The 57,671-nt window shown below is 60.2% G+C and carries 48 protein-coding genes and 1 other annotated feature (2 of these 49 running past the window's edge); of the genes, 28 read left to right on the top strand and 20 right to left on the bottom strand.

Annotated features, from left to right (window positions below; genetic code table 11):
- From ygeW to arcC, 5 genes are all read left to right on the top strand, one after another.
- Positions 1-740 carry the 3' portion of a knotted carbamoyltransferase YgeW gene (gene ygeW, locus ACTG1K_RS13955; RefSeq protein ID WP_005336811.1) on the top strand. It extends 448 nt beyond the left edge of the window, so only the last 740 of its 1,188 coding nucleotides appear in the window; its start codon lies off the left edge, out of view; it ends in the stop codon at positions 738-740.
- A 137-nt stretch (positions 741-877) separates the two neighbouring features.
- Entirely contained in the window at positions 878-2,077 is a 1,200-nt protein-coding gene (dpaL, locus tag ACTG1K_RS13950; RefSeq protein WP_440005778.1) for a diaminopropionate ammonia-lyase, read from the top strand.
- Between the two features lie 139 nt (positions 2,078-2,216).
- Positions 2,217-3,434, top strand: a complete 1,218-nt coding sequence (locus tag ACTG1K_RS13945) for a YgeY family selenium metabolism-linked hydrolase (protein WP_236271385.1) — start codon at positions 2,217-2,219, stop codon at positions 3,432-3,434.
- 114 nt (positions 3,435-3,548) lie between these two features.
- Positions 3,549-4,973 (top strand): dihydropyrimidinase, encoded by a 1,425-nt coding sequence (hydA, locus tag ACTG1K_RS13940; RefSeq protein ID WP_440005776.1) that lies wholly within the window; start codon positions 3,549-3,551, stop codon positions 4,971-4,973.
- Positions 4,974-5,068: 95 nt separating this feature from the next.
- Positions 5,069-6,001: a carbamate kinase gene (gene arcC / locus ACTG1K_RS13935; RefSeq protein WP_320545006.1), complete on the top strand. Its 933-nt coding sequence runs from the start codon at positions 5,069-5,071 to the stop codon at positions 5,999-6,001.
- Between the two features lie 153 nt (positions 6,002-6,154).
- Here the strand turns inward: arcC and ACTG1K_RS13930 are convergent, their stop codons facing one another.
- The 4 genes from ACTG1K_RS13930 to ACTG1K_RS13915 all read right to left on the bottom strand — a co-directional run bounded on the left by ACTG1K_RS13930 (position 6,155) and on the right by ACTG1K_RS13915 (position 10,470).
- Positions 6,155-7,378: an MFS transporter gene (locus ACTG1K_RS13930; RefSeq protein ID WP_440005774.1), complete on the bottom strand. Its 1,224-nt coding sequence runs from the start codon at positions 7,376-7,378 to the stop codon at positions 6,155-6,157.
- Positions 7,379-7,433: 55 nt separating this feature from the next.
- Positions 7,434-8,204 carry an ABC transporter ATP-binding protein gene (locus ACTG1K_RS13925; protein ID WP_107683041.1) on the bottom strand — a complete coding sequence of 257 codons (771 nt, stop codon included), beginning with the start codon at positions 8,202-8,204 and terminating at the stop codon, positions 7,434-7,436.
- The gene (locus tag ACTG1K_RS13920) at positions 8,197-9,249 is read right to left on the bottom strand and encodes a FecCD family ABC transporter permease (RefSeq protein ID WP_107683040.1); all 1,053 of its coding nucleotides are present in this window, start codon (positions 9,247-9,249) and stop codon (positions 8,197-8,199) included. Before ACTG1K_RS13920 ends, ACTG1K_RS13925 begins: the two co-directional genes overlap by 8 nt.
- 99 nt (positions 9,250-9,348) lie before the next feature.
- A complete protein-coding gene (locus ACTG1K_RS13915) occupies positions 9,349-10,470 on the bottom strand; it encodes an ABC transporter substrate-binding protein (protein ID WP_236294555.1) in 1,122 nt (373 codons plus the stop codon).
- Positions 10,471-10,732: 262 nt separating this feature from the next.
- On the opposite strand from ACTG1K_RS13915, the gene ACTG1K_RS13910 reads away from it, so the two are divergent.
- A complete protein-coding gene (locus tag ACTG1K_RS13910; RefSeq protein ID WP_213387101.1) occupies positions 10,733-11,656 on the top strand; it encodes a DMT family transporter in 924 nt (307 codons plus the stop codon).
- Between the two features lie 161 nt (positions 11,657-11,817).
- Entirely contained in the window at positions 11,818-12,903 is a 1,086-nt protein-coding gene (locus ACTG1K_RS13905) for a calcium/sodium antiporter (protein ID WP_005360785.1), read from the top strand.
- A 119-nt stretch (positions 12,904-13,022) separates the two neighbouring features.
- On the opposite strand, the gene yqeB is transcribed toward ACTG1K_RS13905, so the two are convergent.
- Together yqeB and yqeC are read right to left on the bottom strand one after the other, a co-directional pair.
- Positions 13,023-14,615 (bottom strand): selenium-dependent molybdenum cofactor biosynthesis protein YqeB, encoded by a 1,593-nt coding sequence (gene yqeB / locus ACTG1K_RS13900; RefSeq protein WP_440005771.1) that lies wholly within the window; start codon positions 14,613-14,615, stop codon positions 13,023-13,025.
- 27 nt (positions 14,616-14,642) lie between these two features.
- Positions 14,643-15,491, bottom strand: coding sequence for a selenium cofactor biosynthesis protein YqeC (gene yqeC, locus ACTG1K_RS13895; protein WP_440005769.1), 849 nt, complete (start codon positions 15,489-15,491; stop codon positions 14,643-14,645).
- 1 nt (position 15,492) lies between these two features.
- On the opposite strand from yqeC, the gene mocA reads away from it, so the two are divergent.
- The 11 genes from mocA to xdhC all read left to right on the top strand — a co-directional run bounded on the left by mocA (position 15,493) and on the right by xdhC (position 33,424).
- Positions 15,493-16,140, top strand: coding sequence for a molybdenum cofactor cytidylyltransferase (mocA, locus tag ACTG1K_RS13890; protein ID WP_440005767.1), 648 nt, complete (start codon positions 15,493-15,495; stop codon positions 16,138-16,140).
- A 331-nt stretch (positions 16,141-16,471) separates the two neighbouring features.
- Complete coding sequence (gene ygfK / locus ACTG1K_RS13885; RefSeq protein WP_440005765.1) at positions 16,472-19,582, top strand: putative selenate reductase subunit YgfK; 3,111 nt, start codon at positions 16,472-16,474, stop codon at positions 19,580-19,582.
- Between the two features lie 30 nt (positions 19,583-19,612).
- Positions 19,613-20,941 carry a putative aminohydrolase SsnA gene (ssnA, locus tag ACTG1K_RS13880; RefSeq protein WP_440005763.1) on the top strand — a complete coding sequence of 443 codons (1,329 nt, stop codon included), beginning with the start codon at positions 19,613-19,615 and terminating at the stop codon, positions 20,939-20,941.
- Between the two features lie 80 nt (positions 20,942-21,021).
- Complete coding sequence (gene ygfM / locus ACTG1K_RS13875; protein ID WP_440005761.1) at positions 21,022-21,798, top strand: molybdopterin-dependent oxidoreductase FAD-binding subunit; 777 nt, start codon at positions 21,022-21,024, stop codon at positions 21,796-21,798.
- Positions 21,795-24,692: a molybdopterin-dependent oxidoreductase Mo/Fe-S-binding subunit gene (locus ACTG1K_RS13870; protein ID WP_440005759.1), complete on the top strand. Its 2,898-nt coding sequence runs from the start codon at positions 21,795-21,797 to the stop codon at positions 24,690-24,692. Before ygfM ends, ACTG1K_RS13870 begins: the two co-directional genes overlap by 4 nt.
- A 95-nt stretch (positions 24,693-24,787) precedes the next feature.
- Positions 24,788-26,311, top strand: coding sequence for a nucleobase:cation symporter-2 family protein (locus tag ACTG1K_RS13865; protein WP_040069821.1), 1,524 nt, complete (start codon positions 24,788-24,790; stop codon positions 26,309-26,311).
- A gap of 52 nt (positions 26,312-26,363) precedes the next feature.
- On the top strand, positions 26,364-27,680 hold the full coding sequence (gene guaD, locus ACTG1K_RS13860; RefSeq protein ID WP_193859222.1) for a guanine deaminase: 1,317 nt from the start codon (positions 26,364-26,366) through the stop codon (positions 27,678-27,680).
- A gap of 396 nt (positions 27,681-28,076) precedes the next feature.
- The gene (locus tag ACTG1K_RS13855; protein ID WP_180343373.1) at positions 28,077-29,378 is read left to right on the top strand and encodes an NCS2 family permease; all 1,302 of its coding nucleotides are present in this window, start codon (positions 28,077-28,079) and stop codon (positions 29,376-29,378) included.
- A 374-nt stretch (positions 29,379-29,752) separates the two neighbouring features.
- Positions 29,753-32,071: a xanthine dehydrogenase molybdenum-binding subunit XdhA gene (gene xdhA / locus ACTG1K_RS13850; protein WP_440005757.1), complete on the top strand. Its 2,319-nt coding sequence runs from the start codon at positions 29,753-29,755 to the stop codon at positions 32,069-32,071.
- Complete coding sequence (gene xdhB, locus ACTG1K_RS13845) at positions 32,064-32,942, top strand: xanthine dehydrogenase FAD-binding subunit XdhB (protein ID WP_042062618.1); 879 nt, start codon at positions 32,064-32,066, stop codon at positions 32,940-32,942. Before xdhA ends, xdhB begins: the two co-directional genes overlap by 8 nt.
- On the top strand, positions 32,939-33,424 hold the full coding sequence (gene xdhC, locus ACTG1K_RS13840) for a xanthine dehydrogenase iron sulfur-binding subunit XdhC (RefSeq protein WP_440005755.1): 486 nt from the start codon (positions 32,939-32,941) through the stop codon (positions 33,422-33,424). The genes xdhB and xdhC overlap by 4 nt, the downstream gene beginning before the upstream one ends.
- A 117-nt stretch (positions 33,425-33,541) precedes the next feature.
- Here xdhC and ACTG1K_RS13835 read toward each other — a convergent pair whose 3' ends face one another.
- The gene (locus ACTG1K_RS13835; protein WP_026035120.1) at positions 33,542-34,081 is read right to left on the bottom strand and encodes a glycine zipper 2TM domain-containing protein; all 540 of its coding nucleotides are present in this window, start codon (positions 34,079-34,081) and stop codon (positions 33,542-33,544) included.
- Positions 34,082-34,582: 501 nt separating this feature from the next.
- Between ACTG1K_RS13835 and ACTG1K_RS13830 the strand changes: the two genes are divergently transcribed.
- Positions 34,583-34,771 (top strand): hypothetical protein, encoded by a 189-nt coding sequence (locus tag ACTG1K_RS13830; protein WP_005345660.1) that lies wholly within the window; start codon positions 34,583-34,585, stop codon positions 34,769-34,771.
- Positions 34,772-35,005: 234 nt separating this feature from the next.
- A complete protein-coding gene (locus ACTG1K_RS13825; RefSeq protein ID WP_440005753.1) occupies positions 35,006-36,628 on the top strand; it encodes an acyl-CoA synthetase in 1,623 nt (540 codons plus the stop codon).
- Positions 36,629-36,714: 86 nt separating this feature from the next.
- Here the strand turns inward: ACTG1K_RS13825 and ACTG1K_RS13820 are convergent, their stop codons facing one another.
- Positions 36,715-38,004: a diguanylate cyclase gene (locus ACTG1K_RS13820; RefSeq protein ID WP_368167167.1), complete on the bottom strand. Its 1,290-nt coding sequence runs from the start codon at positions 38,002-38,004 to the stop codon at positions 36,715-36,717.
- A 360-nt stretch (positions 38,005-38,364) separates the two neighbouring features.
- Between ACTG1K_RS13820 and ACTG1K_RS13815 the strand changes: the two genes are divergently transcribed.
- A complete protein-coding gene (locus ACTG1K_RS13815; RefSeq protein WP_180993745.1) occupies positions 38,365-39,858 on the top strand; it encodes a KAP family P-loop NTPase fold protein in 1,494 nt (497 codons plus the stop codon).
- Between the two features lie 39 nt (positions 39,859-39,897).
- Here ACTG1K_RS13815 and hisIE read toward each other — a convergent pair whose 3' ends face one another.
- Genes hisIE through hisG form a run of 8 tightly spaced genes read right to left on the bottom strand, consistent with a single transcriptional unit; the run spans position 39,898 to position 47,157 of the window.
- Positions 39,898-40,548, bottom strand: coding sequence for a bifunctional phosphoribosyl-AMP cyclohydrolase/phosphoribosyl-ATP diphosphatase HisIE (gene hisIE, locus ACTG1K_RS13810; protein WP_103251577.1), 651 nt, complete (start codon positions 40,546-40,548; stop codon positions 39,898-39,900).
- Positions 40,541-41,314, bottom strand: a complete 774-nt coding sequence (gene hisF / locus ACTG1K_RS13805; RefSeq protein ID WP_103251578.1) for an imidazole glycerol phosphate synthase subunit HisF — start codon at positions 41,312-41,314, stop codon at positions 40,541-40,543. The genes hisIE and hisF overlap by 8 nt, the downstream gene beginning before the upstream one ends.
- Positions 41,314-42,075: a 1-(5-phosphoribosyl)-5-[(5-phosphoribosylamino)methylideneamino]imidazole-4-carboxamide isomerase gene (hisA, locus tag ACTG1K_RS13800; protein WP_440005750.1), complete on the bottom strand. Its 762-nt coding sequence runs from the start codon at positions 42,073-42,075 to the stop codon at positions 41,314-41,316. Before hisA ends, hisF begins: the two co-directional genes overlap by 1 nt.
- Positions 42,076-42,080: 5 nt before the next feature.
- Positions 42,081-42,710 carry an imidazole glycerol phosphate synthase subunit HisH gene (gene hisH / locus ACTG1K_RS13795; protein ID WP_047440082.1) on the bottom strand — a complete coding sequence of 210 codons (630 nt, stop codon included), beginning with the start codon at positions 42,708-42,710 and terminating at the stop codon, positions 42,081-42,083.
- Positions 42,710-43,840, bottom strand: coding sequence for a bifunctional histidinol-phosphatase/imidazoleglycerol-phosphate dehydratase HisB (gene hisB, locus ACTG1K_RS13790; RefSeq protein WP_047440084.1), 1,131 nt, complete (start codon positions 43,838-43,840; stop codon positions 42,710-42,712). Before hisB ends, hisH begins: the two co-directional genes overlap by 1 nt.
- Positions 43,841-43,855: 15 nt before the next feature.
- A complete protein-coding gene (gene hisC / locus ACTG1K_RS13785) occupies positions 43,856-44,926 on the bottom strand; it encodes a histidinol-phosphate transaminase (RefSeq protein WP_440005747.1) in 1,071 nt (356 codons plus the stop codon).
- The gene (gene hisD, locus ACTG1K_RS13780) at positions 44,923-46,248 is read right to left on the bottom strand and encodes a histidinol dehydrogenase (protein ID WP_440005745.1); all 1,326 of its coding nucleotides are present in this window, start codon (positions 46,246-46,248) and stop codon (positions 44,923-44,925) included. Before hisD ends, hisC begins: the two co-directional genes overlap by 4 nt.
- A 12-nt stretch (positions 46,249-46,260) precedes the next feature.
- The gene (gene hisG / locus ACTG1K_RS13775) at positions 46,261-47,157 is read right to left on the bottom strand and encodes an ATP phosphoribosyltransferase (protein ID WP_076491599.1); all 897 of its coding nucleotides are present in this window, start codon (positions 47,155-47,157) and stop codon (positions 46,261-46,263) included.
- Positions 47,158-47,181: 24 nt separating this feature from the next.
- Positions 47,182-47,310: a sequence feature (His leader region), on the bottom strand.
- 187 nt (positions 47,311-47,497) lie between these two features.
- Here hisG and ACTG1K_RS13770 point away from each other — a divergent pair.
- From ACTG1K_RS13770 to rnd, 7 genes are all read left to right on the top strand, one after another.
- On the top strand, positions 47,498-47,743 hold the full coding sequence (locus ACTG1K_RS13770; RefSeq protein ID WP_323888941.1) for a hypothetical protein: 246 nt from the start codon (positions 47,498-47,500) through the stop codon (positions 47,741-47,743).
- 67 nt (positions 47,744-47,810) lie between these two features.
- Entirely contained in the window at positions 47,811-49,730 is a 1,920-nt protein-coding gene (locus tag ACTG1K_RS13765) for an ATP-dependent DNA helicase (RefSeq protein ID WP_440005742.1), read from the top strand.
- A gap of 90 nt (positions 49,731-49,820) precedes the next feature.
- Positions 49,821-50,522, top strand: a complete 702-nt coding sequence (gene tsaB, locus ACTG1K_RS13760; protein ID WP_440005740.1) for a tRNA (adenosine(37)-N6)-threonylcarbamoyltransferase complex dimerization subunit type 1 TsaB — start codon at positions 49,821-49,823, stop codon at positions 50,520-50,522.
- A 121-nt stretch (positions 50,523-50,643) separates the two neighbouring features.
- Entirely contained in the window at positions 50,644-51,159 is a 516-nt protein-coding gene (locus ACTG1K_RS13755; protein WP_440006828.1) for a Slp family lipoprotein, read from the top strand.
- 8 nt (positions 51,160-51,167) lie between these two features.
- Positions 51,168-52,046 carry an alpha/beta fold hydrolase gene (locus tag ACTG1K_RS13750; RefSeq protein WP_440005738.1) on the top strand — a complete coding sequence of 293 codons (879 nt, stop codon included), beginning with the start codon at positions 51,168-51,170 and terminating at the stop codon, positions 52,044-52,046.
- A 198-nt stretch (positions 52,047-52,244) separates the two neighbouring features.
- Entirely contained in the window at positions 52,245-53,921 is a 1,677-nt protein-coding gene (gene fadD / locus ACTG1K_RS13745) for a long-chain-fatty-acid--CoA ligase FadD (RefSeq protein WP_100647250.1), read from the top strand.
- A 108-nt stretch (positions 53,922-54,029) separates the two neighbouring features.
- Positions 54,030-55,142: a ribonuclease D gene (gene rnd, locus ACTG1K_RS13740; protein ID WP_058059758.1), complete on the top strand. Its 1,113-nt coding sequence runs from the start codon at positions 54,030-54,032 to the stop codon at positions 55,140-55,142.
- Positions 55,143-55,331: 189 nt separating this feature from the next.
- On the opposite strand, the gene ACTG1K_RS13735 is transcribed toward rnd, so the two are convergent.
- The 4 genes in view from ACTG1K_RS13735 to selD are tightly spaced (at most 52 nt apart) and all read right to left on the bottom strand, a layout consistent with a single transcriptional unit that may run on beyond the window.
- Complete coding sequence (locus ACTG1K_RS13735) at positions 55,332-55,976, bottom strand: MBL fold metallo-hydrolase (protein ID WP_101530594.1); 645 nt, start codon at positions 55,974-55,976, stop codon at positions 55,332-55,334.
- A 19-nt stretch (positions 55,977-55,995) separates the two neighbouring features.
- On the bottom strand, positions 55,996-56,322 hold the full coding sequence (locus tag ACTG1K_RS13730; RefSeq protein WP_440005735.1) for a hypothetical protein: 327 nt from the start codon (positions 56,320-56,322) through the stop codon (positions 55,996-55,998).
- A 52-nt stretch (positions 56,323-56,374) separates the two neighbouring features.
- Positions 56,375-57,481, bottom strand: a complete 1,107-nt coding sequence (gene mnmH / locus ACTG1K_RS13725; protein ID WP_440005733.1) for a tRNA 2-selenouridine(34) synthase MnmH — start codon at positions 57,479-57,481, stop codon at positions 56,375-56,377.
- On the bottom strand, positions 57,478-57,671 hold the end of the coding sequence (selD, locus tag ACTG1K_RS13720; RefSeq protein WP_101530592.1) for a selenide, water dikinase SelD. Its footprint extends 844 nt past the window's final position; 194 of the gene's 1,038 nt are visible here — the last part of the coding sequence; its start codon lies off the right edge, out of view — the gene reads right to left on this strand; its stop codon occupies positions 57,478-57,480. The genes mnmH and selD overlap by 4 nt, the downstream gene beginning before the upstream one ends.

The following is a 57,671-nucleotide window of genomic DNA, read 5'->3' as shown; positions in this document are numbered from 1 at the left end:
CCCAGCGTCCGGCGCTGGTCAACCTGCAGTGCGACATTGATCACCCGACCCAGTCCATGGCTGATCTCGCCTGGTTGCAGGAGCACTTCGGCAGCCTGGAGAGCCTCAAGGGCAAGAAGATTGCCATGACCTGGGCTTACTCCCCCAGCTACGGCAAGCCGCTCTCCGTGCCGCAGGGCATCATCGGCCTGATGACACGCTTTGGGATGGACGTGACCCTGGCCCATCCGGAAGGGTATGACCTGATCCCGGACGTGATCGAAGTGGCCAAGGAGAATGCCAAGGCCTCCGGCGGCAGCTTCCGTCAGGTCACCTCCATGGAAGAGGCGTTCAAGGATGCTGATATCGTCTATCCCAAGTCCTGGGCCCCCTACAAGGTGATGGAGCAGCGCACCGAGTTGCTGCGCGCCAATGACCACGCCGGCCTCAAAGAGCTGGAGAAACATTGCCTTGAGCAGAACGCCAAGCACAAGGATTGGCACTGCACCGAGGAGATGATGAAGCTCACCAAGGGGGGCGAGGCGCTCTATATGCACTGCCTCCCGGCCGATATTTCCGGTGTCTCCTGTAAAGAGGGCGAAGTAACCGAAGGGGTATTCGAGAAATATCGTATCGCCACTTATAAAGAGGCGAGCTGGAAGCCCTATATTATCGCCGCCATGATCATGGCCCGTAAATTCTCCGCCCCGGCAGAAACCCTGGAAAATCTGATTAAAGAGGCGCAAAAGCGGGTGAAATAAATAACGGCAGGGCAGGGTGAATATTCATCCTGCCCACGCTGTCGAACCCATTATTTCGAGTTTTCTCCCCGTGGTATCTGAATAACGGATCTCCCGGCGAGGCAGCTCTTTGTCAGGTAACGCCTAGTGAGGTAAGCATGTCCCAATTTTCGCTGAAGATGGATATTGCCGATAACCGCTTTTTTACCGCCGAGCCATCACCGCTGTTTTCCCGTGTTGAAGCACAAAAGGCTCGCGCTTTTCATAAAAAATTGGCCGGTTATGAGCCGACCCCATTGTGCGACCTGAAAGATCTGGCCGCCTATATCGGGGTGAAAAATATATTGGTCAAGGACGAGTCAAAGCGCTTTGGCCTTAATGCCTTCAAGATGCTGGGTGGCGTTTATGCCATCGCCAACCTGCTCTGTGAAAAATACGGGGTGGCCATCGAGGATTTCTCCTTCGATCTCATCAAACGCACCATCAAGGAGCCGATGACCTTCGCCACCACCACGGATGGCAACCACGGTCGCGGCGTTGCCTGGGCCGCCAAGCAGGTGGGCCAGCATGCGGTGGTCTACATGCCCAAGGGCTCGGCGCAGGAGCGGGTGGATCACATCCTCAACCTCGGTGCCGAGTGCATCGTCACCGACATGAACTACGACGATACCGTGCGCCTGACTATGAAGATGGCCGAAGAGCGCGGTTGGCACATAGTGCAGGACACCGCCTGGGAGGGCTACACCAAGATCCCGACCTGGATCATGCAGGGTTACTCCACTCTGGCCGACGAAGCGGTCGAGCAGATGCAGGCCATGGGCATCAAGCAGCCCACCCACGTGCTGCTGCAGGCTGGCGTAGGTGCGCTGGCGGGCGGCGTGCTCGGTTATCTGGTGGACTGTTTCGGGGCGAAAAACCTGCACAGCATAGTCGTCGAGCCGGATCAGGCCGACTGCATCTACCGCTCCGGCGTGGCGGGGGAGATGGTCAACGTGGGGGGCGACATGCGCACCATCATGGCCGGTCTCGCCTGTGGCGAACCCAATCCGCTTGGTTGGCCGCTGCTCAAGAGCTGCACCACCCAGTTTATCTCCTGCCACGACAAGGTGTCGGCATTGGGCATGCGGGTGCTGGGCAACCCTCTTGGCAATGACCCCCGCATCATCTCCGGTGAGTCCGGCTCGGTTGGTACCGGCGTGCTGGCGGCAGTGCGCCACCACCCGGATCGCGCGGCGCTGATGGAACGTCTGGGGCTGGATAGCAACTCGGTGGTACTCATCATCAACACCGAAGGGGACACCGATGTGAAGCACTACCGGGAAGTGGTGTGGGAAGGCAAACATCCTGCCTGCGATTAACCCCGGCTGTGAGTAATCCCTGCGAGAGCAGAGACTCGAATTGAAGCATTGATCGCGCCTCGCCAACGGGGCGCGGTAACGGGCACAGGGCGCTGCCGACGAACAGGCCACGCACTCTCAGTTGTTATGGAGAATCACAATGAGCAAGCAAATTCCGTTTGAAATGGTGTTGGAGAAGGCCTACCAGTACAAGGCCGAGATGAGTCAGTTCCTGCGCGACATGATCGCCATCCCGAGCGAGAGCTGCGATGAAGAGCGCGTCGTGCTGCGCATCAAGCAGGAGATGGAGAAGGTTGGCTTTGACAAGGTCGAGATCGACCCCATGGGCAACGTGCTGGGCTATATCGGCCACGGCCCGCACCTGATCGCCATGGATGCCCACATCGATACCGTGGGCGTCGGCAACATGGCCAACTGGAAGTTCGACCCCTATGAGGGGATGGAAGATCACGAGATCATCGGTGGTCGCGGCGCCTCCGATCAGGAAGGTGGCATGGCCTCCATGGTCTATGCGGGCAAGATCATCAAGGATCTGGGGCTGGAAGATCAGTACACCCTGTTGGTGACCGGTACCGTGCAGGAGGAGGATTGCGACGGCCTCTGCTGGCAGTACATCATCGAGCAGAGCAAGATCCGCCCCGAGTTCGTGGTCAGTACCGAACCCACCGACTGCCAGATCTACCGTGGCCAGCGTGGCCGCATGGAGATCCGCATCGAGGTGCAGGGGGTCAGCTGCCACGGCTCTGCGCCGGAGCGCGGTGACAACGCCATCTTCAAGATGGGCCCGATCCTCGGCGAATTGCAGGAGCTCAGCCACAACCTCGGTCATGACGACTTCCTCGGCAAGGGCACCCTGACCGTCTCCGAGATCTTCTTCACTTCGCCAAGCCGCTGCGCCGTGGCAGACAGCTGCGCCGTCTCCATCGACCGTCGTCTGACTTGGGGCGAGACCTGGCAAGGGGCGCTCGACGAGATCCGCGCCCTGCCAGCGGTGCAAGCCGCCGGTGCCGAGGTCTCCATGTATCAGTACGATCGTCCGGCCTATACCGGTCTGGTCTACCCGACCGAGTGCTACTTCCCGACCTGGAAGGTGGAAGAGGATCACATCACCGTCAAAACCCTCTCAAAGGCTTATCGCGAGCTGTTCAACAAGGAGCCGGTGGTGGACAAGTGGACCTTCTCGACCAACGGGGTCTCCATCATGGGCCGTCACGGTATTCCGGTCATCGGTTTTGGCCCGGGTAAAGAGCCGGAGGCCCACGCACCGAACGAGAAGACCTGGAAAGAGCATCTGGTCAAGTGCGCCGCCATGTACGCCGTGATCCCCATGCTCTATCTGGCCGAGCTGGACAAGTAAGGGGTCTGCCGGGTGGTGGCTGCCATCGCCGCCCGGCTGTCGCAAGTGTGGCAAGTGCCCCGTCTGTGTTGAGGCGGGGCTTTGCTGTTTGAAGTGATGTTCGAGGTGGTGGGAATGAAACGGCTGATCAAAAACGGTGTGCTGGTCGATGCACAGGGTGAATATCGTCAGGATCTGCTGATCGAGCACGGGGTGATCCGCGCCCGCGCCGCCGCTATCCAGCCCGATGGCGAGACCGACGTGATCGATGCCAGCGGTTGTTACGTGATGCCGGGTGGCATCGACGTCCACACCCACTTCAACATCAATGTGGGGATTGCCCGCAGTTGCGATGACTTCTTCAGCGGTACCCGTGCCGCCGCCTGTGGTGGCACCACCACTATCGTCGACCACATGGGATTTGGCCCGGCGGGGTGCAATCTGCATCACCAGCTGGCCCGTTATCACGATTACGCCGCCGATCAGGCGGTGATCGACTACAGCTTTCACGGCGTGATCCAGCATGTGGATGACGCCATCCTCCACGAGATGGCCGCCATGGTGCAGGAGGAGGGGATCAGCAGCTTCAAGCTCTACCTCACCTACCAGTACAAGCTGGGGGACCATGACGTGCTGCGCGCCCTGGCCCGCCTCAAGGAGGTGGGGGCGCTTGCTACCGTCCATCCCGAAAATGACGCCGCCATCGCGGCGCGCCGTGCGGCACTGCTCGCCGCTGGCCATCATGAGCCCTGGTATCACCCGCAAAGCCGCCCGCTGGAGTGCGAGGCGGAGGCGATCGCCCGGATGATCAATCTGGCGGGGCTCGCTGGCAATGCGCCGCTCTATATCGTCCACCTCTCCAATGGCTTGGGACTGGAGTATCTGAAACTGGCGCGTCGTCAGGGTCAGCCGGTCTGGGTGGAGACCTGCCCGCAATATCTGCTGCTCGATGAGCAGTGTTATTACAGGGAGAACGGGGTCGACTATCTGCTGAGCCCGCCGCTGCGCTCGCGCCGCGAGCAGGACAAGCTGTGGGTCGGTATCGCTGCTGGTGACATCGATACGGTGGCGACCGATCACTGCAACTTCTCCCACGCCCAGCGCATGACCCTCTCGGGGGGCGATTTCAGCCGCTGCCCCAACGGCTTGCCCGGGGTCGAAAACCGGATGCTGCTGCTGTTTGCCCACGGGGTATTGGGGGGGCGCATCTTGCCATCACGCTTTGTAGCTCTCACCAGCGCCAACCCGGCGCGCCTGTTTGGCCTCTGGCCGCGCAAGGGCAACCTGCAACCGGGGTCTGACGCCGATCTGGTGATCATGGATCCCCGTGGTGACACCCTGATTTCCCATCAACAGTTGCACGACAACGGCGACTACAGCCCCTACGAGGGGATGCACTGCCTGGGCCGGATCAGGATGACCCTGAGCCGTGGCGAGATAGTCGCTCGCGATGGCGAGTTTCTGGGGCTGCGTGGTCACGGCCGTTTTCTGGCCAGAGCGCCCTTTGATCCGGCGTTGGCGCCGGAGCTGCACTCGCCTTGCCCCACAGTTGCAGGCTGACAATCCGTTCGAAACACGCAAATCAGCAAGCTTATGTGAACAACGAAAGGTGGGCCGGTATTGCGCCGGCTTGTCCCATCACTGGAGATAACAAGATGAAACAGAGAATCGTACTGGCCCTTGGCGGCAATGCGCTGGGCAACAACCTGCCCGAGCAGATGAAGGCGGTGCAGAGCACGGCGCACACTATCGCCGACCTGATCGCCCAGGGGCACGAGGTGGTGGTGACCCACGGCAACGGGCCGCAGGTGGGGATGATTCAGCAGGCGTTCGAGGTGGCGGCTCGCCACGAGCCCAAATCCCCCCATCTGCCCATGTCGGTCTGCGTGGCCCTGAGTCAGGGTTATATCGGTTATGACCTGCAAAATGCCCTGCGTGAAGCCCTGCTGGAACGCGGCATCCACAAGCCGGTTGCCACTCTGGTGACCCAGGTTGAGGTGGATAAAAACGATCCCGCCTTCCTTGACCCGAGCAAGCCCATCGGCGGCTTCTTCAGCAAGGAGGAGGCCGAGGCGCTGATGGCCAAGGGCGAGCGGCTCAAAGAGGATGCCGGCCGTGGCTATCGCAGAGTGGTCGCATCTCCCAAACCCGTAGATATCATCGAGAAAGAGACCGTCTCTGCCATGCTGGCCGCCGGTCAGGTGGTGATCACCGTCGGTGGCGGCGGCATTCCGGTGCTGCGGGAGGGCAATCACCTGCGCGGTGCCAGTGCGGTGATCGACAAGGATTGGGCCAGTGCCAAGCTGGCGGAGCTTATCGACGCCGACATGCTGATCATCCTTACCGCGGTAGAGAAGGTCGCCATCAACTTTGGCAAGCCCGATGTGCAGTGGCTCGATCAGTTGAGCGTGGGGGATGCCCAGTGCTTTATCGAGCAGGGACAGTTTGCCAAGGGCTCCATGCTGCCCAAGGTGGAGGCGGCGCTCTCGTTCGCCACCTCCCTGCAGGGGCGCAAATCCCTGATCACCCAGCTGGAAAAGGCAGCCGAGGGGATCGCTGGCAAGACCGGTACCGTGATCAGCCTGTAATCATGCGTACTGACCCACAGGGGCATGCGGCCCCCTGATAGAGTGTGGAGCCTTGGCTCCACACTCAGTTTTATTGGGATGGCGGTGACGGATCATCACTGTCGATCGTGTTCTGCAGGCCAGATGAACCGCTCTGTGGGAGTGGCAATGGGGCTAGTTGGAGTGGCGACCGGGTTTTGTGGCTGGCAGAAACCTGTAGAGGCCGATACCGGCGAGCAAACCAAACATCGCCAGCAGCAGCCAGATGACTGTGGCGGGGCGGCTGCCCGCATCCCCCAACATAAAACCGATGAGCAGGTTGCCAAAGAGCGCCATGCAGCCGCCAGCGCTGGCATAGAAGCCGTAGTAGCTGCCGAGCTGCTCGGGAGGGGCGTAGCGGGGCAGTTGGGCGGCAAAGAGCGGGAAGCAGAGAATGGATCCGAGCGATAGCAGGGCTACCTGCGTCAATACGCCTACCGTCGGCCAAGGTGCCAGCAGCGGTAGAGCCAGGTAGCTCAAGCCCATCATCCCGATACCCAACCCCATGGCGAGCGGCACTCCCATGCGCCTCTCTACCAGACGGGAGGCTGGTAGCTGGAGCAGGACGCCGATCACCGCCGAGAGGGTAAAGACGCCGCCGAGCAGGTGGGTGGCGTCCGGCAGGCTCTGGATATGGGCGGGCAGGGCGAGATAGAGCTGGTGGAACAGGATCTGGTAGCTGCCCGCCAGCAGGGTAAACACGATAAATGAGCGCTGGCGCACTATCTCTCTCCATTGGCGCAAAATGGCGCCACGCGGACTCTGGTGGCTCACCGGGCGTTTGGGCAGAACCCGGTATTGCAGCACGCCGAGCAGGGCGAACAGACTAGCCGCCAACAAGCCGGTCAGGGTATAACTCTGCTGGGTCAGAGTCAGGCCGACCAAGGGCCCGAGCAGCATGCCCGCCTCGCTGGCGAGATTGTGCAGGGCAAAGGCGCGCTGACGCTGGCTCGGGTTGTGGCATTCGCTGGCAAGGTACGCTTGGGCGCAAGGGGTGAACAGCGCCCCCGCAAAGCCGGTGAGGGCTGCGGCCAGCAGCAGGATGGGCAGCGACTCGGCCCGGCCCAGCAGCACAAAACCGACCGAGCGCACCAGGCAGCCCCAGACGATGGCGGGGTGATAGCCGATGCGATCCCCAAGGGTACCCCCCAAGAGAAAGAGCCCCTGCTGGCTGAAGACCCGCATCCCCATGACGAGGCCACAGGCCCAACCGGCGAGACCCAGTCCGCTACCCATGTGCTGGGCGAGGAAGGGCATCATCATGTAGAAACCGAGGTTGAAGGCCAGCCCGTTAGTGATAAGCAGGCGGGCCGCCGGGCTCATGCCCTGCCAGTCCCGCCAGTAGGAGGCGCCGTTCATCTTCGCCTCCCGTTAGTATGTCGGGAGGGGGCCGCCGGGGTTGTGCTGCGCTCTGTCATGACGCCTTTCGCACGGTTCTGAGGAAGGGGATGCCGCGCTGATCGTGGCTTATCTCCACCGGCACATGGTAGAGGCGCTCGATGAGGGCCGCGTCGAGCACCCGGGCGGGGGGGCCGAAGGCCTGCAGATCGCCGTCTGCCAGCACGATCAGCTGATCGGCAAACTGGGCGGCGAGGTTGAGATCGTGCAGCACCACCAGGGTGATCCACTGCTGCTCGCGGGTCTGCTGACACAGGTGCTCCATCAGTTGCATCTGGTGGTGCAGATCCAGGGCGCTGACCGGCTCGTCCAGCATCATGATGCGGGGATCGCGTAGCAGCACCTGGGCAAACAGCACCATCTGCCGCTGGCCGCCGCTCAGGGAGTAGAGGGGGCGATCCGCTAGATGGGCGATGCCGAGCGCCTGCAAGGCGCGGCCCGCCGCCAGGATGTCCTCATCCGCCAGACGCATGGAGAGGCTGTCGAGGCGACCGAGTACCACCACTTCGATGACGCTCAAGTCCAGCTCCAGCTGGATGTTCTGGGGCATGTAGCCAAACTGCTGGCGCCACTTGGCCTGCGTCATCTGGCGGGCACTCTGGCCCCCCAGGCGGATATCGCCGCCATCCGGGGTCAGTTCACCAAAGAGGGTGCGCATCAAGGAGGTCTTGCCGGTACCGTTCGGACCGATGATCACGTGGACCTGACCCGGATGCAGGGTGAGGTTGAGCTCTCGCAGCAGGGTCTGCTGGCCGAGGGAGAGGGTGAGTCGGGATATTTCAAGCACGTTTACGCCCCCTGCCGAGGATCAACCAGATGAAGAAGGGCACGCCAATCAGAGCGGTGACGATGCCGATGGGAAAGAGGGCCCCTGGAATAATGGACTTGGAGAGCACCGAGGCCGCCGAGAGCATGCAGGCGCCGCACAGGGCCGAGAGCGGGATAAGAAAGCGCTGATCCTCCCCCACCAACATGCGAGCAATATGGGGCGCCACCAGGCCAACGAAGCCGATGACACCGACGAAACTGGTGGCAGTGGCGGTGAGCAGGGCGACCAGTACCAGAGTCTTCATGCGCAGTCTGTCCACGTTGACCCCGAGGCTGCGGGCGCGGGCCTCCCCCAGACGCAGGCTGGTGAGGGCCCAGGCATCCCGGTAGATGAGCAGGGTGCAGATCAGGGTGACGGTGGCGGTGATGATCAGGGAGTCCCAGGTGGTGCGCATCAGGCTGCCAAACAGCCAGAACAGGATCTGCTGGTTGAGCTCGGGGGAGGAGAGAAACTGCAGCAGGGAGAGCAGGGACTGGAACAGGAACAGCAGGGCGATGCCCGCCAGGATCAGGGTCTGGCTGCTGACATGGCGCATCATGGCCAGGCCAAATAAAAGGCTCGCGGCAAACATGCAGAGGATGAAGGCGCCAGCCGGAATGGCAATCAGAGGAGGGAGCCCAAGACCGCCGGTATAGAGCGCCAGTGCGGCACCGAGCCCCGCTGCGGCAGCGAGCCCCAGGGTGTAGGGGCTGGCCAGCGGGTTATCCAGCAGAGTCTGCATCTGGACGCCGCCAAGGCCCAGCGCCGCACCGACCACCAGCGCCATCAGGGCGATGGGCAGGCGCATGTCATGGACTATGGTGCGGGTCATGGGATCTGCCTGGGCGGGGGCGAGCAGGGCATCGACCACTTCGCCCAGTGGCAGCAGAGAGGGGCCGGTGGCGATGTCGAGAACCAGGGTAATGCACAGCACCAGGGTGAGCAGCAGGAGCCAGTGCCCGCGACGGCGCTCCCGTTGCCGCTGGCGGGCGAGGGTCTGCTGGAGGGCAGCCAAATCATTCATGATGACAATCCTGAAACGGGCGCCATGAGAGGCGCCCACAAGGGTGAAAGAGGGATGAAGAGGGCTTTGCCTAGACAGGCAAAGCCCGAACGACCGGATTCAGTTTGCGTCACCCTGCTTGATGCCCAGCATAAAGGTGCCCTGGGGGCGGATGGGCAGATAGCGCTGGTAGAAGCCCTGATAGGTGGCCAGGGGATCGAGATCCTGGAACAGATCCGGGTAGAGGGCCTTGGCCATGAACTCAATGAGCGCGGCATCCATGATGCTGCGGGTGGCGCCGTGATAGACCGCATAGAGGCGACCCTGCTGCACTGCGGGCAACTCGCTCCAGCCCGGGCGGGCGGCAAAGCCCTGCAGACGCTGGCGCACGGTCTCGGCCGACACATCCTGGCCGACCTGCATCGCCTCTGCGCTGCTCACGCTCTCGTAGCCCGCCATCAGGATGACCTCGGGTTTGCTCGCCAGCAGTTGCTCAGGATGGATGGGGCCCCAGCGCTCGACGAAGGGAGCCGCGACGTTGTCACCCCCGGCCAGCAGGGCCATCGCGCCCCACATGTCCTTGCCATAGGTGTAGCTGTATTCTGCAGGTCCCTTGTCCCCCAGCTCGATATAGACCCGGGGGAGCTGGCGCTTCGCGTTGGCAACGCGGGAAGTGATGATGTCAATCTTGGCCTTGTATTCGTCGGCCATCTGTTGGGCACGAGCTTCTTGGCCTGTCACCTTGCCCAGCAGCAAGGTGCTCGCCATGTGGCGCTCCAGGGTCTGGGCGTTGTAGTCGATGACCACCACCGGGATCCCGGCCTGTTCGAAGCGTGGCAGATCCGGGCCGAGAGCCTCATATTGCCACTGTGCCAGGATCAGCAGATCGGGCTTGACCGCCAGGGTCTTCTCGATGGAGAAGCTCTGATCCTGCACATTGCCAAGGTCAGGCACCTTGGCTAGTTGCGGCAGGCTGGCGACATAGAGCGACCAGATGGCGGGGCGGGACTTGACGAACCAGCCACGGGACATGCCCACCAGCCGATCGGCGCCGCCTTCACCGGCCACGGCCAGATAATCCTCGGGATAGAAACCGAGCACGATACGGCTGGCCGGCAGGCTGAGGGAGACCTTGCGGCCCATCACATCTTCTACTTCAACCGGGGGATTTGCCTGCGCCATCCAGCTCATCAGGGCGAGCTGACCGAGCAGCAGCAACTTTGCCAGGGGGTGACGAAACATCTTGTGAAAACCTTGAACGGATTTTGGGGTGAGAAGTATTAGCATTTGCGTTTAATGATGGCAATCGATTTTACCAGGGGTCACATAAGGGAGGTATATAGCGTGTTGGTCGTTCGAGGCCCACCTTGGCAAGGTTCTTCGCCAACGCCCCTCTTCAGGGGGCGTGCACGTTTGGGCTGTCGGCCCCCACAAGAGTAAGATGGTTTATTTCGGGGCTGGTTAGCCCGGCATGCAGGCGCACAGGCGCCAAAAAGGCAGAGTAATGAGCACAAAGATCAATATGGCGGCGTTGGGGGGACTGGTCCTGCTCACCGCTATCTGGAGTTACAGCTGGATCGTGATGAAGCAGGTGATGCTCTACGCGGGGGCCTTCGAGTTCACCGCTCTGCGCTGCTTGTGTGGTTCATTGGTGTTGTTGCTGGTGCTGGCCTTGCGTGGCCGCCGTTATCTCAAACCTACCCCGTTTCGTTATACCTTGGCCATCGCCCTGTTCCAGACCTGCGGCATGGTGGGGCTGGCCCAGTGGGCCCTGATCAGCGGCGGGGCGGGCAAGGTGGCCATTCTGAGCTACACCATGCCGTTCTGGGTGGTGATCTTCGCGGCGCTCTTTCTCGGCGAGCGGATGCGCAAGCTGCACTATCTGGCGGTCGGGGTGGCGGCCTGCGGGTTGCTGCTGGTGATCCAGCCCTGGTTGCTGCATCTTGAATCCCTCAAGAGTGCCCTCTTGGCAATCCTCTCCGGCATCTGTTGGGGGATCAGCGCCATCATCGCCAAGCGGATGTATGCCCGCCACCCTTCGGTGGATTTGATGTCCCTCACCACCTGGCAGATGATCTACGCCACCCTGGTGATGGCCGTGGTGGCGGCGCTGGTGCCGGAGCGCCCCATCGACTGGCAGCCCTATGTGATGGGGGCGCTGGCCTATAGTGCCATCTTCGCCACCGCCATCGCCTGGAGTCTCTGGCTCTTCGTGCTGAAAAAACTGCCAGCGGGTATTGCCAGCCTCAGCACTCTGGCGGTGCCGGTGACCGGCGTGCTGCTCTCCTGGTGGCTGCTCGGCGAAAATCCGGGGCCGGTGGAGGGGAGCGGCATCGCCCTTATCGTACTGGCGTTGTTGGTGATTAGCCGCAAGGGCAAGCGCTCCGTGGTATCGGTGGCGGGGGAGACCCGCATCAAGCACGGTTGAGGGGGGACTGGGCTGCCAGTGGCACAATAAACAGCACTCAAAAGAGCCTGCGACAGGGGACCAGCCCCTAGTTACAATGGCGTGGTCTGACTGTGCTTGGAGCACAGGTATCTGATTTATTGTGATTATTTCAACGAACCTAACGGCAAGGATGAGACCGTATGATGACGCTGGTGTGGTTGGCTGTAGGCCTGGTGTGTCTGGTGGTGGGGGCCGAATCTCTTGTGCGGGGCGCATCTCGCCTCGCCACCATGATGGGGATATCGCCACTGGTGGTGGGATTGACCATAGTGGCCTTTGGGACCAGTGCTCCCGAGCTGGCGGTGAGCATCCAGTCTGGCCTCGAGGGGCAGGCAGGGATAGCGGTGGGGAACGTGGTCGGCAGCAATATTTTCAACGTGCTGTTTATTTTAGGTATTTCGGCACTGATCGTACCGTTGACCGTCTCCCAGCAACTGGTACGTCTCGACGTTCCCTTGATGATAGTGGTCTCTTTTCTGGTGTTGTTGCTGGGCTACGATGGCCGTATTGCGCCACTGGAAGGGGCGCTGCTGTTTGCCGGCATCATCGCCTACACCGGGTTTCTCTTTGTCCAGAGTCGACGGGAAAACAAAGCGGTGCAGGCGGAGTACGAGCAGGAGTTTGGTACCCGTGAAGCGAGTACGGCGGGCAACTGGTTGCGCAATCTGCTCTTTATTGCCGCAGGTCTGGGTCTGCTGATCCTCGGCTCCCGCCTGCTGGTTGGCAGTGCAGTGGAGATTGCCCACTACTTCGGGGTGAGCGATCTGATCATCGGCTTGACCATAGTGGCGGCCGGTACCTCCTTGCCCGAAGTGGTGACCTCCATCGTCGCAGCCCTGCGCGGGGAGCGGGATATCGCGGTGGGGAACGTGGTGGGCAGCAATATCTTCAATATCCTCTGCGTGCTGGGGCTCACCTCCATCGTCACTCCCGGTGGGCTTGAAGTGTCGGCCACCGCCCTTCAGTTCGATATTCCGGTAATGATTGCGGTGGCGCTTGCCTGCCTGCCCATCTTCTTTACCGGTTACACCATCGCCCGCTGGGAAGGGGCGCTGTTTCTGGCCTACTACATCGGCTACACCTGCTGGCTGATCCTCCACGCTACATCCAGTCCGCTGCAAGGTCAGTTCAGCGCAGCACTAACCGGTTTTGTATTGCCGCTCACCGCCATCACTCTGGTTGTGCTGGCGGTGCGGGCCTGGCGATTGCAACGAACCCGGTCGTGATGCAGGTTCCCCTGATGTAAAGGAGCTGCATCAACCGACAGGCGGAAAAAAGCCCCACCATCATGGTGGGGCTTTTGCTTGGTGCTGAACTTGGTGCTGAAGAGGGACGCGAAGAGCCGTTATCGGCGCTGGGCTAGATGCATCATGGCTTCCAGCACGGCGCCGCCGATGGCGCGTGCCTTGTCCGATACCGTAGTGGCGTCGGCCCGCTCGCCTCTGGGGTCGATGTCACCGATCTTGAAGCCGACGGTCACCTCGATGCCATCGCTGAGCAGCCCCCGCACCATGCCAGAGAGCGGCGCGATAATGGGAGCATCCCCCACATGGGCAATCACATCCCCCTCCTGCACCAGATCGCCGAGCTTGATCACACTCTTCATCACTCCGGCGACGGGGGCGCGCACCACCCGGCGGGCGGAGTGCCCCTCGATCACCCCGGGGATGCCGGTATTGGGCTGGGCGGGGCCCTGATAGATGACCCGCCCAAGATGGTGACCACGGTTGGTCTCGATCACCGCATCGCAGTCGCGTCCCGCCTCAAATCCCGGGCCAAGGGCCACCGTAATGGGGGCCATCTCCTTGTGAGTGCCGAGATTTTGCTTGGCGAGGATGGCATCCACCAGATAGTGGGGCTTGAGCTCGGCGAGGGTGGCACAGTCGGGGTCAACCAGTAGCGGAATGACGCCCCGATCCAGCTGCTCGAACGCCTGTTCGACGCTCTCGACCCGCTTGGCTCGTACCCCTTCGACGCTTGTTTCGCCGTCAAACATCCCCTGGGCGAAGGCGACAGTGCGACGGATCACCGTGGGTTTGTCGAGATCCAGCATCACCACCTTGAAGCCTGCATTGTGCAGGCGCAGCGCCACCCCGGTGGCGATATCGCCGGAGCCACGCATCACCACCAGCTTATCCCGCTTGAGCCGCACGTCATCCTGCATTAGCCCACCCGATTTGCCGTTTTTCACTTGCAGCAGTTCGGCGAGGATGCTGATGGCGATCTCTTCCGGGGTTTCGGCTCCTATGTTGTAACCGATGGGGGCGTGCAGCCGCTGCAACTGTTCCTGGCTCACCCCTTGCTGGCGCAGCGCCTGGGTGAAGGTCTGTACCTTGCGCTTGCTAGCGAGCAGCCCCAGATAGGCGAGGGGACGGTGGATGAGCCGCTCCAGCGCCTCCTTGTCCTGATGGTTGGTGGCGATGATGACGAAGTTGGCGGGCTCGATGGCCAGCGCCTCGATCACCGCGCTGATGGTATCGGCTTGTTTGAGATGGGTGCCGACGGGGAAGTGATCGGGGTTGAGGCTCCCTTCAAAACAGTCGCCCACATGGATATCAAAACCCAGTGGCGCCGCGGCATGGGCTAGCGCCCGGTTGACGTGACCGGCACCAATGAGCACCAGCCGTGGCCGCAGGCCATAGACATCGATATAGACCGACATGGCGCCACCACAGTCCGACCCGACCGCATGTTCGCCGTTGCGGGCCATCCGGCCGTGGAAGATGCGCGGCTTGCGCTCGGCAATGGCCGCCACGGCCTCTTCGATCACCAACCGCTCGATCATGCCGCCGCCGATGGTGCCGAGGATCTGGCAATCGGCCATCACCAGCATCTGGGCCTGATGGCGCGGGGTGGAGCCCCGGCTCTCGATGATCTGGGCCATGGCAAACGGCGTGTTCTCCTGTTCCAGTCGGGCTGCGTGTGCAAACAGATTCATAAGGTACCTCTTCTTATCCTTAAACCATCATGGGCGAGGCGGCTGTGCCTCATCCTGAGCGAAGTAACCGAGTGCGAGGCGAATGGGCTGTGGTTCGCGAACCGCCCCCTGCCAGATGGCATAGATCTCGGGGTGGCGGCTATGCAGCTTTATCAATTCAGCCAGCCACGACGCCTCATTTTGATAATCCCCATTGATAAACCAGATCCGGCGCGCCCTGGCCGGGGTGCCTTTGAACAGCCCCTCGGGGTGGGAGAGCAGCTGGTGAAACAGGGCCCAGTCGAGCGGGTCACCGGCCTCTATCCCGCACAGGGCCTGAAGCTCTGCCCAGCGGTGGATCTGCGCCGGTTCAGCATTGGCCCCCACCATGGCGCCGCCTGTCAGGGCGATCACCCAATCACTGTGCTGAGGAATGCAAGGTTCGTGCAAAGCGGGCACTTTCAATAACTTGTGATGGGCGCCATCCGCCTCGACCAGGATAAGATCGAAGCGCTGCTGCCCCTTGATGAGATCAATCTGTTGGGGCGTGGGGCCCGCCACCTTTCCGGTGCGCTCGTCGAGATGGCTGAACAGGGCAACCAGCGCCGGGCCATCCGGTAGCGCCTGACAACGGGTAAGTTGACGAACGGGATCCGTCTCGATAATCAATTCCCGATAGTGTGACGGGGCAGGCAGAAACATCCGAGTGGTGGTGGTAATTAGCACCCTTTTACCCTGCTTATAAAAATATTCCGCCAGCCAGAACAGTGTGCTGGTTTTTCCACCGGCCCCGCAGAGGCTAATTAAGGTGGTATGGCTATCAATATTTTTGGTGAGCGGGTTTAATAGCGGATCTATATCTGGAAATGCGACAGCAACAACGTGTGGTAGCGACATAATGACGACCAAAATAAATATCGAAGGGTGTGGAAAACAACGTTGCCAGGAACAAGTGCAGTGTGACTGTATAATAACGGCGGCGGGTTTATCTTCCCGAATGGGTACCTGGAAAATGATGCTACCTTATTGCCAGGGGACAATGCTTGATGCAAGTCTCAAAAATGCCCTGGCTTTTTGTCAGCGGGTTATTCTGGTGGTGGGCCATCGTGGCGAGGAGCTTCAAGCCCGCTACGGATCACGGCCGGATATTGTTGTCGTCCACAATCCCGACTATCGGCAGGGGCTGGGCAGCTCCATCCGCTGCGCCCTGGCGGCCAGCGATGCTGACTACCTCTTTATCAGCCACGGGGATCTCCCCTGTATCCCGCGCGATGTCTATCAACAGCTCTGGCAGGCACGGGGTTGTGAGGCTCTCTTTCCCACCTGGCAGGGGGAGGCGGGCCATCCGGTGTTGCTGCCAAAATCCCTTGCCCGCGAGCTCGCTGCTGCCCCGGTGCAGTCGTCGATACGGCGCTGGTTGCAAGGGCATCCGCACCGTATGGTGCCGGTCGACAGCGCCGCCATCCTGTTTGATGTGGATACCCCGGAGCGCTATCAGGCGCTGCTGGGTGGCATTCTTGAAAATGAGAGCGAGCCCACGAAATAACCCAGTTTAAAAAGATAACGGGGAGATAAATGGCGTATCAAAGTGATATTTCTCGCACTTAATCTGATAGGGCGAGTTCTTTTTGAACTGCTCATTAAGTAAATTCCAGAGTGATTGATAACTACTCGCAATACCCATAATGGTGGCATCGTAAATTCTCTCCATTAATTGGAGCTGCCTCACGCTTTTACCCTAAAAAATAGTTTTGTAGCTCGTTTTGCAACTGTAGTGGCCTGATAGTTGCTCCTCTCCTTGCCAAGGGGGAACACCCGTGCGGGATACCCCATTTATTCATGCTGCCAATGGGCAGAACAGCTGCAAGGAGATAGCCATGGGCGATATTATGCGACCCGTTCCGTTCAAGAATCTGCTGATCCGTATTTTCGCGGAATATAAAGAGAGTCAGAGCATTTTCGGTATTCCCGCCGCGCAATTCTATCGCAAGCAGGACGAGCGCAAGATCAAGGTGTTCGGTGAAACCTGCGAGACCCCCATCGGCCCGGCAGCCGGCCCCCATACCCAATTGGCCCAGAACATCGTCACCTCTTGGCTGACCGGCGGGCGCTTTATCGAGCTCAAGACGGTGCAGATCCTGGACCGTCTCGAACTGGAAAAGCCCTGTATCGACGCCGAGGATGAGTGCTTCAACACCGAGTGGTCTACCGAGTTCACCCTGCCCAAGGCGTTCGACGAGTATCTTAAAGCCTGGTTTGCTCTCTATCTGCTGGAGGAGGTGTTCGATCCGCGTCTTGAGGGGGAGGCCAAGTCCTTCATCTTCAACATGAGCGTGGGTTACAACCTCGATGGCATCAAACAGCCACCGATGCAGCAGTTTATCCACAGCCTGATGGATGCAAGCCAAAGTCCGAAGTTTGCCGAGTACCAGCAGGTGCTGCGCGAGCTGGTGGCCGACGAGCAGTTTATCGCCGAGCTGGGACTGGGGACGCGGCGCGATCGCCTGCAACAGCTGGTGGAGCGCATCCCGGCCGAGCTGGTGCACGGTGTCACCCTCTCCACCATGCACGGCTGCCCGCCGAACGAAATTGAGGCCATCTGCCGCTACATGCTGGAAGAGAAGGGGCTCAACACCTTCGTCAAACTCAACCCGACCCTGCTGGGCTACCCGCGGGTGCGCGAAATCCTCGATACCTGCGGCTTTGATTACATCGGTCTGAGCGAAGAGTCGTTCGATCACGACCTCAAGCTGGATCAGGCCAAGGCGATGCTGACCCGCTTGATGGCGCTGGGGGCCGAGAAGGGGCTCACCTTCGGGGTCAAGCTGACCAACACCCTCGGCACCATTAACTGCAAAGGGGCACTGCCCGGCGATGAGATGTATATGTCCGGCAGGGCACTGTTCCCGCTCTCCATCAACGTGGCGGCCGTGCTGTCTCGCGCCTTCGATGGCAAGCTGCCCATCTCCTACTCCGGTGGTGCCAGCAAGTTCAATATCGCGGAGATCTTCGAGACTGGTATTCGTCCCATCACCATGGCCACCGACCTGCTCAAGCCGGGTGGCTACCTGCGCCAGATTGAGTGCCTCAAAGAGATAGATGCGTCGGACTGCTGGGGCATGAGTCAGGTGGACGTGGCCAAGCTGGAGGCGCTTGCCGCCAAGGCCCTCACCATGGATTACACCCAGAAGGAGTGGAAGTCTGACGATCGCATCGAAGTGGGGGGCGGCCTGCCGCTGACCGACTGCTACGTTGCTCCCTGTGTCACCGCCTGCGCCGTGCATCAGGATATCCCCGAGTACATTCGCCTGATGGGCGAGGGGGAGTATGTCGCGGCCCTTGAGCTGATTTATCAGCGCAACGCCTTGCCCGCCATCACCGGCCATATCTGCGATCACCAGTGCCAGTACAACTGCACCCGTCTCGACTACGACAGCGCGCTCAATATCCGCGAGCTGAAAAAAGTGGCGCTGGAGCGCGGCTGGGAAGGGTACAAGGCCCGCTGGCACAAACCGGCAGGCAGCGGTGACAAGCATCCGGTTGCGGTCATTGGTGCAGGCCCTGCCGGTCTCTCCGCCGGTTACTTCCTGGCCCGTGCCGGTCATCCGGTCACCGTGTTCGAGCGCGAAGCGGATGCCGGTGGCGTGGTCAAGCACATCATCCCCGAGTTCCGCATTCCGGCTGAGCTTATCCAGCACGACATCGACTTTGTCGCCGCTCACGGGGTCAAGTTCGAGTTTGGTTGCGATCCTGCGCTCACCGTCGACAAGCTGCACGCCCAAGGCTTTACCTATGTCTTCGTCGGCATCGGCGCCGACAAGAATGGCGGCATGCGCCTCGAAGGGGGGCATGATCGGGTCTACAAGTCCTTCAACTTCCTGCGCAGCTTCAATCAGGGCAAACCGCTGCCGCTGGGCCGCCATGTGGCAGTGATCGGTGCCGGTAACACCGCCATGGACTGCGCCCGCGCCGCCCTCAAGGTGCCGGGTGTCAGCGATGTGACCGTGATCTACCGTCGCAGCGAAAAAGAGATGCCCGCCTATCGCGAGGAGTATCTGGAAGCAGTGGAGGATGGGGTACGTTTCTGCTTCCTCACCAATCCGGAGCGTTTTGACAAAGATGGCAAGCTCACCGTGCGGATGATGGCGCTGGGGGATCCTGACGAGCAGGGCCGCCGCCGTCCTGTGCCCACCGAGCAGACCGAAGTGATGCAGATGGATGCGCTGATCACCGCCATCGGCGAGCAGCCTGACTGCGAGGTGCTCAAAGCGATGGGCATTCCTCTTGGCAGCGATGGCTGGCCCGAGGTGGATGGCCAGACTGGCGAAACCAGCCGTCGCAACGTCTTCCTGATTGGTGACGTGCAGAGCGGCCCATCCTCCATCGTCGGTGCCATCGGTGGTGCCCGCCGCGCCGCGGATCTGGTGCTCTCTCGCGAGCATATCGCCAGCCAGCAGAGTGAAGTGACCATCCAGCCGTCGGGCAAGGATGAGATCTACCGCCGCAAGGGGAGCATCGCCGTCACCCTGGTCGACAAGAGCGAGCGCGATGCCTTCGTGGCGCAAGAGGCTCACCGTTGCCTCGAGTGCAACTACCTCTGCAGCAAGTGCGTGGATGTCTGCCCCAACCGGGCCAACGTCGCCATCGCGGTGCCGGGCTTCAAGGATCAGTTCCAGACCCTGCACCTGGATGCCTACTGCAACGAGTGTGGCAACTGCGCCCAGTTCTGCCCGTGGCAGGGCAAGCCCTATCAGGACAAGGTCACCATCTTCAGCCTGCCCGAGGACTTCGACAACAGCCGCAACCCCGGTTTCTATCTGGCGGATGGTGGCGAACTGCGGGTGCGTCAGGATGGCGAGACCTATCGCCTGACCATAGACGCCCAGAGCCGGATCAAGGATGCGCCAGCGGCCCTTGGCGATATATGCCGGATCATCAGCCATGTCCACGCCCATCACCACTACTTGCTGGGGGCCGTCGAGGTCTGAGCGAATAACGAATAAGCGAAGGAGCAAACCATGTTTATTCTGAAGAACGTCACCGCCGTCCAGCTGGAGCCGACCCGGGTGCTGGAAGGGGTGGATATCGCCATCGAAGGCACCCTTATCAAAGCGGTGGGGCCCAATCTGCGGGCCCTCTACCCGGAGGCCAACTATCGGGAGATGGGCGGCAAGCTGGTGATGCCGGGCATCGTCTGTGCCCACAACCACTTCTACTCCGGCCTGTCGCGGGGGATCATGGCCAATATTGCCCCCTGCCCAGACTTTATCTCCACCCTGAAAAACCTCTGGTGGCGGCTCGATCGGGCGCTCGATGAAGAGTCCCTCTACTACAGCGGCCTCATCTGCTCGCTGGAGGCGATCAAGAGCGGCTGCAGCGCGGTGATCGACCACCACGCGTCGCCCAACTTCATCAAGGGCTCCCTGAATGTGCTGCGCAAAGGGTTTATGGAGGCGGGCCTGCGCGGCATGACCTGCTTCGAAACCACGGATCGCAACGGCGGTCTCGCCGAGCTGCAGGCCGGGGTAGAGGAGAACATCCTGTTCGCCCAACAGATCGATGCGGCCAAGGCCAAGGGGAACGAACCCTATCTGGTGGAGGCTCATATCGGTGCCCACGCCCCCTTCACCGTCCCCGACGAGGGGCTAGCCATGCTGCGTGAAGCGGTGCAGGTCATCGGTCGCGGGTTGCATATCCATGTGGCGGAAGACCGTTACGACATGGCTCACGGCCACCACCACTACGGCAAGGAGCCCATCGCCCGGTTGGACGAGTTTGGCCTTATCGACAGGAAGTCGCTTGTTGCCCACGGCATCTACCTGAGCCCGTCTGACATCGAGCTGCTCAACAGCCGCGATGCCTTCCTGGTACACAACGCCCGCTCCAACATGAACAACCACGTGGGCTACAACATGCACCTGCCGGAGTATCGCAATCTGGCGCTTGGCACCGATGGTATCGGCTCCGACATGCTCGAAGAGCTCAAGTTCGCCTACTTCAAGCACAAGGATGCCGGTGGCGCCCTGTGGCCTGACAGCTTTGCCCGCTTCCTGTGGAACGGCAACACCCTGCTGGAGCGCAACTTCGGCGCCAAATTTGGCCGCCTGGAGCCGGGATACAAGGCCGACCTCACCATTTGCGACTACGACGCACCGACCCCGCTGGCGCCGCGTAACCTCGGTGGCCATCTCGCCTTCGGCATGGGATCGAACAGCGTCAACAGCGTGATGGTGGAGGGGCGCATGGTCTATCAGGATCGCGAGTTCCCGTTCGATGTCGCGCCCATTTACGAGCAGGCCAGCAAGGTGGCGAGCCGCCTGTGGCAACGGATGGATCAGCTGGCCTAAGGCCACCTTCCACAGTTTTGGACCGGATTGCCCGCCCTGTGGATTTTCCCGGCGGCGGGCAGCAAGAGTAAGGACGACACATGATTGAGCAATTCTTCCGACCCGAGCAACTGGGTCAGGCTTTGGAACTCAAGGCCAGCTTCGGCAACGACGCCGTCTACATGGGAGGCGGCAGCAAGCTTAACGCCGCTCCGACTCGCACCGACAAGAAGGTCGCTATCTCGCTGGACAAGCTGGGACTGAACCAGATTGAGCAGCAGCACGGCCAGCTCCATATCGGCGCCACCGTCACCCTGCAGACCCTGAAAGATGATCCCCGTACCCCGGCCGCCCTGTGCGATGCGCTGGGGTTTGTCTACTCCCGCCATCTGCGCAATCAGGCCACCATCGGCGGCGAACTTGCCTGCCAACAGCAGGACTCCCCCTTGCTGCCGGTGCTGCTGGTACTCGAAGCGGTGGTGGTGCTGGAGAACAACCTGCTGCAACCCATCGACGCCTATCTGGCGGGTCAGCGCAATGCCCTGGTGCTGGGAGTTGTGCTGCCGGAGCCCGAACTGCGCTGCGCCACCCGCCGCATCAGCCGCAACGCCGATGGCTTGGCAGTAATGACCGCCGCGGTAGCCCTCGACAGCATTGGCGAAATGCGGGTAGCCGTCGCTGGCGTTACCCCGCAGCCGATGCGCCTGCGGGATCTGGAGCGCCGCGAACTGCACGATGCCGCGCTGGAGGCCGCCGTGAGCGAGCTGATTGCGCCCCGTGAGGATCTGGCGGGCAGCATAAGTTACAAGCGGTATATCACCGGTGTAGTGGTGGCGGATCTGCTGGTCGAGTGCCAGCAGCAGGAGGTACAGGCATGATGGAACTCAACTTCACACTGAACGGTGCCCTGCGCACCGTCATCACCCCGGCTGGCGAGAATGCCCAGCGGGTGCTGTTCAACCAGTGCCGGATGCACTCGGTGCGCAACAGCGACGACGGCTTTGGCTTTGCCGGCTCCGACGCCATTCTCTTCAATGGCAAGGTGATCAACGCCTCCCTGCTGATCGCCGCACAACTGGATGGGGCGCAGGTGCGCACCGCCGAGTCGCTGGGCAGCTGGAACCAGCTTAGTCTGGTGCAGCAGGCCATGGTGGACGTGGGCGTGGTGCAGTCCGGCTACAACGATCCGGCTGCGGCGCTTATCGTTACCGACCTGCTTGATCGCCATCCCGAACCCAGCCGTGATCAAATCGACGACGCGCTCTCGGGTCTCTTTCACCGGGACGGCGGCTACCAGCAGTTCTATCAGGCCATCGAGCTGGCCAGTTCACGGATGAAGGATCCCGATTACCTGTGCCAGATCGCCCCGGAGTTTCGTGACGATCTGCGCCATATCGGCAAGAGCTGCCCGAAAGTGGACGCCGCCAAGATGGTGCAGGCCAAACCCTGCTACGTGGAGGATCGGGTCACCGAGGATGCGCTGGTCATCAAGATGCTGCGCAGCCCCTATCCCCATGCGGTGATCACCAAACTCGACGTTAGCCGCGCCGAAGCCATGCCGGGGGTGGTGCATGTCATCACTCACCTCAATTGCCCGGATATCTACTACACCCCGGGTGGCCAGAGTGCCCCCGAGCCGTCACCGCTGGATCGCCGCATGTTTGGCCGCAAGCTGCGCCACGTAGGTGATCGTGTTGCCGCCGTGGTGGCCGAGAGTGAAGCCATCGCATTGGCCGCGCTCAAGCTCATCGAGGTCGAGTATCAAGTGCTGCCGGCGGTCATGACCATCGATGAGGCGATGGCTCCCAATGCACCGTTGGTGCACGACGAGCCCATCGTCTACATGGCTGGTGCGCCTGCGGATCTGGAGCAGCAGAACGCCTGCTCGGTGCGCCGCGGCGATGAGCACATGATCATCAACTTCCCCATCGGCTCCCGCCCCCACGAGAACCTGGCCGCCAGCGTCCATGGCCAGATCGGCGATGTGGCCAAAGGCTTTGCCGAGGCGGACGAGATTGTCGAGCGCACCTACGAATCGACCCAGGCCCAGCAGTGCCCGACCGAGCCACATATCTGCTTCACCTACATGGATGGGGATCGTCTGGTCATTCACGCATCCACCCAGGTGCCGTGGCACGTGCGCCGCCAGGTGGCGCGGATCGTCGGCCTCAAGCAACATCAGGTGCACGTGATCAAGGAGCGGGTAGGGGGCGGCTTTGGCTCCAAGCAGGATATCCTGCTGGAAGAGGTGTGCGCCTGGGCGACCAAGGTCACCGGCCGTCCCGTTACCTTCCGCTACACCCGTGAAGAGGAGTTCATCAGCAACACCTCCCGCCACGTGGCCAAGGTGAAGGTGAAAGTGGGGGCCAAAAAAGATGGCACCATCACCGCCATCGACATGGATTTTCGCGCCAACACCGGCCCTTATGGCAACCACTCATTGACGGTGCCAAGCAACGGCCCTGCGCTCTCCCTGCCGCTCTATCCGTGCGACAACGTGCGCTTTACCGTCAATACCTACTACAGCAACATCTGCCCGACCGGCGCCTATCAGGGCTACGGCGCGCCCAAGGGAAACTTCGCGCTGACCATGGCCATTGCCGAGCTGGCCGAGAAACTGGGTATCGATCAGCTCGACATGGTGGAGCACAACCGGGTGCACGAAGGGGACATCCTCAAGGTTCTGGGTGCCATCGGCGAGGGCAAGATGCCTACCTCTGTGCCCCACGCCGCCAGCTGCGCCCTCGAACCCATCCTCAAACAGGGTCGCGAACTGATTGCCTGGGATAGCCCCAAACCCGCCGACGGGGATTGGCGCATCGGTCGTGGCGTCGCCATCATCATGCAAAAATCGGGGATCCCGGATATCGATCAGGCCAACTGCATGGTCAAGCTGGAATCGGACGGTACCTTTATCGTCCACTCCGGTGGCGCCGATATCGGCACCGGCCTCGATACCGTGGTCGCCAAGCTGACCGCCGAGGTGCTCGGTTGCCCGCTCAGCGATGTGCATGTGATCTCTGGCGACACCGACCACGCCCTGTTCGACAAGGGGGCTTACGCCTCGTCAGGCACCTGCTTCTCCGGCAATGCGGCCAAGATGGCGGCCGAGAACCTCAAGGCGAAGATCCTGTTCCACGCCGCCGCCATGCTGGGCGAGCCGGTCGAAGACGTAGAGCTGGTTCATCCTGGCATAGTGTGCGGCAAGCTGGGGGAGGTGAGCCTCGCCAAGCTGGCCCACAAGGCGGAGACCGGTACCGGCTTCGGCATTCTGGTGGGCACCGCCAGCTACATCACCTCGGAGCTTGCCTTCCCGTATGGGGCCAACTTCGCCGAGGTTGCGGTCAACGTCAGAACCGGCGAGATCCGGCTCGACAAGTTCTACGCCCTGCTCGACTGCGGCACCCCCATCAACCCAGAGCTGGCCCTCGGCCAGATCTACGGGGCGACCATGCGGGCCATCGGCCACACCATGAGCGAGGAGATCTGCTACGACAGCAAGGGCATCCCGCTCACCCGGGATCTGAAGAGCTATGGCGCGCCCAAGATTGGCGACATTCCGCGCGACTTCCGGGCCTTCTTGGTGCCGAGTGACGACAAGGTTGGCCCCTACGGCGCCAAGTCCATCTCGGAGATCGGGGTGAACGGTGCGGCGCCCGCCATCGCCACCGCCATCCATGACGCCTGCGGTGTCTGGCTGCGCAAGTGGCACTTCACGCCGGAGCAGATCCTGCGCGAACTGGGCAAGCTGGAGCAAAAAGTGTCGGCATAACAAAAGAAAAGGTGAGGGGCGGGCGCCAGCTCGCCCCCAGCGCCTGACGGCGGAATGAGTACTCCGCCTACATTCTGTGTGATGGGACAAACACGATGTCTAAAACAACACGCAAGCACTCGGATCTCATTTACGAGCTGGAAGACAAACCCCCGTTTTATCAAACCCTGATGGGCGCAGTGACCCATCTGCTGGCGATTTTTGTTCCCATGGTAACCCCGGCGCTGATCGTCGGCGGCGCTCTGGGCCTCTCCACCGAGATCACCGCCTATCTGGTCTCCATGGCGATGATCGCCTCCGGTATCGGCACCTGGCTGCAGGTGAACCGCTATGGCCCCATAGGTTCGGGGCTGCTCTCCATTCAGTCGGTCAACTTCTCCTTCGTCACTGTGATGATCGCGCTCGGCGGCGCCATGAAGAAAGATGGCATCCACGAGGAGCTGATCGTCTCGACCCTGCTCGGGGTCTCCTTTGTCGGCGCCTTTCTGGTGATGGGCTCCTCCTTCGTGCTGCCCTACCTCAAGCGGGTGATCACCCCGACCGTGAGCGGGGTAGTGGTGCTGATGATTGGTCTGAGTCTTATCAAGGTGGGGATCATCGACTTTGGCGGCGGCTTCTCCGCCATGAGCAGCGGCACTTTCGGCAAATACGAGCACATCGGGCTGGGGCTTTTGGTGCTCTGCGTCATCGTCGCCTTCAACTGCAGCCGAAGCCCGCTGCTGCGGATGAGCGGCATTGCCATCGGTCTGATGGTGGGTTATGCGGTGGCCCTGATGCTCGGCATGGTGGATTTTTCCGCCCTTGAGAACCTGCCGCTTATTACGGTGCCGATCCCGTTCAAGTACGGTTTCTCCTTCGATTTCCACGCTTTTATGTTGGCGGGCACCATCTATCTGTTGAGCGTGCTGGAGGCGGTGGGGGACATCACCGCTACCGCCATGGTCTCCCACAGGGATATTCAGGGCCCCGAGTTTCAAAAACGGCTCTCCGGCGGTGTGCTGGCTGATGGGTTGGTCTCGGTGATCGCCTCGGCCCTCGGCTCTTTGCCGCTCACCACCTTTGCCCAGAACAATGGCGTCATCCAGATGACCGGGGTGGCCTCACGCCACGTGGGCAAGTTTATTGCCGTCATTCTGGTGTTGTTGGGGCTCTTCCCGGTGGTGGGGCGCTTCTTTACCACCATACCGTCACCTGTGATGGGGGGCGCCATGGTCATCATGTTCTCGATGATCGCCATCGCCGGTGGTCGCATCATCATCAGCCACGGCTTCGATCGGCGGGAGACCCTGATTGTCGCCACCTCGCTGGGTCTTGGGCTTGGTGTCTCCTATGACCCGAACGTCTTCAAGGTGCTGCCGGCGGGTATCTACATGCTGGTGGAGAACCCCATCTGTGCCGGTGGCATCACCGCCATCATCATGAATCTGGTGTTGCCGCAAAGCCGCAAGCGCAAGGCGGCCGTCAGGGATGCCGAGGCGGTGGAGGTGATCCAGCTGAGCGACAAGCCGGATGTGATCTTTACCGCCCGCAGTGCGGGCCAGCCATCGGCCAGCAAGGGGGAGGGGTCACCAGAGCCTGTGCCCGGGCAGGCGGTGGCGCCACAAGTGGAACGGATCTGACGGTTAAACCGGCAAAAAACGTCAACAGAACAAGAAAAACAGGGAAACGGTTATGAAAAATGACAACTCTGTCAAAGCGGTACGCGGCAGCTTCTTCGATATCACCCGGGTGGTGGAGCAGCCCGAGGAGATTGAGTCCAACGCCCGCCTTATCGAGGATGGTCTGCTGATCATTCGCAACGGTTGCATCGACTGGTTCGGTGAGTGGGAGGAGGGGAAAGATCGCATTCCGGCCGAGGTGCGGGTGCGGGATTATCGCGGCAAGATGATAGTGCCGGGCTTTGTCGATACCCACATTCACTATCCCCAAAGTGAAATGGTGGGAGCCTATGGCGAGCAGCTGCTGGAGTGGCTCAACCGCCACACCTTCCCGGCCGAGCGGCGTTACAACGATCTCGAGTATGCCCGCGAGATGTCCACCTTCTTTATCAAGCAGTTGCTGCGTAACGGCACTACCACGGCGCTGGTGTTTGGCACCGTTCACCCCGAGTCAGTGGATGCCCTGTTCGAGGCGGCCAGTCGCATCAATATGCGGATGATCGCGGGCAAGGTGATGATGGATCGCAATGCGCCCGATTATCTGCTCGATACCGCCGAGAGCAGCTATGTGCAGAGCAAGCAGCTTATCGAGCGCTGGCACGGCAATGGTCGCCTGCTCTATGCCATCACACCACGATTTGCACCCACCTCGACACCCGAGCAGCTGGCGATGGCGCGGCGGCTGCGCGAAGAGTTTCCCACCACCTATCTGCACACCCATCTGTGCGAGAACAAGGACGAGATTGCCTGGGTCAAATCCCTCTTCCCGGCGCACAAGGGCTATCTCGATGTCTATCACCAGCATGGGCTGACCGGCCACAACTGCGTGTTTGCCCACTGCGTCCATCTGGAAGAGCAGGAGTGGGATTGCCTGAAGGAGACCGGCTCCACCATCGCGTTTTGCCCCACCTCCAACCTCTATCTCGGCAGCGGTCTGTTCAAGCTGCACAAGGCGTGGCGCAAGCAGGTGAAGGTGGGGATGGGCACCGACATCGGCGCGGGCACCACCTTCAATATGCTGCAGACCCTCAACGAGGCTTACAAGGTGATGCAGTTGCAGGGCGAGCGGCTCTCGGCCTATCAGGCCTTCTATCTGGCCACCCTGGGCGGCGCCCATTCGCTGGGGCTGGATGAGAAGATCGGCAGCTTTGCGGTGGGCAAGGAGGCGGACTTCGTGGTGCTCGACCCGGTCGCCACCCCGCTGCAGCAGCTGCGTTATGACAACTCCACCACCCTGCGGGACAAGCTCTTTGTGTTGCTGACCCTGGGGGATGACAGATCCATCTACCGCACCTATGTGGATGGCCAACTGGTGCATGAACGGGGGTAGGGGCTGGAGTGGGCTGCCGCGGCGCAGCCTCAACGAATACGGCGGCTGGCGTACCCAACAGGAGGCCAGTCTTGCCGCACCACAGGGGATCTCCCCGCATAGAACGTGAAATGGCCCGGTTTTTTTGACCAGCAAGGCAAACGTTTGAGTCAAGGCTGCCAGCCCTGGTCTGTCTGTCGCATCCTCTGCCACCATCGCCTGTTTCTCATCAGACTGGCGCGAGGCAGACCCGCAGATCCTGTCGCCATTTCGTCATGGAACATTCAGGCGCGTGTGAAGGAGTTGGGTATGACCCAAGCAAACAGCAGGACAAACAGCGTGGAACAGCTGGCCAATGATGACGCCAGCCAGAGCGCAGCAAAGCAACAGCCGCTCACGGCTCTTGATCGCTACTTTATGATCAGCGAGCGGGGCAGCAACGTCAGACAGGAGGTGCTGGCGGGCCTCACCACCTTCCTTGCCATGGTCTACTCGGTGATAGTGGTGCCGAGCATGCTCGGCAAGGCGGGCTTTCCCCCCGGCGCCGTGTTTGTCGCCACCTGTCTGGTGGCGGGGTTCGGTTCGCTCTTGATGGGGCTCTGGGCCAAGCTGCCGATGGCCATCGGTTGCGCTATTTCCCTCACGGCGTTTACTGCATTCAGTCTGGTGCTGGGGCAGCAGATCCCCATTCCGGTGGCGCTGGGGGCCGTCTTCCTGATGGGGGTGCTGTTTACCGCCATCTCGGTGACCGGGGTGCGTAGCTGGATCCTCGACAACCTGCCGATGGGAATTGCCCATGGCACCGGCATCGGGATTGGTCTCTTTCTGCTGCTTATCGCCGCCAACGGGGTGGGGCTGGTGATCAAGAACCCGCTTGAGGGGTTGCCGGTGGCGCTGGGGGCCTTTACCTCCATGCCGGTCATCATGTCCCTGATCGGCCTTGCGGTGATCTTCGGGCTGGAGAAGCTGAGAGTACCGGGGGGGATCCTGCTGGTGATCATCGCCATCTCAATCTTCGGCCTGATTTTCGATCCGGCGGTGAAGTATCAGGGACTGTTCGCCCTGCCGAGCCTCTCGGACGATCAGGGCAAGTCCCTCATCTTCAGTCTGGATATCATGGGGGCCCTCTCGCCGCTGGTGTTGCCCAGCGTGCTGGCGCTGGTGATGACAGCGGTATTCGATGCCACCGGCACCATCCGCGCCGTGGCGGGGCAGGCCAACCTGCTGGATAAGGATGGTCACATCATCAACAGCGGCAAGGCGCTGAGTGCCGACTCGGTCAGCAGCATCTTCTCCAGTCTGGTGGGGGCGGCCCCCGCTGCCGTCTATATCGAATCGGCCGCGGGCACGGCGGCGGGGGGCAAAACCGGCCTCACCGCGACCGTGGTCGGTGGTCTTTTCCTGCTGATGCTGTTCCTCTCGCCGCTCTCCTATCTGGTGCCCGCCTATGCCACGGCGCCGGCACTGATGTATGTGGGGCTCTTGATGCTGAGCAACGTCACCAAACTCGATTTCGATGACTTTGTCGGCGCCATGTCCGGGCTAGTCTGTGCGGTCTTTATCGTACTCACCTGCAATATCGTCACCGGCATCATGCTTGGCTTCAGCTCGCTGGTGATCGGCCGCATCTGCTCCAAGGAGTGGCACAAGCTCAACGTCGGCACCGTGGTCATCGCCCTGGCGCTGGTGCTTTTTTATGCTGGGGGGTGGGCTATTTAGGGATAACCCGCCCGTTTGGGGTCGCTCTGGCGGCCCCATTTTTATGCCTGTTATTTTTAGCCCGCCCACGCAGGCATCACGCCTCGGCCGTCTCCGCAGTTGGGGGGCCATCTCGATACCATTTTGATAAATCCCCCTACCAGATTGATAGGCTCCCACCCTTGCTCTCCTCGCTCTGCCGCTTTTTTCACCGCTGATGTGCCCCGTTTGCTCAGAGGCTGCCCCTGGCTTGTTGCTGCGAGCCAACAAACGCGGGCTAGATGGGATCTCCTTCACACTTCTCCCCATTCTCCTGACGATGGCGGGAAACAGGCGCATATCTTGCTGTTTTTTATGCCGGTTCCAGATTTTTCCATTCGAAAAAGGACTTGCATATGTCCATAGGATTACCGCTCAAGCGGGTGGATGCCGAGGCCAAGGTGACCGGCAGCGCTCGCTATACCGATGACAACATCATGCTCGGGATGCGCCACGCCAAGTACGTGCGAAGCAATATTGCCCACGGCAAGGTGCTTGCCATCGATGCGACCGAGGCGCTGGCCCTGCACGGGGTCGAAGCCGTGTTTACCCATGAGGATGTGCCCACCACCTGCTTTCGCACTGCCGGTCACGCCTGGTCCCTCGATGAGGCCAAACGGGATGTGAAAGACCGCCGTCTGCTCACCGACCATGTACGCCACTTTGGTGATGGGGTCGCCATAGTCGTGGCCCGCGATCCGCTGGTGGCCGAGAAGGCTGCCGCCCTGGTCAAGGTAACCTACGAGCCACTGCCGGTGATGACGGATGCTGAAAGTGCGCTGGCCGACGGAGCCTATCCCATCCACCCGAGCGGCAATCTGCTGCGCCAAAGCCAGCTTCGCGCCAATGACCCGGAGCAGACCATTGCGGCGGCAGATCTGCAGTTTCAGGGGCACTACCGGACGCCGGTGGTGCAGCACTGCCATCTGGAGACGGTGACCTGTTACGCCTACATGGATCAGCCGGACCACATCATCGTCGTCAGCAGTACCCAGATCCCCCAGATAGTGCGCAGCCGGGTGGCCAAGTCCCTCGGCCTGCCCTGGTCTAGCGTGCGGGTGATCAAACCCTATATGGGCGGCGGCTTTGGCAACAAGCAGGATGTGCTGGAAGAGCCGATGGCGGCGTTTTTGAGCTACAAGCTTGGCGGCGTGCCGGTCAAGGTGACCCTGAGCCGGGAGGAGTGTTTCTTTGCCTCCCGTACCCGCCACGGCTTTGCCATCGATGGCAAAATGGGCCTCAACCGCGACGGCACCCTAAAGGGCTATCAGCTCGACGTGCTCTCCAACACCGGCGGCTATGCCTCCCATGGCCACTCCATCGCCAGCGCCGGTGGCAACAAGATCAGCTACCTCTATCCGCGCAGCGCCTTCGGTTATGACGCCAAAACCTTCTACAGCAACCTGCCCACCGCCGGTGCCATGCGCGGTTACGGCGCGCCGCAGGTGATTTTTGCCCTCGAATGCATGCTGGATGACGCTTGCGCCGAACTCGGGCTAGACCCGCTCGAAGTGCGTATCGCCAACGTGGCGCGGGAAGGGGACGTCAATCAGGTCAACCAGAAGACCATCTATAGCGCCGGGTTGCCGGACTGCCTGCTGCGTGGCCGCGAGATGTTCGAGTGGGATCGACTCAAGGCCGAGTGCTTGGCGCAGGATCCTGCGAGTCGGGTGCGCCGTGGCATCGGGGTGGCCTGTTTCAGCTACGGCTCCAACACCTATCCGGTGGGGGTCGAAATTGCTGGCGCACGCATGCTGCTCAATCAGGATGGCACCGTCAATCTGCAGATCGGTGCCACCGAGATAGGGCAGGGGTCGGACACCGTCTTTGCCCAGATGGCGGCCCAGACGTTAGGCATTCCGTTTGAGCAGATCCGGGTGATCTCGACTCAGGATACCGACATCACCGCCTATGATCCGGGCTCGTTCGCCTCGCGCCAGAGTTATGTGGCGGCCCCAGCCATCCATCAGGCGGCGCTGCAGTTGCGGGCCCGCATCCTCTCGCTGGCGGCCCAGCTCTGCCATCAGGATGTAGGGTCGCTGACCCTGATCGACGGCTACGTGGTGCTGGCCGGTGCGCCGGACAAGGTACTGATCAGCGTGGCCGAGGTGTCGGTCAACGCCTACTACCACCTCACTATCGGCGGTCAGATCACCTCCGAGGTCTCCCACAAGACCACCACCAACCCGCCCAGTTTCGGCTGTACCTTTGTCGATCTCAGCGTTGATATCGATCTCTGCAAGGTGACCATCAATCGCATCATCAACCTGCACGATGCAGGCAAGATCCTCAATCCACAGCTGGCGGAGGGGCAGGTGCATGGCGGCATGGGGATGGGGATCGGCTGGTCCCTGTTCGAGGAGATGATCATCGACGCCAAGACCGGCGTGGTGCGCAACCCCAACCTGCTCGACTACAAGTTCCCCACCATGCTGGATTTGCCCGAGCTGGAATGCGACTTCGTGCAGACCTATGAACCCCAGTCGGTCTATGGCCACAAATCACTGGGGGAACCGCCCATTATCTCGCCTGGCCCCGCCATCCGTAACGCCATTCGCATGGCGACCGGAGTGGCCATCAACGAGCTGCCCATCACCCCCAAAACCCTGTTCCGGGAGTTTGTCGCCGCGGGTTTGATTGGCGAGGGATCAGGGGAGGAGCAACACCATGTTTGATATTGCCCGTTACTACAAGGCGCACAGTGTCGCCGAGGCGGTCGCCCTGCGTCAGGCCGACCCCGAGGCGCGCCTCTTGGCCGGTGGCACCGATGTGATGATCCAGCTGCATCACCTCAACGCCGCCTATCGCCATATCGTCGATATTCACGACTTGCCCGAGCTCAAAGGGGTGAGCGAGTTGCCTGATGGGTCGATCCGCATCGGCTCTGGCACCACTTTTACCGAGATCATCGAAAACGAGCTGGTGCAGCGTCGCCTGCCGATGCTGGCGGAAGCGGCTGCCACCATCGCCGGCCCGCAGATCCGCAACGTTGCCACCTATGGCGGCAACATCTGTAACGGCGCCACCAGTGCCGACTCGGCAGCGCCGACTGTCGCGCTGGAAGCAGAGCTTGAAATTGCGGGGCCCGATGGCACACGCCGCATCCCCATCGCCGGTTTTCACACCGGCCCCGGCAAGGTGGCGCTGCAACCGGCAGAAATCCTGGTGGCGTTTCATTTCGCCCCGGATTCTCACCCCCATGTGGGCTCCCACTACTTCAAATACGCCATGCGCGATGCCATGGATATCGCCACCATCGGCTGCGCCGCCTACTGTCAGATTGAGGATGGTCACTTCAAGAGTCTGCGGCTGGCCTATGGGGTGGCGGCCCCGACCCCGGTGCGTACCCCGCACGCAGAAGCGGCGGCCGAAGGGCAACCCCTGACTCGCGCCACACTGGCTGCGATTGCCGAGGCGGTGGTAGCCGATGTGGCGCCGCGATCCTCCTGGCGGGCAGAGAAGGAGTTTCGCCTGCACCTTATCAAAACCCTGGCGCAGCGGGTGGTCGCCTGCGCCGTCGAACGTGCCGGAGGCAAGATCCTATGATGCAACCGCAAAGCTGTCCCGCCGTGGAGATCCAGTGCGAGATCAACGGCAAACCATACTCCTACGCTGTGCCGCCTACCATGTCGCTGCTTCACTTCCTGCGCGGGCAGGGGCTGATCAGTGTGAAAGAGGGGTGCAGTGTCGGTGAGTGCGGCGCCTGTACCGTGCGGGTGAATGGCACCGCTATCGACAGCTGCCTCTATCTGGCGGTGTGGGCCGATGGCAAATCCATTCGTACCGTGGAGGGGGAGTGGCAGGGCAACGAGCTTTCCGATGTGCAGCAGGCCTTTATCGACGAGGGGGCGGTGCAGTGCGGTTTTTGCACCCCGGGCCTCGTGATGGCGAGTGCGGCCCTGCTCGACAAGACCGAACGCCGTCCGCTGACCGATGCGGAGATCCGCCGCGGGCTGTCGGGCAACCTCTGCCGCTGTACCGGTTATCAGAACGTGGTACGGGCGGTGAAGAAGTGCTGCAAAGGGTGATAGTTCGGGGGCCGTGAGTGGTGCGTGCCGTTGTTTGAAAAAAGGAAGTCAAGCCGCCCAAAAACACAGGCCCGCCTCGAAAGAGGCGGGCCTGCTGCTGAGTGGGGTCAGGAGACATCACACTTTTGGCTGGTCGATCACCAATTTGCCATCCTTGACAGGAATGGTGGCGCCGGGGGCTTGCTTCATGCGGATCACCCCCTCCTGACCTGCGAGGCGATAGGTCACGTCATAACCAATGGTGTTGACGCTCGTATCCTGCACGGTCTTGCAGCGCTGCTCGGTGGTGGTGTAGGTATCGCCCGCCTGCATATTGCCCTGCACCTGATTACCGGCATAACCCCCCGCGACCGCCCCGGCTGCGGTGGCTACCTTCTTGCCGCTGCCGCCGCCAAACTGGTGGCCAACCACGCCACCCAGCGCCGCGCCCACCACGGTGCCGAGGATCTTGTGCTCATCCTGTACCGGCTTGCGGTGAGTCACGGTGACGTTGCGACACTCCTGGCGGGGAGTCTTGATGGTCTCGGTGATCGGCTTGCTGGCGATCACCTCGGCAAAGGTGGGCTGGGGTGTAAAGAGGGAGCCGCTGGCCGCCGCCGAGAGCGCTAGGGCCGAGGCGATGCCAATACCGATACCTGCCATCATGGATCTGTTCATCTTGTTGTTCTCCTACATACCCATACGGGCTCTTCCAATCTGGCGCCATCTTGTCACAACCGGTTGGCCGGACAAGGCGAGGGGGATGGGTCTGCGACAGGCGCTGGCAAGGTCAAAAATCAGCCACCATGAAAAAGTGTCTGACTTTGGCGACAACGGACTAAAAGTGACCAGTTTCCGGCGTATGGCGGGCTTTGCCAGTGTGATAAGGAGCAATTCGAGTCGCAATTTGCAAGGCGGGCGGTGAGCAGAATGCCAGAGTGGCAAAGTGCTGACGGGGGCAGGTCAAGGGAGGTCTTGAACAAGGGCTCTGTTCGTTGAGATGGCCACGCAAGTGGTTGATAAATGGCTCCAGCCCCATCGGATGTTGGCCGATAAGAGATCACGGCAAGCATTTTGCTTTGATTGGGTGAAGCAGAGGGTGAGCGGGTCGGCAGACAACGGCGTAAGACCTGAAATGAAGATGTTCACCCGAGATCACCGGATCAACGAGGGGGAGATATGTCAATGTTACCCAGCTGGATCACCCCGGCCATCCAGGCCAACATCATCACGGTGCAGCAGGCCGAACGTCTGCTCTCATCCCTCTACCGACCCCTGGCCGAGCAGGGAGAGGAGCTTCCCGCCGATATCGCCGACATCAGCCTCAAGCTCTACTGCTTCCGCCAGCAGGGGCGGGTACGCCACTAACGATGATTGAGGTAAAGCCTTCGCCATTGGCGGGGGCTCGCTTGCCCGAACTCGCACCGAATACCTCTTCCGCTCTTCCTCTAAGACGTTTTGCTAATACCTGCCGCCGCAGGCTCACTGTTAGGCTGTCATCCCCATAAGAGACCAGTGACGGGCAGGATGCCCATGTCGCTTGCTGATCTCTGAATCATCCCGAAACTGCCCGTTTTGTGCCACCTGTGAGGAAGGAATCCGATGACAGTGCAGAACATCTATGAGCGCGACCTTGCCAAAACCGCCGCCAATTTCGAAGCCCTGACCCCCATCAGCTTTTTGGGGCGGGCGGAGCTGGTCTATCCCAACTATCCGGCGCTGATCCACGGCCCGCTGCGCCAGAGCTGGGGCGAGACCGCCCGCCGTTGCCGCCAGCTGGCCTCGGCCCTGCGGCTTAGCGGTATCGGGGAGGGGGATACCGTCTCCATCGTTGCGCCCAATATCCCGGCGATGTTTGAAGCCCACTTCGGGGTGCCCATGAGCGGCGCCGTGCTCAACACCATCAATACCCGGCTCGATGCCGAGTCGATGGCCTTTATCTTCCAGCATGCCCAGAGCAAGGTGGTGCTGGTGGACAGGGAGTTCGGCGCCGTGGTGCGCAAGGCGCTGGATCTGCTGGAGCGCCAACCGCTGGTCATCGCCATCGACGATCCCCTTTACCGGGAAGGGGCGCTTGTCAGTGAACTGACCTATGAGGCCTTTATTGCCACTGGTAACGGCGATGAGCCCGGCTGGTTGCCAGAGGATGAGTGGCAGGCCATCTCCCTTAACTACACCTCCGGCACTACCGGCAACCCCAAGGGGGTGGTCTATCACCATCGCGGCGCCCACCTCAACGCCATCAACAACGTACTCTCCTGGGAGCTGCCCAAACATCCCGTCTACCTCTGGACATTGCCGATGTTTCACTGCAACGGCTGGTGTTTCCCCTGGACGCTGGCGGCCACCGCTGGGGTGAGCGTCTGCCTGCGCCATGTGCAGGCGGCCGCCATTTATGAGGCGCTGCACGAGCACAAGGTGAGCCACTTCTGCGCGGCGCCCATCGTGCTCAATATGCTCAACAATGCCGATCCGGCGCTCAAGCAGGGGCTGGATCACCCCATCAAGGTGATGACCGCCGGCGCTGCGCCGCCCGCCACCGTGATCGCCGGGATGGAGGCGATGAGGATCGCCGTGACCCACGTCTATGGCCTCACCGAAACCTATGGCCCCTGCGTGTTGTGCGAACCGCAAAGAAGCTGGCAAGGTCAGGATGCCACTGCGCTCTCCCGCCTCAAGGCGCGTCAGGGGGTTGCGTCGCCTCTGCAGGGGGAGATGCGGGTTATCAATCCGGTCAGTGGCGAGCTGGTAGCCAAGGATGGCAAAACCATGGGGGAGATAGTGCTGCGCGGCAATGTGGTGATGAAAGGCTATCTGAAAAATCCGGCGGCCAGTGCCGAGGCGATGGCGGAGGGGTGGTTTCGCAGTGGCGATCTGGCGGTATGGCACCCGGATGGTTATGTGGAGATCAAGGACAGATCCAAAGACATCATCATCTCCGGCGGGGAGAATATCTCCAGTCTGGAGGTGGAAGATGTGCTCTATCGCCATCCCGATGTGGACGAAGCGGCGGTGATCGCCATGCCCGATGAGAAGTGGGGGGAGGTGCCCTGCGCCTTCGTGAAACTGAAAGAGGGGCGAGAGACCACCCAGGCGGAGCTGATCGCCTTTTGCCGGGAGCAGATGGCCCACTTTAAGGCCCCCAAACGCATCATCTTCACCCCGCTGCCGAAAACCTCGACCGGCAAGGTGCAAAAATTCGTGTTGCGCAAACAGCTGGGGTAGCGGTCTGTTCGTAAGGCGCCAGCACAGCCATTCATAGGAGGGAGATACAAGGGGTCTGGAGGGCTGCTGGCCCTCCCATTGTGTGGCTAGGGAGCCTTGCAGGCAACGCAGTTGCGGCCGCTCTGTTTGGCCTGATAGAGCATCTGATCGGCGCGGACGTAGAGGCTCTCCATCAGCTCCCCCTCGCCATTTTCCACCAGTCCGGCGCTGATGGTGATAACCAGCTTATCCCCATCGGGCAAGGGCAGCGGGCTTTGCATCACCTGCAGGCGCAGCCGCTCGGCCAGAGATGCGGCGGCCGAGAGGGTGGTGTTGGGTAGCAAGATGGCAAACTCGTCACCACCGATGCGGGCCAACACATCTTCGCTGCGCAGCACCGATTGCATCACCCTGCCTAGATGCATCAGCGCGCTATCCCCAAGGGGATGCCCGAAGCGATCGTTGATGCACTTGAACTGATCCACATCCAGCACCATCAGCACCGAGGTGAGGTGGTGGCGCATGTCCAGACTGAGGTTCTTCTCGCACAGTTCGAAAAAGAAACGGCGGTTGTAGAGACCGGTGAGGCCATCGCGCACCGACTTCTGGTGTAGCTGCTCCTTGAGCTGGTGCAGTTCGGTAATGTCGGAGGAGATCCCGATCAGGGTCGGGGTGCCATCCCCCAGCAGAAAGGGCACCTTGACCGACCAGTAGTAGTGCTGATTGCCTTCGGGATCGGTCAGCATCTCTTCCCCGGCTTGCAGCTCGCCGGTTTCGAATACCCGGTTGTCCAGCCGCCACAGCTGGCAGGCGCTGGCAGCCGGGATCACCTCATCATCGCGCCGATTGATGATCTGCTCGGCAGGAAGGCCCAGCAGATCGGCGACCTTTTGGTTGACGTAGAGAAAGCGGTGCAGGCTGTCCTTCATATAGATATGGGCATCCACGTTGGCGAGGATGATTTCCAGCAGCTGATGCTGCTCCGCCATGCGGGCCTCAATCAGCTTGTGTTCGGTGATATCGGTGGAGATGCCGCACAGGCCGATCAGGTTGCCATCCTTGTCATGGATGGGCTTTTTAACTGTCCAGTAGCAGCGCTTTTCCCCGGTGGATTTGAGGTAGTTGATCTCCTCCTGGGCGATGGCGAGTTGCTGCTCCAGTACCAACCGGTCGTTGCGTTGAATGGTGTCGGAGAATTCGAGATCAAAAAAGGCCCGATCATCCTGCCCCTGCAACTCGGCGAGGGTGCAGCCAAAGAGATCCAGCACCGCCTGATTGGCATAGGTGTAACGGCCCGCCAGATCCTTGGTAAACATGTAGGCGTCCGTCTCGTTGAAGATGGCTTTGAGGTGATCCAGCTCATGCTGTAACTGGATAGAGAACGGTTCATCCTTCATGGGGCTAGCCATCCTTGGGTCGCTACGATGGGTCGGTTGAACAAGACGCGCAATAGAGATCAACAGCTTTAAATAAAGCACCGAACAGGTCAGGTTTCGCGTTTATTTCCGCAAGTTCTGCGCCATGTCACACGATTGTCATTGTTGGTGTGGTCAAAGGAAATCAACTGAGTCCGTGGCTATGCAGATAACCGTCCCACCTATATCGGCCCGGCATCGTGGGCCAGCAGCAGAGCAATTGCCCGGCAGTCAAATACGCCAGCCCGAGCGGCAGAAAGGGCAACAAACAGGTCTTTAATCAAACTATTTTCACTGTGCCCCTGATATCATCCTCAGCAACGCAATATGGAGAGATACGAGATGGCAGTGGCACCGTTTAATTGGGATGACGCAGTTCAGTGGGACGGGCCGGGGGCTATTGCGGGTAGCGAAGAGATCTTGAGTGCCGATCGGCTTGATCGTGCCCGCTATGCCGAATTTCTGACCAACTACCTCGCCGCCGAAGGCAAGCAGCGCAACTATGTGCTTAACCTCAATGCCGAGTGGGGGGCGGGTAAAACCTGGTTTATCAAGCGCTGGTATATGGAGCTGAAAGCGCACTATCCCACCGTCTATATCGATGCTTGGCAGCAGGACTTTTCCGATGATCCTTTATTGACGGTTATTTCATCGATTATCGATCAATTGAAAGATGCAACAGGAAATAAGGTTTCCATACCTGATGGCATCAAGCCCAAGCTATTGGGTTTGCTCAAGCTGGGCGGAAAATTGGTGCTCAAGTCTGCTATTAAAAAAGCTGGACTTGAAGATGGTGATTTTTCTGTGGAAGGCGAAGACGCAGATAAGCTGGTGGATACGCTTTGTAGCAATCATAAAGAGCGTTATGAATCTATCCAGTATCTTAAACAAGAAATTCGGCAATGGGTTGAGGGAGCTGTTGGTTTAAGTGAAGGAGAGCTGGATTATCCCGCATTTATTTTGATTGATGAGCTGGATCGCTGTCGCCCCTCTTATGCAGTAGAGATGCTTGAGACCATCAAGCATATATTCGATGTACCCAAAGTGGTCTTTGTGTTGGCTACAGATACAGAACAACTTCAACATGCCGTAAAAGTAATTTATGGTTTAGAGTTTGATGCATATACATATCTAAGTCGTTTTTTTAATAGGCGATTCAGTATGCTTAGCTGTTCAAGGCATGATTTTGTTGAAAGCCACTTATCTGATGCAAGTTACCTCGATAGCAATATTTTTGAAAATATATGGCCTAAAGGCCTGAATGTAGGTTCTTTGAACGATATAATTTCAGCTATAGCTGATGCTTGTCAGCTCTCATTAAGAAGCACTGAGAAACTTATTGATAGGTCGTTGCTAGTACTTGTGAATATGAAAGATGACTCTATTAATATTGTTTTTCTTGTTTATCTTATAGCCTTGCATGAAATAAAGCTATCTGACTATGAGACAATAATTTCATCGGAGCGTAGTCATTCATTTATATCAGCTATTAAGCTTAATGAGATTAAGCTACACGGTATGAATAATATTTCTGGCACAGTCAGTATTAAAATGGAAAATGACTGTAATGGTGCATTTAGACAAGGTGTATACCAAGTTCCTATTAGAGACCTTGTTAGAAACTACTTGCTTGGTTACTTAGGTGAGTATCAAAATATTGATAGCAAATTAAAAAGTGATGTTAAGGAGTTTGATGAAAAATATAAATCAATTAGTGCGGAAGTCTTTTCAGAGAAATTAAAGGAAGGTGTTCTTAATTCGTGTTTACGTAAAAAATCACGAGTGGATATGTCTATATACCGGGATTTGGTTGAGTTAGCCATATCATTTGAATGAACTTAACGGGCTAAAAAGCCCGTTAAGTAATAAGAGAATTTATTTGTTATGCCGCTTATAAAGCCGCTGTACCACATCCTGTAACCCCAGCCCCTCGTTTTGCAGCAGCACGGTCAGGTGGTAGAGCAGATCGGCTGATTCGTTGATGAGCTCCTCCCGATCCTTGGCCATGGCGGCCAGCGCCACCTCAACACCTTCCTCACCGACCTTCTGAGCGATCCGCTTGGTCCCTTTGCCGTAGAGGCTGGCGGTGTAGCTGGTGGCCGGATCGGCCCCTTTGCGGGCGGCCAGGATCTGTTCCAGCTCTGCCAGAAAACCGAGGGGCGGCAGCGGGTGACCATGGAAGCAGGAGGTTGTCCCTTTGTGGCAGGTGGGGCCGACGGGGTTGGCGGCAATCAGCAAAGAGTCCTGATCGCAGTCGGTGCTGATGGCTACGAGTTTGAGCACATTGCCCGAGCTTTCACCCTTGGTCCACAGCCGCTGTTTGCTGCGGCTAAAGAAGGTGACCTGACCGGTGGTCTGGGTCTTTTCCAGCGCCTCGCGGGTCATAAAGCCCTGCATCAGCACCTCGCCGCTGGCGGCGTTCTGGACGATGGCGGGGATCATGCCGTCACACTTTTCCCAGTCGAGCTGCTCGGCAAGGGGGCGCGCGCTGGCGGTGGTTGGTGCATTTTCAGAGAAGTTATTCACGGATGGCGACTCCTTCGGTTTTCAGCCAGCGTTTCAATTCGGGAATGGGGATAAGACCCTTGTGGAATACAGAGGCGGCTAGCGCCCCGTCCACATCGGCGAGGGTGAAGGCATCGCGAAAGTGCGCCATGGCACCGGCGCCGCCGGAGGCAATCAGCGGCACCTTGCAGACGCTGCGTACCAGTTTGAGCTGGTCGAGATCATAACCCTGGCGCATGCCGTCCTGATTCATCACGTTCAGCACGATTTCGCCCGCGCCGCGCTTTTGCACCTCCTGCACCCAGTCGAGGGTGTGCCAGGCGGTGGTGCGGGTGCGACTCTCGTCACCAGTAAACTGTTTGACCTGATAGTGGCCCGTTTCGGCGTCGAAGTAGGAGTCAATGCCCACCACCACGCACTGCACGCCAAAGCGCTCGGCCAGTCGGCTGATCAGAGTCGGGTCGGCAAGGGCCGGGGAGTTGATGGAGACCTTGTCGGCGCCAAATTCCAGGATCTGGCGGGCATCCTCCACGCTTTTGATGCCACCGGCGACACAGAAGGGAATATCTATCACCTCAGCTACCCGGCTCACCCAGCTCTTGTCCACTACCCGGGCATCGCTGGAGGCGGTGATGTCATAGAACACCAGCTCGTCAGCGCCCTCTTCGGCGTAGCGGCGCGCCAGTTCGACAATGCCGCCCATCACCTCGTGATTGCGAAACTGCACCCCCTTGACTACCACGCCATCTTTCACGTCGAGGCAGGGAAGAATGCGTCTTGCCAGCATCAGTTGCCTCCTCTGGTATCGGCTGCGGGTGCTTGCCAGCAGGCGATGGCGTCACCCACCGAGAATTTGCCCTCCAGCAGGGCACGGCCAAGGATGATCCCCTTGACGCCGGAGCCCTTGAGCGCCTCGATATCCGCGATGCCGCCAATGCCGCCGGAGGCCTGAAAGGCGACGCTCGGGTAGCGGGCGCAGAGATCACGATAAAGCTCGACGTTGGTGCCAGCCAGGGTGCCGTCACGGCTGATATCGGTGCAGAGCACATGCTTGAGCCCGGCGGGGAGGAAGCGCTCGATCAGCGCCTCGATGGTCACGCCGCTGTTCTCCTGCCAGCCTGCTACCGCGATATGGCGATTGCCCTGCTCATCGATATTGACGTCCAGCGCCAGCACGATCTGCTCGGGGCCATATTTCTCCATCCAGCTTGCCACCAGATCCGGGGATTTGACGGCGGTGGAGCCAATCACCACCCGGCAGGCGCCGGCGGCCAGCAGATCCGCCACATCCTGCTCGGTGCGCACGCCGCCACCGACCTGAACCGGTACTTCGGTGGCCGACAGCAGTTGGGTCAGCAGGGGCAGCTGGCGCGCCTTGGCATCCTTGGCACCGTCCAGATCCACCAGATGGAGCTGCACCGCCCCCTGGGAGACATATTCATCGAAGCGGGCCTGCGGGCTGCTGCTGTATTCGGTCTTCTGCTCGTAATCCCCCTGATAGAGGCGAACTACCTGACCGTTGATAAGGTCAATTGCGGGAATGATCATGTTAGTCACAGCTCCAGAAAATTTTGCAGCAAACGGGCACCGGCTGCGCCTGAGCGCTCCGGGTGGAATTGGGCACCAAAGAAGTTGTCATGGGCCACAATCGCGGTAAAAGGGTTGCCGTAGTCGCAGGTCGCCAGCGTCGCTTCGGTTACCTCCAGCGCATAGGAGTGCACGAAATAGAAGTAGCTGCCGCTCGGGATCCCCTTGAGCAGAGGGTGGGTCTCGTCATGCTCAATTTGGTTCCAGCCCATATGGGGCAGGCGCAGATTGCCGACCTCCATCAGCCGGATCTTGCCCGGCACTATGCCAAGGCAGTCGATAAGCGTATCTGGCGAACTCTCTTTGCCCATGCTCTCTTCGGAGGCCTCAGCCAGCATCTGCATGCCGAGGCAAAAGCCCAGCAGCGGCTGCTTGGCGGCGCGAATAAGGGGCACCAGCCCCCGTTCGTTGAGATTCTTCATGGCGGCCACCGCGGTGCCGACACCGGGCAGGATCAGCTTGTCCGCCTGCTCGATATCGGCTGCCTGGCTGGAGACCAGCGGCTGCACGCCGAGGCGCTCGAACGCCATTCTGACCGAGGCCAGGTTAGCGCAGCCGGTATCGATAATGACCAGCTTCTGCTTGCTCACATCCATCACAGCACTCCCTTGCTGGAGGGAAGCTCGCTCCCTTCCACCCGGATGGCCTGACGCAGGGCGCGGCCAAAGCCTTTGAAGAGCGCCTCCACCTGATGGTGGGTGTTACCGCTGCCTACCTTCATTTGCAAAGTGATGGCCATGGCGTCCGACAGCGAGCGGAAGAAGTGGGGCACCATTTCGGTGGCCATCTCGCCCACCTTGTCACGGCCAAAGCCACTCGGGCAGTCAAACACGAAGTAGGGGCGGCCGCTGAGATCAAGCGCGGTGCTCACCTCCTGCTCGGTCAGCGGGGTCTCTTCATCCGCACGCGGGCGGCCATCGATCACCGCCTGCACCTCGTCCATCGCCAGCACGAAGCCGAAACGGCCGATACCGCGCTTGTTGCCAAGGGCCTGACGCAGTGCCTGACCCAGCGCCAGCCCCACATCTTCTACCGTGTGGTGATCGTCGATATGCAGATCGCCACTGACGTTCAGCTTGAGCTGGAAACCGGCGTGGGTGGCAATCTGATCCAGCATGTGATCAAAGAAGCCGATACCGGTGGCGATCTGGTTGCCACCGCTCTTGTCCAAATCCAGCGCTACCTGAATGCGGGTCTCCTTGGTGTTACGCTCCACCGAGGCTACGCGCCCCTTGGACAACAGCTGATCACGGATGGCGAGCCAGTCGTGATCCTGCGGGTGGTAGCGAATACCGCCAATGCCCATGTTCTCGGCCAGCTGCAGATCGGTCTGGCGATCACCAATAACGAAGGAGTTGGCAAAGTCGATACGACCGGAGGCGAGATACTCTTTCACCAGCCCGAGGTGGGGCTTGCGGCAGCTGCAGCCGTCGGTGGGAAAGTGCGGGCAGATCAGCACCTGCTCCCACTTCACCCCTTGCGATTCAAACAGGTGCATCATCAGGTTGTGGGGTGGCTGGAAGTTCTCCAGCGGCAGGCTGGCGGTGCCCAGTCCGTCCTGGTTGGTCACCATCACCAGCACGTAACCAGCGGCCTGCAACTCGCGCAGCACCGGAATGACCATGGGCTCGAAGCGCAGCTTGGCGAGGCTATCCACCTGCTTGTCGGTCACCGGCTCTTCAATCAGGGTGCCGTCGCGGTCGATAAACAAAAAAGGGGTCTTCATCGCTACATCCTTGTCTTAAAAAGAGGGAGAGGGCAGGTCACGCAATACCGCCAGCACGGCATCCATCTCGCCCTGATAGCCGATGGTGACGCGAATGCTGTTGTCCAGACCCGGCTTGCTGGAGAAATCCCGCAGTATGATGCCGGCGGCCTTCATGGCGGCAAAGACGGCGGTGCCATCCACAAAGCGCACCAGCACGAAGTTGCCCTTGTCCTCGAATACTTCCCTTACGCAGGCAAGCTTTGTCAGCTCTGCCTTGAAGGTGGCTTTTTGCTTGTTGAGCTCCATCACTCGCTCGCGCATCAGCTCCAGCCCCATGGGGGAGAGGGCCTGCGTCGCGATCTGGGCTATGGGCTCGGGGATGGGATAGGGGGCGATCACCTTGGCCAGCATGGCGATCACCTCGGGGCTTGCGAGCGTAAAGCCGCAGCGGATCCCCGCCAGGGCAAAAGCCTTGGAGAGGGTGCGGGTCACCACCAGATTGGGGAAGCGGGCCAGCAGGTCCACCACGGACGCCTCGGGGCAGAACTCGATATAGGCTTCGTCCACCACCACGATGGCGCGATCCCTAGCTTTCTCCAGCAAAGCGATAAGGCCGTCGCGACCCACCAAATCCCCGGTGGGGTTGTTGGGGGAGCAGAGAAACACCAGTTTCACATCGCTGAGGCGATCGGCAATGGCGGGCCAGTCAGGCTGACGGCTGGCGGTCAGCGGCTGCTCGACGATACCGACGCCACAGGTCTCGGCGCTGATGGCGTACATGCCGTAGGTGGGCGGACAGATGAGGATCTGATCTTCACCCGCTTCACAGAAGGTGCGAATAAGCAGCTCGATGGCCTCGTCGGCGCCGCGACTCACCAGCACCTGATCCGGATTGACCCCGGCGTAGGCGGCATAGCCGTTCACCACCTCGGCCGGTTGGCACTCGGGGTAGCGGTTGAGGCGGCTCCCCTCGATGGTAAAGGGATAAGCCTGCGGCGCCTCGTTGGCGTTGAGCCAGACGTGGCCCTTGCCGCCGATGCGGCGGGCGGATTGATAAGGGGTGAGGGCCCGCACCACGCGGCGCGCCAGATTGGCAATGCTCATGACAAATCCTTCTGCTGTGCTGTTGGTTGGGGCGCGGCGGCCAGGGCGTTCAATCTCAGCGTCACGGCGTTCTTGTGGCCATCGAGCCCTTCGGCCTCAGCGATGCGCTCGACGATGGGGCCAAGGCCGCGAATACCTTCGGCGCTCAGCTCCTGCACCGTGTAGCGGCGCTGATAATCGGCAAGGCCCAGGCTGGAGCAGGTGCGGGCATAGCCATAGGTAGGCAGAGTGTGGTTGGTGCCGCTGGCGTAATCGCCGACCGACTCGGGGGTCCATGCTCCCAGAAAGATGGAGCCGGCGTTCTCAAGCTGGTCCAGCAGCTCGCGCGGGGCGCGGGTCTGCACGATCAGGTGCTCCGGCGCATATGCGTTGGAGATGGCGCAGGCTTCTGCCAGATCGTCACAGAGGATCACCAGACTTGAGCCCAGCGCCTGCGCGGCGATATCACGCCGGCTCAACTTGGCCAGCTGGCTTTTTATTTCCCCTGCGATGGCATCGGCCAGCAGGGGCGAGGTAGTGACCAGCACCACCTGGCTGTCGGGGCCGTGCTCGGCCTGGGAGAGCAGATCCGCTGCCACGAAGGCGGGGTTGGCGCTCTCGTCGGCGATCACCAGCACCTCGGAGGGGCCAGCGGGCATGTCGATGGCGGCGCCGCGCCAGTCGCGGGAGACCTGCCCCTTGGCTTCGGTCACATAGGCGTTGCCCGGGCCGAAGATCTTGTCCACCTTGGGGATGCTCTCGGTGCCGTAAGCCATAGCCGCGATGGCCTGGGCGCCGCCGATGGCGAACACCTTCTCGACGCCGCAGGCGCGGGCGGCAAACAGGATCTCGTCGCTGGCGGGGGACGGGGTGCAGAGCACCACTTCACGGCAACCGACGATAGCTGCTGGAATGGCCAGCATCATCACGGTGGAGGGGAGCGGCGCGCTGCCCCCCGGCACATAGAGGCCGACCCGGCTGATGGGTTGGGTGCGCAGCTCGCACACCACCCCGGGCTGGGTTTCCACCCGCACCACCGGCTGCAGTTGTGCGGCGTGGAAGGTGCGAATATTGGCAATGGCCGCTTCGATGGCATTTTTGATCTCGTCATCCAGCCGCGCACAGGCAGCTTCAATCTCGACTTCGCTGACGCGCAACTGCTCACGGGGGGCGCGTTCGAAGCGCTGGCTCAGCTCGCGCAGGGCCTCCTCGCCACGGCTACGCACCGCGGCGATGATATCCCGCACTACGGCGCCAATATCGGCCTCGTCACTCAAGGCCGGTCGGGTCAGCACGTCGGCCTGCTGGGCAGGGGAGAGGGTCTTCCAGATCAGGGTCTGCATGATATCCCTTCCTTATTCCATCATTTTTTCGATGGGCAGCACCAGAATGGAGCTGGCACCGAGGGCCTTGAGCTGCTCCATGGTCTCCCAGAACAGGGTCTCGCTGGATACGACGTGCAGGGCCACCTGATTGGTGTCACCGGCCAGCTGCATGATGGTGGGACGCTCGGCACCTGGCAGCAGATCGGTGATGGCATCGAGCTTGTCTTTGGGGGCGTGCAGCATGATGTACTTGCTCTCGCGGGCCTGCTGCATCCCCTGAATGCGGGGCAGCAGTTTGTCGATGAGCTGTTGCTTGGCATCGGACAAGGGGTTGGGGGCCTGTACCAGCACTGCCTTGGAGCGGTAGATCACCTCTACCTCTTTCAGGCCATTGGCTTCCAGCGTCGCGCCGGTGGAGACCAGATCGCAGATGGCATCAGCCAAGCCCGCTCGGGGTGCCACTTCCACCGAGCCGCCCAGCATAACGCTCTTGAAGCCGAGCCCTTTTTCGTCGAAGAAGCGCTTGAGCAGCCCCGGGTAGGAGGTGGCAATGCGCTTCCCCGCCAGACTCTGTGGCCCTGTGTAGGTCACATCTTCCGGTACCGCCAGCGAGAGGCGGCAGCCACCAAAGTCCAGCTGCTTGAGGGTTTTGACCTCGAAGGGGAGGCCTTGGGAGGCGCGAATAAGCTGCACCTCTTCCAGCACGTTCTCGCCGATGATGCCAAGGTCGACCACCCCTTCCATCACCAGACCCGGGATGTCGTCATCACGCACCCGCAGGATATCGATGGGCATGTTCTCGACATGGGCGATAAGTCGCTGCTCGCGCAGGTTGATCTTGAGGCCACAGCTCTTGAACAGGGCTTGGGAGTCCTGGCTCAGACGACCGGACTTTTGCATGGCGATACGTAGACGTTGTGTTTCCATTGCTCGATTTCCTTCTAGTCAAAAACGAAAAAACCCTCGGAAGTGGGTGCTTCCGAGGGTTTATGAATCTTGCGGTCCTTTTGGAAGTCACCAGTTAAGTGTCCTCCAGCAGTCAACCTCCTGAAAGACTAGTCGGGATGATGATGGTGGTGATGAGTCTTCAGGGTGGTGAACTTCATGTAATCAATCCTTTACAAAATAAGATGTCGTAATTGACGCCTGATTTAAACTACCTGCCTTGACAGAAAATGCAACCCGAAATTGTGATTTGATCGATTAAAGTGGCGAAAACGGTTTTCTGGTCGATAACTAGACAATAACCCCTGCAGGAGTCGCCATCATGCCCAGCCAGGACCTGTTGTTCCCCATTTTGCCCCGGGCGCCCGCTGCGCCCGGCAGCGAAGAGATCAAGCGGGAAGTGAACCAGATCAGCAAGAAGCATCAGCTGCGCAAGACCAGCACTGACAACAGTGATTCCCAGCAGCGCCAGCAGGCATATAACACGCCAGCCAAGCGTGATCAGCTCAAGGCGGAGGAGGGTGATCACAAGCCGGACCCCGAGCATCAGATCGATCTGTTCGTCTAGGCAGATTATCTGTCCCGCTTTTGCCGCGCTTTTGGCATAATGGCCGCTTTTGCTGCGGGACGCCCTTTTGACCATCCAGACCCTGTTCAAGCCAGATGGCCCTCTGGCCAGCCATATCGACGGTTTCAAAGCCCGCGCTCCCCAACTGGAGATGGCCGAAGCGGTCGCGCGCGCCATCAAGAGTGGTGGCCGTCTGCTGGTTGAGGCAGGAACCGGTACCGGCAAGACCTACGCCTATCTGGTGCCTGCGCTGGAATCCGGCAAGCGGGTTGTGATCAGCACCGGCTCCAAAAATCTGCAGGAACAGCTCTTCTATCGGGATCTCCCGACCATTACCGGCGCGCTCTCCTACACCCCGCCGGTGGCCCTGCTCAAGGGGCGCAGCAACTATCTCTGCATCGAGCGGATGAACCGGCTCTTGAGCGAATCTCATCTGCAAAAGCCTGAAATCCTCAACGATCTGGTGAAGGTCAAATCCTGGTCTACCGCCACCGATAACGGCGATGTGGGGGATATTCCGGGATTGCAGGAGAACGCTGAGATCCTCGCCCACGTCACCAGCACCAACGATAACTGTCTCGGTCGCGACTGCCCCTATTACGACGACTGCCATCTGGTGGTGGCCCGACGCCGCGCCATGGATGCCCAGGTGGTGGTGATCAACCACCACCTATTCTTCGCCGATATGGCGGTGAAAGACACCGGATTTGGCGAGTTGGTGCCGGAGGCGCAAGTCTATGTCTTTGACGAGGCACACCAGCTGCCGGAGATCGCCACCAACTACTTCGGCAAGTCGGTGGGCAGCCGAACGATTCAGGATCTGGCGCAGGATATCCAGCTGGCCTATCGGGCTGAGGCCCACGACATGGCTCAGCTCGGCAAGGCGGCGGACAGGCTTGCCATCGCCAGTCAGGATTTACGGCTCGCCTTCGGAGTGGATGGCGGTCGCGGCAATACCCGCGACATGTTGCGCCAGCCGCTTTGGGGGCAGGCCCTGGCTCGTCTTAACGACGCCATCGGGCTTTGCTACGAAGTGCTGAAACTTGCTCTCGGCCGTGGCGAGCAGCTGGATCACGCCTTCGAGCGCATCAGTGAACTGCGCACCCGCCTGGGTGAAGTGCTGGCGGTCAATCAGACCGGTTTCTCCTACTGGTACGATTGCTCACGGCTTCATTTCACCCTCAATCTGACGCCGCTATCGGTGGCCGAGCGATTCAGTGCCGAGGTGCAAAGACCGGAAGTGGCCTGGGTCTTCACCTCCGCCACCCTGACGGTGGATATGCGGTTTGATCACTTCAAAGCCGAGCTGGGGCTGGCGGGCAGCGCCGAGCTGATCCTCGACAGTCCGTTCGACTATGGCGAGCAGGCGCGGCTCTGTGTGCCCCGCTATCTGCCGGAGCCCAACGCCTTTGGTCGTGGCGAGCAGTTGGCCAATCTGATGATCCCGCTTATCAACAAGACGCCGGGGGGCTGTTTCTTCCTCTGCACCAGCCATCAGGTGATGCGCCAGGTGGCCGAGGTGCTGCGCCGGGAGATTGGCCGTACCGTCTTGCTGCAGGGGGAGGACAACAAGCAGCGGCTGCTCAAGGCGTTTGTCGAGAATGGCCGTGCCGTGCTGGTGGCGACCAGCAGCTTCTGGGAGGGGATCGACGTGAGAGGGGCTGCGTTGTCGTGTGTTATCATCGACAAACTGCCGTTTGCCAGCCCCGATGATCCGCTGCTCAAGGCGCGGGTGGATGATTGCAAGCTCAAGGGGGGTGATCCCTTCGCCGAGCTGCAGTTGCCCAAGGCGGTGATTGCCCTCAAACAGGGGGTGGGGCGGCTTATTCGTGATCGCAGTGATCACGGGGTGCTGGTGATCTGTGATCCACGAATGGTCAACAAACCTTACGGCGCCACTTTTATCAAGAGTCTGCCCGCCATCCCTCGCACCCGGGAGTTGGGAACGTTGGGGAGTTTTTTCGATCGCACTGAACGCGGTGAATAAGTGTGCCGCCAGCTAACAGATTTGAACAACGGGTGAGCATATCTCGCTTGCCGGTTATGTAATTGACTGATTTTATAGAGATTGGAAAGCATGAACGAGTTGAAGATCCTGGCCGTAGATACCGCCACCGAAGCCTGCTCCGCCGCCTTGCTGGTGGGTGACAAGCTGTTCTCCCGCTGGGAGGAGGCGCCGCGGGATCACACCCGAAAAATCCTGCCCATGGTTCAGGCTGTGTTAGAGGATGCCGGGATAAGTTTGAGTGACCTCGATGCCATCGCGTTCGGCCGCGGCCCGGGCTCCTTTACCGGCGTGCGGATCGGCATCAGTGTGGCACAGGGGCTGGCGTTTGGTGCGGGTGTGCCGCTGATCGGCATCTCGACCCTGGCCGCCATGGCGCAAGGTGCCTATCGACTGGATGGCGCCCAGCAGGTGCTGACCGCCATCGATGCGCGGATGAACGAGGTCTATTTCGGCCGCTATGAGCTAATTGATGGCCGCATGCAACTGGTGGGTGACGAGGTGGTGAGCGAGCCCGTGGCACTGGTTGACGTCCGTGGCAAGCTGGCGGGCCCTGTGACCTGCGTCGGCACCGGTTTTGAAACCTATGGCGAGACCCTGAGTGGTCTGGCCGATGAGCTGGCGGAGAGTCAGGTGCGCTTCCCGGCGGCAGAGGACATGCTGCCGCTGGCCCGCGCCGCCTGGCTGGCGGGGGAGGCGGTACCGGTTGAACAAGCAACGCCGGTCTATTTGCGTGACAAGGTGACCTGGAAAAAACTGCCGGGTCGCGAATAAGGGCAGGAGCACTGACGTCATGTCGCTCTTGCCGCTCATCAGCTGCAACACCAGCGTGTGGCTCGACGGGCCACGCCGGCAACAGGAGAGTGACATGATGCGTAATACCAGAAGCGACAAGATGAAACGCGGGATGGTGGTCGGGGCGCTGGCTCTGCTGCTCGGGGCCTGCAGCTCGCTCCCCAAAGAGCTGGCCTATGAGCCAGAAAACCAGCTGGTGGCCTATCAGCCCGCCCTTGGCGGGATGGAGGGCAAACCGGCCCGCTGGAGCGGCGTTATCTCGGCGGTGCACAACAAGGCGGATCAGAGCGTTATTGAAGTGGTCTATCTGCCGCTCAAGTCCAACGGTGTGCCGGAGCAGACCGAGCAGAGCCCGGGCCGTTTTCTGGCCATCATGAAGGGTTTTGTCGACCCGACCCTCTATGCCAAGGGGCGCAGCCTGACGGTGCTTGGCACCATAGGCCAACCGGTTGATAGCCAGATTGGCGAGCACAAGTACCGCTTCTCGGTGCTCAATGTGACGCGCAGCAAGCTGTGGCCGCCAGTCAAGGAGGTAGAGGTTCGCTATATGGACCCCTACTTCTACTACGACCCCTTCTATGATCCCTTCTGGCCGAGACGGCCGCTGCGTCGCTAAGGCTTGCTATGATCAACAGCATCAAAAGCACTCTGTACGAACGTCTGCTAACCCTGGCAGATGGTCGGCAGGTGGCCTTGCTGGAGAATCAATCCGTTGAGCATGATCGGCAGGGCAAACCGCTGCTGATCGCCCTGCATGGCTGGCTCGACAACAGTGCCAGCTTCTTGCCGCTGGCGCCCCATCTGGGGGATTTTCACCTCATCTGTGTCGATCTGCCGGGGCACGGTCACTCCGATCACAAGACCACCCCTTATGTTTTTGTCGACTGGCTGGACGATCTCTACCAGATCGTGCAAGCGGCAGGGTGGTCGCGCTTCACTCTGCTCGGTCACTCCCTCGGGGCGTTGATCGCCTCCGCCTATGCCGGGGTGTTCCCCGAACAGGTGGAGCGGTTGATCATGCTGGAGGGGCTGGGGCCGCTGAGCCAGCCCGATGAGGAGGTACCTGCCCAGTTGCGACGTGCGATTTTAAACCGCAGTCGCACTCGGGAGCGCAGTGCCAACGGCTTTGCCTCCATCGATGAGGCTGTCGCCGCTCGTTGCAAAGTGGCGGATATCACGCCGCAGGCGGCGCGTCTTATCTGTGAACGGCAGCTTGAGATGAGGGCCGGGCGCTGGCACTGGCGCAGCGATCCCCGTTTGCGGGATCTGTCGCCCCTGAGAATGAGCGAAGGACAAGCCCGGGCACTGATGGCAGCTATCCGTTGTCCTGTGCTGTTGATTCAGGGGGAGCAGGGCTTTGCTGCACTTGAAGCCCAATGGCAGGCCCGTCAGGATGCCTTCCAGCAGATCGAGCGGGTCATATTGGGTGGAAACCACCATTTTCATATGGAAAATTCGGTTGATACGGCCGTTTGTATCGTAAAGTTTTGTCAAGTTCGGTAGAATCGCCAGCTTTCAATAATTCCAGGTTTGTTTTCTCCCTCACATTTTTCTGTTGTTAATTTGCTGTTAATTGATGTTGCGCTGTGTAAATATGTGCGGCATTAGAGCATCAGCTTAAAACAACCGATTAAAATGGATGTGAACCGGGACGGAGGCAACACAGTGAGCGCACAGGTGCTAGTTATGCAGGAGAAGTTTGTGGAAAAAGTCTGGCTGAAACGTTATCCGGAAGGGGTCCCCGCCGAGATCAATCCAGACCAATACAGCTCCCTGGTCGAGATGTTCGAATCCTCGGTAACCCAGTTTGCCGATCAGCCCGCCTTCGTCAACATGGGCCAAACCATCACCTACCGCCGGCTGGAAGAGCAGTCCCGCGCCTTTGCTGCCTACCTGCAAAACGAGCTGAAGCTGGAGAAAGGGGATCGGGTTGCGGTGATGATGCCTAACCTGCTGCAATACCCCATCGCCGTATTCGGCATCCTGCGCGCCGGCATGATCGTGGTCAACGTCAACCCGCTCTATACCCCGCGCGAGCTGGAGCATCAGCTCAAAGATTCCGGTGCCAAGGCCATCGTCATCGTCTCCAACTTCGCCCATACCCTGGAAAAGGTGGTTTATGACACCCCGATCAAGCACGTTATCCTGACCCGGATGGGGGACAACCTGGGGCTGGCCAAGGGCACCCTGGTCAACTTCGTGGTCAAGTACGTCAAGAAGCTGGTGCCGAAATACAATCTGCCCCACGCTACCACCATGCGTCAGGCCCTCTCCAAGGGGCGTTTCCTGCAGTACATCAAGCCGGAGATCACCAACGACGATCTCGCCTTCCTGCAGTACACCGGTGGCACCACCGGCCTCTCCAAAGGGGCCATGCTGACTCATCGCAACATGATTGCCAACGTCGAGCAGTGCCTCGGCGTCTACGGCCCCATGCTGGAGCGTGGCAAGGAGTTCGTGGTCACCGCGCTGCCGCTCTACCACGTCTTTGCCCTGACCGTGAACTGCCTGCTCTTTATGCGCATCGGCGGTTACAACCTGCTGATCAGCAACCCGCGCGACATCCCGGGTTTTGTCAAAGAGATCAAGAAGTACCCCTTCACCTGCATTACCGGGGTCAACACCCTGTTCAATGCGCTGGTCAACAACGAAGAGTTTCAGGGGATCTCCTTTGACAAGCTCAAGCTGACCATCGGTGGCGGCATGGCGGTGCAGCGCGCGGTCGCGGAGAAGTGGAAGACACTGACCGACACTCCGCTGCTGGAAGGCTATGGCCTGACCGAATGTTCGCCACTGGTGAGTGTCTGTCCCTACGATCTGACCGATTACAACGGCTCCATCGGTTTGCCGGTCTGCTCTACCGAGATCCGTCTGGTAGATGACAACGGTCAGGTGATCCACGCCCTCGGCACCCCGGGCGAAATGCAGGTTCGTGGCCCGCAGGTGATGGTGGGCTACTGGCAGCGCCCCGAGGCGACAGCCGAAGTGATGCAGGATGGCTGGCTCTGTACCGGTGATATCGCGGTGTGCGACGAACAGGGCTTCTTCAAGATCGTTGACCGCAAGAAGGACATGATCCTGGTCTCCGGTTTCAACGTCTATCCGAACGAGATCGAAGATGTCGTTGCCCTGCACCCGAAAGTGTTGGAAGTGGCCGCTGTCGGTGTGCCACACAAGGTCTCCGGCGAGTTGGTGAAGATCTTTGTGGTCAAGAAAGATGCAAAATTGCAGGAGGACGAGATTATTGCCCACTGCCGCAAACATCTGACTGCCTATAAGGTGCCGAAACTGGTAGAATTTCGTGACGAACTTCCCAAGACCAATGTGGGCAAGATCCTGCGCCGCGTACTGCGCGACGAGGAGATTGCCAAGCAATAACCGGACTGCGGCTGCAGAAGCTTCTGCAAACCAGCACCGTCGTTATGCAAAACCGTGGGTCATCCCACGGTTTTTTCTTTTTGGCCCTGATCAACCGCGCAGGCACAGATGCACTATCAACTTATCACTCAGCAAGACGAACTTGAGCAGTATCTCGCTTCTCTGGCCGACGTTCCCCTGGCTATCGATACTGAATTCGTTCGCACCCGTACCTACTACCCCCAGCTTGGCCTGTTCCAGATCTATGACGGCGAGCATCTGGCGCTGCTGGATCCGCTCACCCTGGATCTCTCCGCCCTCTGGCAGCGACTGGGGCGGGAAGGGCAGATCGCCATCCTGCACGCCTCTGGCGAAGATCTGGAGCTTATCCAGCATCAGGCGGGCCACCTGCCCAACCAGATGCACGACACCCAGCTGGCAACCGCCTTTCTCGGTTACGGCGTCTCGGTCGGCTTTGGTGCGCTGGTGAATGAATTCCTCGGGGTCGAGCTGGAAAAAGACCAAGCGCGCACCGATTGGCTGGCACGCCCGCTTACGCCGCGTCAGCTCGAATACGCGGCAGCGGATGTCTTCTACCTGATGCCGCTCTACGAGAAAGTGATGGCCAAATTGCGGGAAAGCGGCAAGTTTGCCTGGTTCGAGCAGGAGTGCCAAAACCACTCCGCCCGCAAGACCCAGGGTAGCGATCCCCGTCAGGCATATCTTGACATCGTCAACGCCTGGCAACTGGGGCGCCGCGAGCTCGCCATCCTGCGTGAGCTGGCCGCCTGGCGCCAGCAAGAGGCGGTGCGCCGGGATCTGGCCCTCAACTTCGTGGTCAAAGAGCTGCACCTGTTCAAGGTGGCAGAGCGTCGTCCTGCCTCCCTGCGGGATCTCAACGAGCTCGGCCTCTCGCCCATCGAGATCAAGATCCACGGCAAGCGGATGCTCGATATTGTCGCCAAGGCGCAGCAGAGCGATCCTGACAGCTGGCCCGAGCCCATTCGTCGGCTGGTGGACTTCCCCCAGTACAAGGCCGAGCTCAAGCGCATCAAAGCCATGGTGGAAGAGAAGGCCAAGGCGAGCAATATTCCGCCCGAGCTGATTGCCAGCAAGAAGATCATTCACCAGTACTTCACCTGGAGCTGGCGGATGAACGACGAAGAGCGGGCTCGCAGCGACAAACCGATGCTGCTGCAAGGGTGGCGTCATGAGCTGGTCGGTCACCTGCTGGCACAATAAGCCACCAGACGGTTGCACCTATAAATCAATCCTCACCCTCGGGTGGGGATTTTTATTGGGCGAAAGAGACAAACAGGCATGCAGAACTGGAGAACGCAGAGGGGACATGGCTGGCCGGATGGCAGGAGTCGAGAATGAAAAAGAGAGCAGAGAAGAAAAGGCAGCGGCTAATGCCGCTGCCTTTTTTGATCACCAGATAGGCTGGGTCAGGTAGGGATTGCTCGCCTTCTCGCGGCCGAAGGTGGAGCTGGGGCCGTGGCCCGGGATAAAGACGATTTCGTCGCCCAGCGGCAGCAGGGTCTCGGTGATCGACTTGATAAGCGTCCCATGATCCCCACGGGGGAAGTCGGTGCGGCCGATGCTGCCGGCAAACAGCACGTCACCAACCCAGGCGAGTTTTTCGGCCTGGTTCAGCAGCACGATATGACCCGGGGTGTGGCCTGGGCAGAAGTAGACATCCAGCTCGCACTGGCCAAGCTGCACCTTGTCACCCTGCTCCAGCCAGCGATCCGGCGTGAACGCGGGGGTATGGGCGAAGCCGAACATCTGGCTCTGCTGGGGCAGCATGTCGAGCCAGAAGGCGTCCTCCTTGTGGGGGCCGGTGATGGTGACGCCTGTTTTTTCCCGCAGCTCGGCGGCGGCACCAACGTGATCCAGATGACCGTGGGTCAGCAGGATATGAGTCAGGGTCAGGCCGCGCTTGGCGATGGCAGCCAGCAGTTTGTCCGCTTCGCCGCCCGGATCGATCAGGGCCGCCTGATGGGTCTCGTCACACCAGATGAGGGAGCAGTTCTGGGCGAACTGGGTGACCGGGATCACCTCGAATTTCAACATGTGAGGTCCTATAGATGAGTTAGTTGTGATCGCTAGGTAAGGAAAGAAAAACTCCAGCAGCTATAACGGCACAAAAAGCAACTTTAATCAGAAAAATGAAACTTACAGTAGGACAGAAAAGCCATATCGTGAGTGGTAATGTAGCAATGACAATGAGCACAAATGCTCTTACACCATCAGTGATAAAAGGCAATCTTAGTACGGCCTGCATTATTCCTGCTGAGCATACAGAGGCCATGCCAAGAACAATCAGAGTTAGAAAACCTAATTCAGGGAAAATGATTAGCATGGCAATAGGAAATATTGCATGGAGAATTAAAAGGCATAGCTGAACGCTCTTAGTCATACAAGCATTTCTCCTCAATCTACATTCTGCATGCTATTCATCTTCCGAATCTTTAGGTTTTACTCTGCTGCTCGGCGAAATAGTCGAGACAGGCCTGCTTGTCACCGCGAAACACGATGCGCTCCTGCTTGTTGCCAAGCTGGTAGAGATACATGGGGTCGTAGTAGCGGGTCAGCAGCAACGTGATCCAGGCTAGATGCAGTCCGGTATCGCCGCTCTTTTCCTGCTCGGTGAGGGCGGTCTGCATCAGGGCATCCAGCTCACGGTGGGCCTGATCGCCGAGACGGCGCTTGAGACGGGCCAACGCATCGGTGAGGTAGGCGGCAAACAGCGGCCATCCCTCTTCTTGGCCATACATGGCTTGATAGCGCAGCCAGAGATCGTGCACGTAATCTTCGCGGATCTGCTCGGCGCGATCGATCTGCGGTACATCTACCACCACCAGCGGTGCCTGACTCATGGCCTCATGGAGGGAGAGGGGCAGGCAGCAGCGGCCAATCAGGCGGCTCTCGTCCTCGACTACGAAGGCATGCTCGCCCTGATGGCGGCGCTTGAGCAGTTCGATGGCCATGTTGTTTTCAAAGTTGATGTTGCTGGGCTGGCCGCCGGGCAGCTGACCAAACGACGAGCCCCTGTGATGGGCGTGTCCTTCCAGATCGAGCGCCTGGGCCACGTGGTCCAGCATATGGGTCTTGCCGGAGCCGGTCATGCCGGTCAGCACAGTCCAGCGGCACTCGGCAGAGGCCTTGTCCTGGGTGTCGATCAGGAAGCGGCGCAGCTCCTTGTAGCCACCGGCGACGCGGGGGCGAGTCACCCCCGCTTCAGCCAGCCACTGTTGTACGGTTTGCGAGCGCAGGCCGCCGCGAAAGCAGTAGAGCAGGGCATCGGGCTGCTTGCGCAACTGCGCCAGCCAGCCTTCGAGTCGTTCGGCACGTACTGCTCCCCCCACCAGCTTGTGTCCAAGCTCAATGGCGGCGGCCTGACCCTGCTTCTTGAAGCAGGTCCCCACCTGGGCGCGCTCATCGTCTGTCATCAAGGGCAGGCTGGTCGAGCAGGGGAAGGCCCCCTCCTTGAACTCGATGGGGGCGCGCACATCAATCAACGGCACATCGCCTAAAAAAATCTGGGCGTAGTCCGTGGCCAGTGGCAATTCACTCATTGGACAATCTCGATAAAGCGGGTGCCCTCAAGGGGCTTGATCTGGCCGATGGGCGAGAGTTCTAGCCCAGCTTCGCGCACGATGGCGAGCAGTTCGGCTTCGCTCTCTTTACCCACGGCAACCAGCAGGCCGCCGCTGGTTTGCGGGTCGCACATGATGTTGCGGGTGCGATCGTCCATGGTATCCAGCT

The organism is Aeromonas sp. 102P, from assembly GCF_051920345.1.
Classification (GTDB): Bacteria; Pseudomonadota; Gammaproteobacteria; order Enterobacterales; family Aeromonadaceae; genus Aeromonas; species Aeromonas veronii.
Note: the sequence above shows the minus strand (reverse complement) of the source record. Positions and strands in the feature narration are given on the sequence as shown.

Excerpts from the sequence above, each read along its gene's own strand:
- ACTG1K_RS13770 (WP_323888941.1), top strand. The coding sequence starts at position 47,498 with ATGCCCAGCCAGGACCTGTTGTTCCCCATTTTGCCCCGGGCGCCCGCT.
- hisC (WP_440005747.1), bottom strand. The coding sequence starts at position 44,926 with ATGAGCATTGCCAATCTGGCGCGCCGCGTGGTGCGGGCCCTCACCCCT.
- ygfM (WP_440005761.1), top strand. The coding sequence starts at position 21,022 with ATGATTGAGCAATTCTTCCGACCCGAGCAACTGGGTCAGGCTTTGGAA.
- ACTG1K_RS13870 (WP_440005759.1), top strand. The coding sequence starts at position 21,795 with ATGATGGAACTCAACTTCACACTGAACGGTGCCCTGCGCACCGTCATC.
- ACTG1K_RS13910 (WP_213387101.1), top strand. The coding sequence starts at position 10,733 with ATGAGCACAAAGATCAATATGGCGGCGTTGGGGGGACTGGTCCTGCTC.
- ssnA (WP_440005763.1), top strand. The coding sequence starts at position 19,613 with ATGTTTATTCTGAAGAACGTCACCGCCGTCCAGCTGGAGCCGACCCGG.
- mnmH (WP_440005733.1), bottom strand. The coding sequence starts at position 57,481 with ATGAGTGAATTGCCACTGGCCACGGACTACGCCCAGATTTTTTTAGGC.
- ygfK (WP_440005765.1), top strand. The coding sequence starts at position 16,472 with ATGGGCGATATTATGCGACCCGTTCCGTTCAAGAATCTGCTGATCCGT.
- yqeC (WP_440005769.1), bottom strand. The coding sequence starts at position 15,491 with ATGTCGCTACCACACGTTGTTGCTGTCGCATTTCCAGATATAGATCCG.
- xdhC (WP_440005755.1), top strand. The coding sequence starts at position 32,939 with ATGATGCAACCGCAAAGCTGTCCCGCCGTGGAGATCCAGTGCGAGATC.
- ACTG1K_RS13855 (WP_180343373.1), top strand. The coding sequence starts at position 28,077 with ATGATCAGCGAGCGGGGCAGCAACGTCAGACAGGAGGTGCTGGCGGGC.
- guaD (WP_193859222.1), top strand. The coding sequence starts at position 26,364 with ATGAAAAATGACAACTCTGTCAAAGCGGTACGCGGCAGCTTCTTCGAT.
- rnd (WP_058059758.1), top strand. The coding sequence starts at position 54,030 with ATGCACTATCAACTTATCACTCAGCAAGACGAACTTGAGCAGTATCTC.
- ACTG1K_RS13920 (WP_107683040.1), bottom strand. The coding sequence starts at position 9,249 with ATGAATGATTTGGCTGCCCTCCAGCAGACCCTCGCCCGCCAGCGGCAA.
- ACTG1K_RS13750 (WP_440005738.1), top strand. The coding sequence starts at position 51,168 with ATGATCAACAGCATCAAAAGCACTCTGTACGAACGTCTGCTAACCCTG.
- ACTG1K_RS13755 (WP_440006828.1), top strand. The coding sequence starts at position 50,644 with ATGAAACGCGGGATGGTGGTCGGGGCGCTGGCTCTGCTGCTCGGGGCC.
- ACTG1K_RS13930 (WP_440005774.1), bottom strand. The coding sequence starts at position 7,378 with ATGAACGGCGCCTCCTACTGGCGGGACTGGCAGGGCATGAGCCCGGCG.
- arcC (WP_320545006.1), top strand. The coding sequence starts at position 5,069 with ATGAAACAGAGAATCGTACTGGCCCTTGGCGGCAATGCGCTGGGCAAC.
- hisB (WP_047440084.1), bottom strand. The coding sequence starts at position 43,840 with ATGAAGACCCCTTTTTTGTTTATCGACCGCGACGGCACCCTGATTGAA.
- hydA (WP_440005776.1), top strand. The coding sequence starts at position 3,549 with ATGAAACGGCTGATCAAAAACGGTGTGCTGGTCGATGCACAGGGTGAA.
- hisD (WP_440005745.1), bottom strand. The coding sequence starts at position 46,248 with ATGCAGACCCTGATCTGGAAGACCCTCTCCCCTGCCCAGCAGGCCGAC.
- hisH (WP_047440082.1), bottom strand. The coding sequence starts at position 42,710 with ATGGATGTGAGCAAGCAGAAGCTGGTCATTATCGATACCGGCTGCGCT.
- ACTG1K_RS13945 (WP_236271385.1), top strand. The coding sequence starts at position 2,217 with ATGAGCAAGCAAATTCCGTTTGAAATGGTGTTGGAGAAGGCCTACCAG.
- yqeB (WP_440005771.1), bottom strand. The coding sequence starts at position 14,615 with ATGAATCTGTTTGCACACGCAGCCCGACTGGAACAGGAGAACACGCCG.
- hisF (WP_103251578.1), bottom strand. The coding sequence starts at position 41,314 with ATGCTGGCAAGACGCATTCTTCCCTGCCTCGACGTGAAAGATGGCGTG.
- ACTG1K_RS13830 (WP_005345660.1), top strand. The coding sequence starts at position 34,583 with ATGTCAATGTTACCCAGCTGGATCACCCCGGCCATCCAGGCCAACATC.
- ACTG1K_RS13915 (WP_236294555.1), bottom strand. The coding sequence starts at position 10,470 with ATGTTTCGTCACCCCCTGGCAAAGTTGCTGCTGCTCGGTCAGCTCGCC.
- mocA (WP_440005767.1), top strand. The coding sequence starts at position 15,493 with ATGACGACCAAAATAAATATCGAAGGGTGTGGAAAACAACGTTGCCAG.
- ACTG1K_RS13835 (WP_026035120.1), bottom strand. The coding sequence starts at position 34,081 with ATGAACAGATCCATGATGGCAGGTATCGGTATTGGCATCGCCTCGGCC.
- xdhB (WP_042062618.1), top strand. The coding sequence starts at position 32,064 with ATGTTTGATATTGCCCGTTACTACAAGGCGCACAGTGTCGCCGAGGCG.
- ACTG1K_RS13730 (WP_440005735.1), bottom strand. The coding sequence starts at position 56,322 with ATGACTAAGAGCGTTCAGCTATGCCTTTTAATTCTCCATGCAATATTT.
- ACTG1K_RS13735 (WP_101530594.1), bottom strand. The coding sequence starts at position 55,976 with ATGTTGAAATTCGAGGTGATCCCGGTCACCCAGTTCGCCCAGAACTGC.
- ACTG1K_RS13815 (WP_180993745.1), top strand. The coding sequence starts at position 38,365 with ATGGCAGTGGCACCGTTTAATTGGGATGACGCAGTTCAGTGGGACGGG.
- xdhA (WP_440005757.1), top strand. The coding sequence starts at position 29,753 with ATGTCCATAGGATTACCGCTCAAGCGGGTGGATGCCGAGGCCAAGGTG.
- tsaB (WP_440005740.1), top strand. The coding sequence starts at position 49,821 with ATGAACGAGTTGAAGATCCTGGCCGTAGATACCGCCACCGAAGCCTGC.
- hisG (WP_076491599.1), bottom strand. The coding sequence starts at position 47,157 with ATGGAAACACAACGTCTACGTATCGCCATGCAAAAGTCCGGTCGTCTG.
- ACTG1K_RS13820 (WP_368167167.1), bottom strand. The coding sequence starts at position 38,004 with ATGAAGGATGAACCGTTCTCTATCCAGTTACAGCATGAGCTGGATCAC.
- ACTG1K_RS13905 (WP_005360785.1), top strand. The coding sequence starts at position 11,818 with ATGATGACGCTGGTGTGGTTGGCTGTAGGCCTGGTGTGTCTGGTGGTG.
- ACTG1K_RS13865 (WP_040069821.1), top strand. The coding sequence starts at position 24,788 with ATGTCTAAAACAACACGCAAGCACTCGGATCTCATTTACGAGCTGGAA.
- hisA (WP_440005750.1), bottom strand. The coding sequence starts at position 42,075 with ATGATCATTCCCGCAATTGACCTTATCAACGGTCAGGTAGTTCGCCTC.
- ACTG1K_RS13825 (WP_440005753.1), top strand. The coding sequence starts at position 35,006 with ATGACAGTGCAGAACATCTATGAGCGCGACCTTGCCAAAACCGCCGCC.
- dpaL (WP_440005778.1), top strand. The coding sequence starts at position 878 with ATGTCCCAATTTTCGCTGAAGATGGATATTGCCGATAACCGCTTTTTT.